Raw genomic sequence first — 57,671 nt, forward strand, 5'->3', positions numbered from 1 at the left:
CGTTTCCTTTCAGTCCACCGACATCAGAGAAAGACGCTTCATTCAGATTGATACGTTGATCCTGAGTAAAACCAGAGAAATCAAACGTATCATTACCACCTGTATCCCAAGCGGTGAACAACAGTTTGCTGTTCTCATCTTTTGCGGTATAGAAGTCACGATCTGTGTTGGAATTAAAACCATATACGGTGTCATCAGCACGGATTGTATTATTCGCGCCATATACCGCCTGAATGGCAGCAATATCGTTAAGCAATGGTGCGGAAGAATAAATACCTTTAAAGTCCTGACCGGTATTTTTCTCACTAAAATAACTCATGACGGTATAAGCACGGCTATCTTCAAAATAAGTAGCACTATTCTTATAAGTCGGGCTTACCTCGTCAGACGCATTATAATCAGCCGGATGTTGCAACCCCAGAGTATGGCCAATCTCATGAGTAAACGTTTGACGGCCATAACCATTCACGTCGATATCGTTGTTTGAGAAAGTACGGCTTTTTGCGTTATACCAAGTGCCTAACTGCGTCTTCTCTGGCCTTGGCAGATAAGCAAACGCATAACTCCCCGTCAAACTCACATCAAAGAACCCAAAGGTGACATTTGCCTCTTTGACATCAGTGGTTTCAACAAAGTTAATATTAGCAACATCAGCCCAAGATTGTATTGACAGTTTTGCAGCAGCTTTTTGTTCTTCATTAAATGCTGAAAATTCAGAAATATGCCACGGCATATCATCCGGCTTGCTTTCCAGGAAAGTATACTTTAATTGGAAAGCTTTAGATTTATCGTCGTCCTGATGCCCCCAACGATAATCACCCCGGATTAACTCTTTAGCAGCATCTTTACTGGGCTCATGCTCCACGACAATATTAGAATCTTTACCTGGTATATAAGCCTGTAACCATTTCAGCAACTCATTTGCTTTTTCTGAACCGCTAACGTCTTCCGAGTATGAAATTTTCTTCTTTAAAGACATATATTTCTCCATAAATTCAGGACTTAGATATAAAATTCTTTTTATTTAATTGAATACAAGTCAATAAAACCTAAAAACAACAGACCGCCCCTGGTCATACAAATAACAACTAAAATCCCTTTCACATAAACGTAACACTAAAGTTAATTATGTAAAAAGCAATTAACATATTTTTTTAATATAAACGTGATAAAAATAACATAAAACAAATAAGCGATTGTTTTATATAACATAACTATTTAAGGCGAAAAAATTACCGCTAATTTCTTAGCGGTATTTTCTTACGAATTAATTATCGATTATTTAACTATCTATGAAGTAAACTTTAAAAAATTTATAGCATTATTATTGATAATTTTAATCAGAAATTATCCCAAGCCGTTATATGAATAGACAAAATCAGAATAATCAACTGCCTTAGACTGCAATATTGAACGATATGACGCATATGGAAAGGATCTAAACCAGTAAACACCCCATATATTATTAAAAAAATTAATAACAACTTAATTAAATCAATAAAAAACATATATCACAGAGTGGTTAATATTTATTTAATTCTAAATCACCCTGCACCAATATAATAAAATCACATTCTCAATCCCTAACATCAAAATAACAATATCAACATAGCTTATTAATTATAAAATATATTACATCTAAAACAGAAATTTAAATTTATATAATATAAATATTACTCATGATTAATATCACAATTAAACCCCATACATAAAACCTTAATTAAACTAATTAAGAAAACAATCTCTTTCATTATTTTCCATTTTATAATCTTAATTTATTGAATTATTTCACATTAATTTCACGTTTAATTAAACGATTATAATAATATATTTATTCTGCTATTTACCTTAAGTCAAGTAAAAAAGTCAACAATTTTACGACATAAATCATACAATATTCATTGTCACAGTAAATCATAATCACCTCACATGTAGTACTTTCTTGGCTGAAAAAAATGCCTCAGGATATAGCTGAGGCGATTTAGGAAACCTTATTTTATACGTTATTCCAGCATGATGATGAACAACAATGAATCAATCATCATTCCGGCTAGCGGCATAAGCAGACCAAATACGACGAACATGAACCGTTATTTCTTCCCTGTCATGATAAAGGTGTTTTGCCTGAATTTGTGCATTTATACCACCCTCTTTTAATTGCAGGTTCATTTTCTGCAAATTATGAGCAACTTCTTCATAACGCTTTTTCATGGGTAATTTAAGATTAAAAATAGCTTCCCGACACCAGCCATTAACCAACCAATCTGCCATTAATTGCGTCACTTTTGCTGGTTTTTCCACCATGTCGCATACCAGCCAATAAATGTTTCTTGTCGAAGGCTCAAACTTAAAACCATCAACTTTATGATGCTTAACCTGACCGGTATCCATCAAGCTTTGCGCCATTGGTCCATTATCTACCGCATGAACCATCATACTACGTTTCACCAGTTGGTAAGTCCAACCACCAGGACATGCACCTAAATCAACCGCATACAAACCGCTAGCCAACCGCTCTTCCCATTCGTCATATGGGATAAAAACATGAAAGGCTTCTTCCAGTTTTAATGTTGAACGACTTGGTGCATCCGAAGGAAATTTCAACCGAGGAATACCCATATAAAATGGCGAATTATTGTTACTGTAAGAATAACCAACATAACAGCAACCCGGAGCGATAAAGAAAACGTGTATCACCGGGCGGTTAACATTTTCCCGAATCTGCAAAATCTTTTCCTGACGCATAGCATTACGCAGCGGAACAGTAAATTTTCGACAGAATTTTAATAACTCTTTACTTTCATTAGTATCAGGCACCTCAACCCGTAACTCACCTGCACGCTCAATGACACCATGCAGCATACCTACAATCGGGCTTATCCGATCTTCAGGCGGTAAATCTCGCAATAATTCACCCACGACCAACATCTGGCGTGCAAAAATCAGCTCCCGAAATGGAATCTCACGAATTAGCCGATCGGCATCTTCATATTGATAACACTCAAACAGGACATAACCACTGTTGTCTTTCACCCGAGCAAAACCGTAAATCTCTTTTTGACCCGCTTTATCGGTGATTTCTGCTGCACACTCTTTTTCAAAACCAGGGCGGCAATATAAAGCAATTTTATTCATGGCGAAGCGCCGATTTCCTTAGACGCAAAGCGCCAATTAATACTAAAAACCAGCCGATAAGAAAGCTGAACCCTCCAACTGGCGTAATATAAGCGAAGAATTTAATCTGTAATAAGGCCATACAATAGAGACTGCCACTAAACAACAAAATACCTACCGCAAAAAAGACGCCGCTCCAGTAAAACCAGAGCACAACTTTACGCATTAGCATGGCAGACATCGCCATCATTGCCAGAGTGTGAATACCCTGATATTGCAGACCGAGATCAATCCAACTTATCTGATATTTTTCCATCATCGGAGATAATAAATGTGACCCTACAGCACCAAACGCCACATAGAAAAACCCACTGAAACCAGCAAAGATAAGCATTAAACGACTATTCACTGTTATCTTCCTTTTTCATATTCTATCTGAGAGCTCTTATAGCTCGAATGCCTTATTCCGCTCTTACTCATTGGTAATAAAGCCCAATTTCTCCTGCTCACTCGCTGCCTGTGCCAAAACCCATTGTCTGAATGCAGCAATTTTCCCCAATTCAGCCTGATTGTCATGACAAACAAGGTAAAATGCATTCTTACTCACTAACACATCATTAAATGGGCAAACCAAGCGCCCCGCATCAATTTCAGTCCGAGCCATGACATTATTTGCCAGTGCAATACCTTGCCCATGAACAGCGGCCTGGATCACCATTGCACTATGGCTAAATATCGGTCCTTGCTGAACGTTTATCTGCTGCATATCAAGCTGGCGCACATACGCTTGCCAGTCACGACGAGAAGAATCGTGTAACAACGTATGACGCGCCAAATCCGCGGGGGTCTTCAAAGGATTTTCGCCAGTCAGTAACGAAGGAGAACAAACGGGAAGCAAATATTCTGCGTAAAGACGATCAGTGCGTAACCCCGGCCAATTTCCACGACCATAAAATATGGCAACATCGACATCATCAGCAAGCTTATCTTCTTCTCTGTCTACCGCCTGTATCCTGACATCAATGCCTGGATAAGCTAAATTAAAGCTGGACAGCCTTGGAACCAACCACTGGATAGCAAAACTAGGTGAAAGGCTAACCGTCAAAGCACCTTTGGCACTTCTAGCTTGAAGTTTACGTGTTGCTTCATTTATCGCCGTGAATATCTCTTTAATGTCCAGATAGTAGCTTTGACCTTCTTCAGTCAACAATAGTGATCGATTGCGACGACGAAACAACTTCAACCCAAGAAAATCCTCCAGACTTTTCATCTGGTGGCTAACTGCGGCCTGCGTCACAAATAACTCTTCAGCCGCCTTAGTAAAACTTAAATGGCGCGCTGCGGCATCAAAAACCCGCAACGCATTAAGTGGAGGTAAACGTTTGGACATGTGAGCCCTTATGTAATGTTGGCGATTCCGGTAACTCTTTATATTTAGTTATTAGTTTTTGTAATCCGAATCATTATAAATTGTCCCTTGAGGATACACCAGCAAATCCCTATAGTGGCGCCACTTCCTAAGCCGGAACGAAAAGTGAATCAGCTTAACGCTATGAAACTTTTGGCTTTGTGGTTGTGATGTTGTGTTTGCAAGTTGTCTGGGAAACCAGACCCAGTAGCTTAAGCTACTGCTTTTTTTTCACTTCCTGTACATTTACCCTGTCTGTCCATAGTGATTTTTTAATGCACCGCAGTTGCGGTGCTTTTTTTTGGCATAAGGACCGGAACATGGCAATATTATTCCATGTAATAACCTATCCATTTTCCGCCAAAACAATCGGATACATAACCATAAAACAAAATTAATATACTTATGAAAAAGTTCGAACCAGAACAGTTCCGCCAGCAATTTCCAGCGCTACAACAATTGCCGACACAACAATTACCGACACAACAACAGACGGTATTTCTGGACAGCGCAGCCACTGCACTCAAACCACAAGCCATGATAAAGGCAACTCAAGACTATTATCAAAACAGTAGCGCTACTGTACATCGTAGCCAACACCAAGCAGCTCTGGAAATCACATCCCGCTATGAACAGGCCCGGCAACGAGTTGCTGAATTCATCAACGCCCCAAAAGCTGAAAATATTATCTGGACAAAAGGAACAACAGAATCCCTCAATCTAGTGGTTCAAAGTTATTTCCGCACTCATCTCCAGCCCGATGATGAAATAATCGTTAGTGAGCAGGAACACCATTCCAATCTGATCCCGTGGTTAATGTTGGCAGAGCAAATCGGTGCCAGGGTTATTAAATGGCCTTTAGGCAAAGGCAAATTGCCTGATATCAACATCCTGCCTGAACTGCTGAATAAACACAGCCGATTGGTAGCCATCAGCCAAATGTCCAATGTGACTGGCGGAGCCGTTGATCTCGCTGCAATAACAGCAATAGCACACCAACATGGTTGTCTGGTCGTTGTGGATGGCGCCCAAGGCGTTGTTCACAATCCCATTGATGTTCAACAATCAGATATCGATTTCTACGCATTCTCTGCTCACAAACTTTATAGCTCGAACGGAGTTGGTGTACTTTACGGCAAAAGTGAGTTACTTGATACCATGTCTCCCTGGCAAGGTGGCGGGAAAATGCTCTCCCACACTTCATTCAGCGGTTTTATACCAGAAGCGGTACCTTTCCGGTTTGAAGCAGGCACACCGAATGTTGCAGGTATTATTGGTTTTTCTGCCACTCTGGAATGGTTGAAAGATATTGATATTGCCAAAGCCGAGGCCCATGCAATCACACTTACTGATTATACCGAAGAACAACTCTCTGCTTTACCCGGATTTATCAGTTATCGCATTGCCGGTTCCAGCTTATTGGCTTTTAATTTTACCAACATTCATCACAGTGATTTGGCAGCCATTCTGGCAGAACAAAATATTGCCTTACGTTCCGGTCAGCACTGTACTCAACCCCTGATCGAAGCGTTAGGTATCAGCGGCTGTTTGCGTGCTTCCTTTATGCCTTACAACAACCAACAGGATGCCGATGCTTTAATTCAGGCAGTAAAATTTGGCCTTTCTCTATTACAGGATGAATGAATTACAGGATGAATGACATTATGACTCAAGCCGCTGAAAACCGGATTGCACCGCACCCATTTGGCCGGGAAATCAGCCAACAACAGCTCATTGCAACCTTTGACCCATGCCGCCAATGGGAAGATCGTTATCGCCAGTTAATCTTACTGGCAAAGAAACTGCCTGCACTGCCTGAAAACTTAAAACAGCAAGACACTGAAATGTCCGGCTGTGAAAACCGGGTCTGGTTAGGGCATCAATTACTGCCAGATGGTCATCTGCATTTTTATGGTGACAGCGAAGGCCGCATCGTAAAAGGTCTACTGGCGGTGATCTTGACTGCCGTAGAAGGCAAAACACCGGAACAAGTTTTAGCAACTAACCTGTTGGCTCTGTTCCACCAACTTGGGCTGGAACAACAGATAAGTGGCTCACGGTTGAACGGCGTCAAATCACTGATTAATACCGTGCAAAACGCCGCGAACTCTTATATCAAAGATCACCCTGACGTTGCGCTTTAGCCACCATTTTTTTCAGGGCATGGGAAACCGCCACAAATCCAAATGTCGCCGTGACCATCGTTGCGGCACCAAAACCAGAAGCGCAATCCATACGCTTAGTTCCCTCTGCGGTACTTTTCGCGGCACAGACAGAACCATCACTCTGCGGATAAACTAATTGCTCGGTTGAAAACACACAATCAATGCCCAATTTACCTTTACCATTCTTCACAACACGATAATCAGATTTCAGCCTTTCTCGCAATTTAGCCGCTAAAGGATCCTGAACCGTTTTCGCCAAATCAACAACCTGGATCTGTGTTGGGTCAAGCTGCCCACCTGCGCCACCGGTTGTGACCAATGGAATTTTATGGCGGCGGCAATAAGCCAACAGCGCCGCTTTCGGCCTGACACTATCGATAGCATCAATCACATAACTGAATCCAGCCGCCATCATCTCTTCAACATTATCGGGTGTGAGGAAATCATCAACACAAGTCACTTTGCACTCTGGATTAATTGCCAGAATACGCTCGGCAATCACCTCAGTCTTTGGTTGCCCAATATGCTGTTTTAACGCATGTAATTGACGGTTGGTATTGGTGATACAAACATCGTCCATATCAATCAAAGTGATCGCACCAATTCCTGTACGCGCTAAAGCCTCAGCCGCCCAAGAGCCCACACCACCGATACCGACAACACAAACATGAGAATGACAAAACAAAGAAAGCGCTTTTTGGCCGTATAAACGGGCAGTTCCGGCAAAACGCTGCATATATGCATCAGAAAGAGAAGTTTGCATTACTGAATATCAATCCTGAAAACCTGTTATAAAATTTATGAAGAGCAATCACTGATTTACCATCAACATGGTAGGCTGCGCTTTTCGTAACACCCAAACCCGGCCGTAGTGATTATAGAAACCTGCCGCTATACCCGCCGCATCACCAATACCATGATAGATATCGAAATGATGGCCCTTTATTGCCCCACCAACATCCAGTGCAACCATCAGGCGCATCTGGTATTGGCCGGTAAATTTACCCTCTTTATCCAACAAAGGTATCTCTGCCAGCAGGGTTGTTCCCGGTGGAACAAGCATTTTATCCGCAGCCACAGAAGCTTTTGCAATTAAAGGAACACTACTCGCTCCCCGTACCAAGGCATAGTCTTCAGGTTTAAAGAAAACAAATGATGGGTTCTGCTCCAACAGCTCACGGACTTCTGCCTCACTGTGAGATTCTGTCCATTTACGAATCGCCAGTATAGAGATATCTTCCTGCGCAATTTCTCCGCGCTCAATCAGCAACTTGCCAATGCTCCGGTAAATATGCCCATTCTTACCGGCATAACCCAAAAAAGTCAGTGGCCTACCATCACCAAAATCAACATAACCACTACCCTGTACCCCCATAATATAATTATCAATCAGTGAACGACTATAACCAATAATCAAACTAGGGCTAAGAGCACCATTGTATATCGCAGTTCGACTTGGCAAACGATATTTACTCTTAGGCGGCATCCGGTACAGAGGATATTTAAATTCACCCTGTTTAACACGGCGAGCCTGTAACACTGGAGTATAATAGCCGGTAAATTGGACGTTACCGTAATTATCTACACCCTCCATCTGGTAAGCGCGTAAATTAAACAGATTCAACTTACTGGTTTCACCACCCGCTAACATCCAGTTTTGAACAGCGTCAAAAGTTAAGCTATTACGATTATACAGACGAGGAGCAGACTGACTAATCAGCGCAACCTGCTCTGAAAAATCCTTTGCATTAACTGGTTTACCCTGCGCATTAGGTTGATTAACCAGCCGTAAATCCTGCGCGATATGACCATCTCTATATTGTTGGCCCTGTGCTGTTGGGCGAGAATGACACCCAACCAACAGTGAAATCACGGCTCCAAACAGCAGATACTTACCCCAGTATTTCATTGTTGCCTTCTCTACACTTACCAACATGACCCGACGGCAAACCATACCAAACCAATAAAAATAATGAAACCTACCATAAAAAAATAACTTAACGAAACAACGACACAAACGAATAGAAAAACACCGATACGCAGAGTAACTAATCAAAAACGTAACGAAACAAACAATAATTAATAAAAAAACTTGCATCAGATATGATCCTGAGTATAGTGCCCGCATCGGACGCGGGGTGGAGCAGCTTGGTAGCTCGTCGGGCTCATAACCCGAAGGTCGTCGGTTCAAATCCGGCCCCCGCAACCAACACGATAAAACAGTTCAATATTTGCGAATGGAACCGATTCCAGCAGGCGTTAGTGATGCAGGAAAGCGTAAAACAGGTTCTAAACGGACGCGGGATGGAGCAGCTTGGTAGCTCGTCGGGCTCATAACCCGAAGGTCGTCGGTTCAAATCCGGCTCCCGCAACCAATTTTCGCTATTCAAAATATTAAAACGGACGCGGGGTGGAGCAGCTTGGTAGCTCGTCGGGCTCATAACCCGAAGGTCGTCGGTTCAAATCCGGCCCCCGCAACCAATTCTCTATGCGTTTCAGCGTAAAAATTCCCAAAACAAAGTTTCCTAATCGATTTATCACCACCATATCTGTTGCTCTGCGGCGGCGACAAACGCAAGCAAGACGCGGACATAGCCAGAGCATGTGCATACTGGCGTGAATGGAAGTGTAGAAGCAGATAGGAGAACAAATAATGAAAGATAGATCACACGACGACGCAATGGCCGAGGTGTTTCGCAAAGACCCGGCTTACGCGATCGAGCTATTAAACAGCATCCTTGAAGATTGCGAACAAGCCGAGTTACTGATTGCTCTTCGCCAGATGGCCAAGGCTTTCGGGGGAAGGAGTATAGGCTAAAGGAAAATAGCCTCCTTCCCTTTTTAATAGCAAAAATCACCCATAGCGGTAGGTTCAAATCGCCAAATTACCCCCATTCTTGAAATAAGCTTTGATGCCCGCAAAAATTGACTCTGCGATCTGCTGCTGGAAGCGCGCAGTTTTCAGTTTTCGCTCCTCCTCCAGATTACTAATAAACGCAGTCTCCACCAGAATCGAGGGAATATCCGGTGCTTTCAGTACCGCAAATCCAGCCTGATCCACCCGATTTTTATGCAGTTTATTCACTTTGCCCATGCGTTTGAGCACTTCACTACCAAATTTAAGGCTGTCATTGATTGTCGCAGTTTGTAACAAATCAAACATCGTATGATCCAGATACTTATCACCGCTTTTACTTACCCCACCAATCTGGTCAGCTTCATTTTGCGTCTGGGCCAGAAAACGTGCGGTATTACTGGTTGCACCTTTAGTCGAGAGTGCAAAAACCGAAGAACCACGAGCAACTCGGTTAGTAACGGCATCAGCATGAATAGAAACGAAGAGATCAGCTCGCATCTTACGCGCTTTTGCCACCCGGACTTTTAGCGGGATAAACACATCTTCATTGCGGGTCATATAAACTTTCATACCCGGTTCACGCTGAATAAGCGTTTTCAATCGACGAGCAATTTGCAGAACAACATCTTTTTCGCGGGTCTTATATTTGCCAATAGCACCAGGATCTTCACCACCATGTCCAGGATCGAGCATGATAACGATTGGCCTGTCTTTACCTGCTTTGCCTGACTTTGGTCTTTCCACTGGCAGATCTTCTGCCAAATGACCTTTATTGTACTCTTCAAGCAGAGCAAGTAAGGGATCATCATCCGTATTCATTCCCGCAACCGGATACATATCCAACACCAGACGATGTTTAAATTTCGCCACTGGTTTCAAAGTAAACATATGTGGGCTGACCGATTGCTTAACTTCAAACACCAAGCGAACGGTTTTAGGATTAAACTGCCCTACCCTCACCAGTTTAAGATAAGGATCACGGGATTGAATCTGCTCCCCCATTCCGCTTAGAGTATGATTCAGTTGTACACCTTCAAGATCAACCACAATTCTATTTGGATTTTTTAGCACAAACTGGCGATATTTGAGTGGAATATTGGATTCAAGAGTCACACGGGTATAACTAGATGCTGGCCAAATACGTACTGCGATAATTTTTGCTGACGCTGCGTAACCCACCTGGCTAACGCTAAGCAACCACATTGCTGCGGCTCCCTGTAACAAACGACGTCGTGACAGATTATGATCTGAATGACTCATCTACTAATATTCCATTCATAAAATACAAACATTCAGGGTGATATTCACCAAGTGAAACGATCAAGTGAAAAACGCTAACCAATCAGCATTATGCTGTCGTCAATGAAAAGCATTTTATATTTTGCAAATTATTAACGTCTACATGTATATCAAAATGTTTTTACCTGAATTGCCTCTTGCCATTTTCTCTCAAAAGGAATAAAAAAGCATAAATTACGAATAAAAATTCAATCGAGAGCCTGTTATGAAAGAACGAAGCACCGAGTTAGTTGAAGGATTTCGTCATTCTGTTCCGTACATCAATGCACACCGTGGTAAAACTTTTGTCATTATGCTTGGTGGAGAGGCTATTGCTCATGAAAATTTCCCGAATATCATCAACGATATAGGATTACTGCACAGTTTAGGCATCCGTCTGGTTGTCGTTTATGGCGCCAGACCTCAAATTGAACAAAACCTTGCAGACCATCATTACAAACCGGTTTACCACAAACATACCCGTGTAACCGATAATAAAACATTAGAATTAGTCAAACAATCTGCTGGTTTGCTGCAACTGGATATCACCGCACGTCTTTCTATGAACTTGAATAATACCCCGTTACAAGGCGCCAATATTAATGTCATTAGTGGTAATTTTATAATTGCTCAACCGCTTGGTGTTGATGATGGTGTGGATTATTGCCACAGCGGGAAAATTCGCCGTATTGATGAGAATGCCATAAATCGCCAATTAGACAATGGCGCAATCGTGCTAATTGGTCCTGTTGCAGTTTCTGTCACCGGAGAGAGTTTTAATCTGGCATTTGAAGATGTTGCTACTCAGTTATCTATCACACTACAGGCTGAAAAACTGATTGGTTTCTGCTCTACTCAAGGTGTACAAAATGAAGACGGAAAAATTCTATCGGAAATTTTTCTTAATCAAGCACCGGAGCTGATTAAAAAGCTCGAAGTTAGAGGTGACTACTATTCAGGTACAGTCCGTTTTTTACGGAGTGCAGTAAAAGCTTGCCGTCGTGGCGTTCGTCGCAGCCATTTATTAAGTTATCAGGCTGATGGTTCTCTACTTCAAGAATTATTCTCCCGAGAGGGTATTGGCACTCAAATAGTGATGGAAAGTGCGGAACAAATACGCCGAGCTAATATCAATGATATTGGTGGTATTCTCGAACTTATTCGCCCACTGGAACAACAAGGCATTTTGGTTCGCCGTTCAAGAGAACAACTTGAAAGAGAAATTGATAAATTCATCATTATCGAACGCGATAACCTGACTATCGCCTGTGCTGCACTTTACCCTTATCCTGATGAGAAAATTGGCGAAATGGCTTGTTTAGCGGTTCATCCTAAATACCGCAGCTCTTTAAGAGGTGAAGTATTACTGAATCGCATTGCGGAGCACGCCAAACAGTTCGGACTGGAAAAACTGTTTGTTCTGACTACCCGTAGTATTCATTGGTTCCAGGAACGAGGTTTCGAACCCGCAGAACTCTCAATGCTACCGATTCAGAAACAAGTGTTATACAACTATCAGCGTCGCTCTAAGATTCTTATGCTGAATTTGGAACCACAATAATAAACGTATTCATGCCGAAAAAGCTGACTTTTGCGAAAAGAGTATGCTGAATATATCAGCCGTTTTGACTGGAAACCGGGACTTTGGACTCGTACATATTGTTTGATTACCGCAGACGGTGCTCCGATTGAGAGACTAAAAATAGGCATCAAGAAGCAAGAACGCCCAGCGAAATGACAGTTCTTCGAGCTGTTTGCTCTCCATCTTCCCCTCATGCTAAAAGTGCGTTTTACTCGCAATTAGCATTCAGGAAGGAGAATTCCTCAGGTTTTGTTACACAGCACGATTCACCTATTTATAAAGGCCCGCGATAACCATCGCGGGCCTTATTACCGATCAGTTCCAGTTGGCGGCCAGCACAGGTTGCAGCCTCTGTTGCTCAACATCGCCGAGCATTGCGGTCGCAGGCGCTGGCGGCGCGAATGCAGCCATCGCCTGCCGGTGTAATCCTTCCAGACCGGAAGAATATTGGCATCGCTCAAATACCATTGCTGAGCAGCCAATGGATCGAGAGGAACTTCCGGGGTCAGTAACGTGACAGGGGCACGCATCGGCGCTGTTTCCCCGCTGTTCAGGTCTACTACCGATGCCGAAGGATTACCGGCTGCATCGGTGACACCGTATTTGAAGCTGATCAAGCCAGTGTAACGCGGGTCCGGCGTAAACAAGACATCGCCCTGGGCTGTGAGGCTGACCGTACCACCTATCGCATCCCCAACATTGGCAATGCGCAAGGCTCCCTGGCTGTTGAGGTGTTGATCGTTGGCCAGCAGGCTCTCTGCGGAAATCAGATGGGGCTGAGTACGATCAAAAACCTTGCCGTCCTTGTCGTGAGTGAGGACATCCTCGACAGGCATAGCATCAGGTATTTGTAAATCAACAGCCGAAATATCTGAAAAATTGAGTTTCTGGATATTTTTCAGCGTTACCGTGCCGTCACGTCCAGCGACCTTGTCTGCCACGATATATCCGCTGTCGGTACAGGTGATTCGATAGTCGCCGTGATTACCGTGCAGGCTGACGATGTTGATCCCACCATCCCCATCAATCGTAGCATTGCCGTGGCCCACTTCGATTACGTCATCACCGAAGCCTCCGAAAATCTTATCATCGCCACCACCTGCGTGAATGATACTACCGCCTTCGGAAGCATAGATTGTGTCGCCCTGAGGACCGGCATAGATAACCGCCTTACCACTGCCACCAATGATGGTGTTGTGCCCGCTGCCGCCATACAGATTGCTTACTCCCAGTTGCTCGGCATTTAGGGTTTCATCTGTGTGACTCTGACTGGCATAAGCCGTGGTAGTGATGCCTTTGGTGGTGGAAGTCACTTTCGTGCCAGCTCCCTGAGTGCTCAGAGTGTTGCTAACGGTATCACCAAGAAAGTCGACGGCCAGCACTTCCTGAGTTTTACCATTGATAGTAAACGACCCACTGGCAACGACCTTATTCCCATCACGAACTTCTGTTTTGTTCGAAGCCCGGACGTTTATCTGGGTAATACCCAATTCCGCCAGTGTTTTGAGTTCGCCCGCATCGACTTTTGCATCGTGTGTGCTGTCGCCCCAAACCCGCAGCTTGCTCCAGATCGGGTCATTCTGATCAATTACTCCGTCCTTGTTCACATCTTCACTAGCCAGAGCCCCGAAACCATCTTTGAATTTTTTCTCGCCAGCGGCACCGTTTACCCCTACCTTACCGCCGTAGTACTCGGAGAACATCTGGCTGACATCTTTTATCTGACCGCTACCATCGTCGATCACCAGTATTCCGGTATTGCGATCGGCCCAGCCACTGCGCTTAAGCGTGCCACTGTTATCCATGTCGAACAACACGCCGTCACGAATGTCGGTCATGTGCACGCCATTGCCATCCAGATCCAATAACAGCGGGTCGACATAAGTGTTGAACGTCGTCATCGCCGATAAACCGTTCAACGTCACGGCGTTGCGCAGGCCGAAGTCCAACTTGCTAGTGTCCCCGGGTTGGTAGAAAGGTTTGTAGAACTCCGACAGATAAGTGTTAGGTCGTACATTGGGGTCGAGCTGCATTTCAACGGGACGAATGCCGCCTGTAGCAAGGCTGGCCATTTGGGTTGAGGTGAAGTCTGTTTTATTGAGGATACCTGCGAGGGTGAATATTTTATGGGTTGCTGAATTTTGGATATAACCGTTGGTGACATCCTGTTGAGCCTTACTTTCTCCCTGAATCTGCCGCTGGGGTTGTGGCGAAGGCTTGATATCAATGTTAATCAATGGCTTCATCGGTAGGGTGATTTTCGTATCCTCTGGCCTAAGCCATAAACATGCTCGACCACTTTCATCGTCCAGATAATAAAAATCACTATAACGAATATAACGAATATAACGAATATAACGAATATAACGAATATAACGAATATAACGAATATAACGAATATAACGAATATAACGAATATAACGAATATAACGACTCAGGTTGTCACGAATAATTTTACTTCCATTATTTTGTAACATTTTACGCAAATGTATCGGATTATTATTAGGGAACAGTTCTCCCTCGAAACCTTTTTCGTTATAGCCAATGGCTTTTAATGATGCAAATACGAAATCCACGCAACTGTTTTTGGCCACGTTATAACGTGTTTCATCAAATCCAACTAACGATGGGTCTTTTGAAAAAGCTTTTAACCTGTTGTACTGAAATTCAGTCAATTCTACGGTGGTTTCGTAAGAGGTCTTTTGGTAGCCGGCATTATCAAAAGGCGTTATTTGCCCTTCATCAAACATTTGGTCATGCTTTGACTCGAAACCAAAACTCTCTTTATTCCCCTCGCCGTCATTTAAAACATACCACATATGACCGCCGAATGAAGAATGTACATCCCCAGATTTGTGCTCGTTCTTATCGGCCTGATAAATATACTTAGCCCCCATCGGAGCAACTTTATAGGTTACGGTATATTTCTTTTCCATACTTATTATTTCCTTGTTTTTTTACAGATGTAGGTCAAATTTTCGGATTGTAATAAGTGAACTCGACAAAACTCTCAATGCCATTAAAAGCAGAGACATCCTCCAGGGTGGTAATTACCGCAGAGTAACGTCCGGGGGGTAATATAAGTGTTTTAATATCACGCACCGTCGTATTTACCCTTCTCTCGTTGTAATAAAAGGATCGTATTCCTTCTCTTCCCACCGTATTTATTTCCTTATCAAAAAAAACCTTGCCGTCTTTAACCAGACGAAGCGAAACGGGGACGGAAACCCCATCCTTATCAATGTTTCCGAACAACTTATCTCGCCTTTGCATTTCATAGAAACCATCCCCATTAGCAAACAGCAAGGCAAACTGATAATTTCCAGCTTTGCGCTTGCTGAGTTCAAAATTAATCTCAACGGATTGCCCAAAATGCGGCACATCAATCGGTTTGTATATAGTATCAATGTACTTAGAACATGCCATTAATAATGTACAGCTCATAAAAACAATAATATTTCGCCAATTTTTTAACCTTTCATGTATACGTAATACTTTCATTTCATCACTCCAAATTTTGATATTTCCTTTGTTTATACTGATACGATTTTAAATCGCCTTAAATCTTCGGATTAAAATACGCAAACTCAACAAAACTCTCGATGTCATTAAAGGCAGGCACATCCTCCAGGGTGGTAATTACCGCAGAGTAACGTCCGGGGGGTAACTCAAGTATTTTAATGTTTCGCACAGCCATATTTATTCTTCTTCCTCCATAATTTAAAGACTGTCCCCAGCCAAGTCCCCCAGCATTTATTTTCTCGTCAAAGAAAACCTCACCGTTTCTAACCAGATGAAGTGAAACGGGAATTATTACCCCGTCGTTATCAATACCCCCGAATAACTTAAACCGTCTTTCCATTTCATCATGATCATCCCCGGTCGCAAACAACAGGGCAAACTGATAATTTCCAGCCTTGCCGATTTCAAAACTAATCTTGACTGACTGGCCAGACCGCGTCACATCAATCGGTTCGTATATATCAATCGGTTTAGGTTTAGAGCAGGCAACCAATAAGGCACAACTCAAAAAAAGAATAATCCTGTGCCAATTCCTGAACCCTTCATATACCTGTAATACTTTCATCACATCACTCCAAATTTTAATATTTTCTTTGTTTATACTGATACCATTTTAAATCTTCGGATTAAAATATATGAGCTGTACAAAACTCTGAATGCCATTAAAAGCAGGCACATCCTCCAAGGTAGTAATTACCGCAGAGTAACGTCCGGGAGGTAACGAAAGTGTTTTAATTTCTCGCACAGCCGTAGTTATACTTCTCCCTTCGTAATCGAAGCTACGTCCCCAGCTACGTCCCCCTGCGTTTATTTTCTCGTCAAAAAAAACCTCGCCGTTTCTAACCAAATGAAGCGAAACGGGGGTTATCACTCCGTCCTTATCAATACTACCGAATAATTCAAGCCGCCTTTTCATTTCATCATCATCCCCTTTATCAAACAGCAGAGCAAACTGATAATCCCCAGCCTTTCGCTTACTGAGTTCAAAATTAATCTCGACGGATTGCCTAGAATGCGACACATCAATCGGCTTATATATAGTATCAATGTGCTTAGAGCAAGCCATTAATAATGTACAGCTCATGAAAATAATCATGTTTCTCCAGCTTTTAAACCTTTCATGTACCTGTAATATTTTCATTTCATCACTCCAAATAAAGTAATTCGTTAAATTTTCGGATTGTAATAGGTGAACTCGACAAAACTCTCAATGTCATTAAAAGCAGGGACATCTTCCAGGGTAGTAATTATCGCAGAGTAACGTCCCGGGGGTAACTCTAGTATTTTAATATTGCGCGCCGCTGTATTTATCCTTCTCTCTTCGTAATGGAAAGCACGTATCCAACCGTATCCCACCGCGTTTATTTCCTTGTCAAAAAAAACCTTGCCGTCTTTAACCAGACGAAGCGAAACGGGGATGGCAATCCCATCACATTCAAGATTCCCGAACAACTTAAATCGCCTTTCCATTTCATCAAAACCACGCCCAGTAGCAAACAGCAGGGCAAACTGATAATCTCCAGCCTCGCTCTTGCTAAGTTCAAAATTAATCTCGACGGATTGCCCCGAATGCGACACATCAATCGGTTTATATATAGTATCAATGAACTTAGAGCAGGCCATTAATAAGGTGCAGATCATAAAAATAATAATGTTTTGCCAGTTTTTAAACTTTTCATGTACCTGTAATATTTTCATCACGTCACTCCAAATTTTGATATTTCCTTTGTTTATACCGATACCATTTTAAATCTTCTTAAATTTTCGGATTGTAATAAGTGAACTCGACAAAACTCTCAATTCCATTAAAAGCAGGAATATCCTCCAAGATGGTAATGACAGCAGAGTAAGATCCGGGGGGTAATACAAGTGTTTTAATATCGCGCACCGTCGTATTTTCCCTTCTCTCGTTGTAATAAAAGGATTGTATTCCTTCGCTTCCCACCGTATTTATTTCCTTATCAAAAAAAACCTTTCCGTCTTTAACCAGACGAAGCGAAACGGGGACGGCAATCCCATCCTTATCAATATTTCCGAACAACTTATCTCGCCTTTGCATTTCAACAAAACCATCCCCATTAGCAAACAGCAGGGCAAACTGATAATCTCCAGCCTCGCGCTTGCTGAGTTCAAAATTAATCTCGACAGATTGCCCAGAATGCGACACATCAATCGGTTTATATATAGTATCAATGTACTTAGAGCATGCCATTAATAAGGTGCAGCTCATAAAAATAATAATGTTTCTCCAGATTTTAAACCTTTCATGTACCTGTAATATTTTCATTTCATCCCTCCAAATAAAGTAATTCGCGTTAAATTTTCGGATTATAATAGGCGAACTCGACAAAACTCTCAATTCCATTAAAAGCAGAAACATTCCCCAGAGTGGTAATTACCGCAGAGTAACGTCCGGGAGGTAACTCAAGTATTTTAATGTTTCGCACCGTCGTATTTACCCTTCTCTCTTCGTAATCGAAGGATTGTATCCAACCACTTCCCACGGTGTTTATTTCCTCGTCAAAAAAAACCTTGCCGTCTTTAACCAGACGAAGCGAAACGGGGACGGCAACCCCATCCTTATCAATGTTTCCGAACAACTTATCTCGCCTTTCCATTTCATAGAAACCATCCCCATTAGCAAACAGCAGGGCAAACTGATAATCTCCAACCTTGCTGATTTCAAAATCAATTTTTACTGATTGACCAGACTTCGATACGTCAATCGGTTTGTATATATCAATGGGCTTAGAACAGGCCATTAATAAGGTGCAACTCATAAAAACAATAATATTTCGCCAATTTTTTAACCTTTCATGTATACGTAATACTTTCATTTCGTCACTCCAAATAAAGTAATTCGCGTTAAATTTTCGGATTGTAATAAGTGAACTCGACAAAACTCTCAATGCCATTAAAAGCAGAGACATCCTCCAGGGTGGTAATTACCGCAGAGTAACGTCCGGGGGGCAACGAAAATGTTTTAATTTCTCGCACAGCCGTATTTATACTTCTCTCTTCATAATCGAAGCTACGCCCCCAACTACGTCCCCCTGCGTTTATTTTCTCGTCTAAAAAAACCTCGCCGTTTCTGACCAGATGAAGTGAAACGGGGGTTATAACCCCGTCCTTATCAATACTCCCAAACAACTCAAGCCGCCTTAGCATTTCTTGATAATCATTCCCTTTATCAAACAACAGGGCAAACTGATAATCTCCAGCCTTGCTCTTACTGAGTTCAAAATTAATCACGACGGATTGCCCCGAATGCGACACGTCAATCGGCTTATATATAGTATCAATGTGCTTAGAACATGCCATTAATAAGGCGCAGCTCATAAAAATAATAATATTCCCCCAATTTTTAAACCTTTCATATACCTGTAAAACTTTCATCACGTCACTCCAAATTTTAATATTTCCTTTGTTTATGCTGATACCATTTTAAATCTTCTTAAATCTTCGGATTAAAATAGGTGAACTCGACAAAACTCTCAATACCATTAAAAGCAGAGACATCCTCCAGGGTGGTAATTACCGCAGAGTAACTCCCGGTAGGTAACGAAAGTGTTCTAATTTCTCTCACAGCCGCAGTTATATTTCTCTCTTTATAATAAAAGGATTGTGTTCCTTCGCTCCCCATCGCGTTTATTTCCTCGTCAAAAAAAACCTTGCCGTCTTTAATCAGACGAAACGAAACGGGGGTTATAACTCCTCCCTTATCAATACTTCCAAACAACTCAAGCCGCCTTAGAATTTCTTCATAATCATCCCCTTTATCAAACAGCAGGGCAAACTGATAATCTCCAGCCTCGCTCTTGCTGAGTTCAAAATTAATCTCGACGGATTGCCTAGAATGCGACACATCAATCGGTTTGCGTATAGTATCAATGTGCTTAGAGCAGGCCATTAATAATGTACAGCTCATAAAAACAATAATATTTCGCCAATTTTTAAATCTTTCATATACCTGTAATACTTTCATTTCATCACTCCAAATAAAGTAATTCGCGTTAAATTTTCGGATTGTAATAGGTGAACTCGACAAAACTCTCAATTCCATTAAAAGCAGAGACATCTTCTAGGGTGGTAATTACCGCAGAGTAACGCCCAGGAGGTAACGAAAGTGTTTTAATTTCTCGCACAGTCGTATTTACCCTTCTCTCTTCGTAATCAAAGGTACGCCCCCAACCGCTTCCCACAGCATTTATTTTCTTGTCAAAAAAAACCTTACCGTTTTTAACCAGACGAAGCGAAACGGGGATTGCAACCCCGTTCTTATCAATACTCCCAAACAATTTATCCCGCCTTTCCATTTCATAGAAACCATCCCCATTAGCAAACAGCAGGGCAAACTGATAATCTCCAGCCTTGCTCTTGCTGAGTTCAAAATTAATCTCGACGGATTGCCTAGAATGCGACACATCAATCGGTTTGTATATATCAATGTGCTTAGAGCATGCCATTAATAAGGTGCAGCTCATAAAAATAATAATATTCCCCCAATTTTTAAACCTTTCATGTACCTGTAAAACTTTCATTACGCCACTCCAAATTTTAATATTTCCTTTGTTTATACCGATACCATTTTAAATCTTCTTAAATCTTCGAATTAAAATACGCAAGCTCGAAAAAACTCTCGATTCCATTAAAGGCAGGGACATCCTCCAGAGTGGTAATTACCGCAGAGTAACGTCCTGGAGGTAACTCCAGTATTTTAATGTTTCGCACAGCCGTATTTACCCTTCTCTCTTCGTAATAGAAGGACTGCCCCCATCGTATCCGCCGGCATTTATTTTTTTATCAAAAAAAACCTGACCGTTTCTAACCAAATGAAGCGAAACGGGAGTTGTCACCCCGTCATCATAAATACTCCCAAAAAACTCATCTCTCCTGTTCATTTCATCATGACCATCTCCTCTAGCAAACAACAGGGCAAACTGATAATTTCCTTTCTTGCCGATTTCAAAATCAATTTTGATTGATTGACCAGACCGCGTTACATCAATCGGTTTGTATATATCAATGTGCTTAGAGCAGGCCATTAATAAGCGCAACACCATTAATCTGTTTTTAATTCCACACTGACTGACATACTTGGCGATTAAATAAATGGTTATTTTGTATTTTCCATTCATATTAAATAATGAAAGCGCGCCCCAAAAGTTAGACATTTTGCCTGTCGAAAGACAGAAGTCCTCATATGGGGCGCTTACATTTAAACGGCGCGATTCACCTATTTATGAAGACCCGCGATAACCATCGCGGGCCTTGTTACCGATCAGTTCCAGTTAGCTGCCAGCACAGGTTGCAGCCGCTGTTGCTCGACATCGCCGAGCATTGTGGTCGCAGGTGTCGGCGGCGCGAAGGCAGCCATCGCCTGGACAAGGTGTTCAACATCACTGTCCATCAACCGATGACCGTCACCAGCCATGATGCTACCTGGTCGTTCGGGGTGACTGGCATACCAATTATGCAACGTTACCTCCTGCTTGCTGCCAATGACCGAAACTTGCAGATCCTGCCCTTCATGCTGGAACCACAGACGATCAGGGCTGATATCCTTTCCGAACACCAACCGCCCCATATCACCGCTAAATTCCAAATCGTTGTCCCCATGCCCAACTTCTACCGTCGACATAGTGCCACTGGTCACAATATTGTTATTACCATCTCCGACTTTCACTTTCGACATCATACCGCTGGTCACGATATGGTTATCACCATTCCCTACTTCTACCGTCGACATCTCACCGCTGGTCACGATATGGTTATGACCATCCCCTACTTTTACTTTCGTGAAGGTTCCCGACGCTTTAATGGTGTTGTTGCCATGTCCGACTGTTAGTCTGTCGACATTGCCAACAATAACGTTGTTACCATTACCTAACGTGATATCGGCAGAACGGCCCATCACATTCACCTTATTGTCACCGTTGCCGGCAACCACATTGCCACCCATAGCTTCCACATTGATAGTCTTGCTCTCGTCCCCCAAAGTAACCTTAGCAAAGGGAATTTCGACCGTGATGGAATTAGGGTCAGTAGTCACTGGTGTAGGTTCCACCGCTGGCTCAATTTTCGGAACGCGGGGCATTAGGTGTAGTTCAAAAGGAGGGATACTGATCGCTTCCCGCTCAGGGGTAACAGTCCGTTCAAACTTAGACATATCAATCGGTTCAACTTTAGGAAAAGTGAACGGTTCAAACTTAATCGGTTCCCACTTAGGAATAGTGATCGGTGTTAATGCGTCCGGGAAAGTCACCGTCGGTTTATCGGCAGATTGCGTCACCACTGGTCCGACTGTTGGCACCAAATCCGGCGAAGGCTCCCCAAAGAGAAAATCGGCCGCATCGACCTGCGAAATATCCAGGGTATCGAGATACAGCAACTTCACGTTTGAATCAGTACCGCTGGCCCCATTAAAGGTAACGTCAACGCCATGAATTTGTGACAGGCCGTTGATCGTGCCACGATTACTCTTAGTGATTGTTAGTTGGCTGAAATCAGTGACTCCGGTTTGACGCAAGTCAATTTTATCAATGCCGTGACGGAATCCACGTAATGCATTCTGGTAGTTCTTGACGCCCGGTTGGGCAGCCACTACGAAAACGTCTGACGCCGCACTGTCATGACTATAGATTGTCCCATTCAGGCTAAATTTCATCTGACCTTGAGCATCGCTAGTGAGCATGACGCCCTTGCCGCCGCCCTTGAGGATCACGGTTCCCAAGCCTTCTTGTGGCTGGAGCGTTGAGGTGTCGCTACTCGTATAAGCCGCCGGGGCGATAAAGGTGTCCTGAAACTTGAAGTTCGCCGCACCGATCCCGGCGAGTGTCTGATTTTTCAGGACAATGCTCTGCCCCTTATCCAGATCGACCTTAACATCCGCCCCCTGTTGCGTCAGCAACAGATCGGTAAATGTTTTTCCACCAAATCCGACCAAATCGATGATTTCACCACGAGCGGCCTCGAAGTTGCTGATGATATCGCTGCCTGCCTCACGGCGGTGGATCACAAAGAAGTCCTTACCCGCACCACCTGCCAGTGTGTTGTTTCCACGCCCGCCATCAAGCAATGCATCGGCATTACCTGCAACCAGCGTATCGTTGCCATCACCGGTGATGATGTTCTGAATGCCCGACGGATTCTTTATCGTCAACGCTGCGCCGCCAATGCTGGCAACACCGGTCAGCAAGTTGACTGAGGTATCCCGCGAAACAGCCGCCGCATTGAGGGTATTACGCCCACCCGCCACGCCATTGACTGCGTCATCCAGCACCGCACGGTTGGCCTGCCCGACCACCGACTGGATATATTCGTCGGTGTAAAAATAAGTGTCATCCGGGGTACTCTTGCTGCCGTACAAACGTAGCGACCAGCCATTTAATGTAACCGGCAAGCCGGAATTCGCATCGGTCACTTGGAGGGTCCAATTGCCAGCCGAGCGCTCGCCAAAATCATGAGTCGACATAAAGCTGTACTTGAACGTTCCCGACTGGCTACTACCCATATCGCTCGCACTCGCGCCCGGCATGCCGTCTGGAACCTTACCTTGACGATTGAGCAATATGCTCTGAGTGCCATCGGGAGAGATCAGTTTGAGCGTCAGATCGCCAAGACGGCCTACCTGAGCGTCAAAATCGATCTCGACATGCTCAACATTCAGACCGGCATTCATGGCAATGGACGACGTCAGCGTCTCACCCGCAGCCAAAGTTTTCCCCAGAGGACCGCTGGATGCGCTATAGACGTACTCATTAGCAGCGGTGCTTTGAGTCATCCAAGACTCAGCCAAACGAACAGCAGCTCGCGCATCGACTTGACCAAAACCGTAATCGTTGCTGGTATGCATGCCGCCGCCATTCCAGCTATGGCTGTTATTGTCGCTCCATTTGGTAGATGGGTCATTAATCCTGCGAGCAGATAGAGCAAGAATCTGCTGCACATCCCGATAACCTAAGTTCGGGTTGGCCTCAAGCATCAGCGCAACAACACCGGAAATTATTGGAGCGGCAAAGCTGGTGCCTTGCATGCTGGTGTAGTCATTGCCGAAAGTTGAGCCACGTTCGGTTTTCAGCATATGGCTGGTAGACACAACATTGCTGCCCGGCGCCGAAACCAACAGGCTGGCTCCCGGATTGGAGAACGGTGAAGAACCAATCTGCAAAGTCGACAAATCGCCCTGTGCGTTAATTGCACCGACTTCCACCGAAAAGCGGTTGTTATTGGTCAGCGACCCTTGGGCATTGCCGCCTTCTGCACGATTATTGCCGCCCGCCGCCACGATGACGGTACCCAATCCGCCACGACCATTAGCCGCCGCATACTGCGCATTCATACTCAGCGACGCGGCAGTATTTATAGAGCCGTCCTGAAAGCTGCTGAGTGCGAAATCGTTGGTAAATCCCCAGCTATCGTTAGCAACATCAAAACTGACCATATGCCCCAGTCCCGCAAGATCGGCACCGTCATTAGCCAGATAATAACCGCCCAACGTAGCATCATGGGCAACCCCGACGCCGCCTGTACTATTCTTTGCTGCGACCATCACACCCGCCACCATTGTCGCGTGGTTGGATACCACGTCCGGCAAGGCGCCATTGGTTTGTTGAGTCTGCAACCAAGCTTTATCGACATTCGCCGCAAGGTCAGGGTGATTGATATCAAATATTTCAGGCGCGGTGGCAAACTTACCGCCCGGCTCAAACTGACCAATGCGTACCCCCTTGCCGGTGTAGTCCTTCCAGACTGGCAGAATATTGGCATCGCTCAGATACCATTGCTGAGCAGCCAATGGATCGAGAGGAACTTCCGGGGTCAGTAACGTGACAGGGGCACGCATCGGCGCTGTTTCCCCGCTGTTCAGGTCTACTACCGATGCCGAAGGATTACCGGCCGCATCAGTGACACCGTATTTGAAGCTGATCAGACCAGTGTAAAGCGGGTCCGGCGTAAACAAGACATCGCCTTGGGCTGTGAGTTTGACCGTACCGCCTATCGCATCACCAACATTGGCAATGCGCAAGGCACCCTGACTGTTAAGATGTTGATCGTTAGACAACAGACTTTCTGCGGAAATCAGATGTGGCTGAGTACGATCAAAAACCTTGCCGTCCTTGTCGTGAGTGAGGACATCCTCGACAGGCATAGCATCAGGTATTTGTAAATCAACAGCCGAAATATCTGAAAAATTGAGTTTCTGTATATTTTTCAGCGTTACCGTGCCGTCACGCCCGGCGACCTTGTCGGCCACGATATATCCGCTATCGGTACGGGTGATTTGATAATCTCCGTGGTTACCGTGCAGGCTGACGATGTTGATCCCACCATCCCCATCAATCGTAGCATTGCCGTGGCCCACTTCGATCACGTCGTCACCGAAGCCTCCGAAAATCTTATCATCGCCGCCTCCAGCATGAATGATGCTACCGCCTTCGGAAGCATAGATTGTGTCGCCCTGAGGACCAGCATAGATAACCGACTTTCCACTGCCTCCAATGATGGTGTTGTGCCCGCTGCCGCCGACCAGGACGTCGTTACCCATACCACCGACCAGCACCGAATCACCGGAGCCTCCCTTGATAAAGACGCCATTGGCTCCACCGCTTCTGATGACATCACTGCCACTCCCACCTTGAGCCATAGTTAAACCGGCTTGAGCCATGTTCAGTTCCACGCCTTTTTTACCGACAATGATCGCCGTATCGTGCCCTCCATTGCCGTGAATGTTTTTCGTATCGTCAGAAGCGCTGATGACAAAAACATCATCGCCAGCACCACCGACATAGGTATTGCTCCCTGCACCCCCGACCAGCCAGCTACCGGTTTTTGTAGCAATCAACGTATCATTGCCACTGCCACCATACAGATTGCTTACTCCCAGTTGCTCAGCATTTAGGGTTTCATCTGTTTCACTCTGACTGGCATAAGCCGTGGTAGTGATGCCTTTGGTGGTGGAAGTCACTTTCGTGCCAGCTCCCTGAGTGCTCAGAGTGTTGCTAACGGTATCACCAAGAAAATCGACGGCCAGCATTTCCTGAGTTTTACCATTGATAGTAAACGACCCACTGGCAACGACCTTATTCCCATCACGAACTTCTGTTTTGTTCGAAGCCCGGACGTTTATCTGGGTAATACCCAATTCCGCCAGTGTCTTAAGTTCGCCCGCATCGACTTTTGCATCGTGTGTACCATCAACCCAGACCCGCAACTGGCTCCAGATCGGATCACGTTCATCAATCACGCCATCCTTGTTGGCATCTTCACTGGCTAAAGCACCGAGCCCATCCTTGAATTTTTTTTCGCCAGCGGCACCGTTTATTCCGGCCTTACCACCGTAGTATTCGGAGAACATCTGGCTGACATCTTTTATCTGACCGCTACCATCGTCGATCACCAATATCCCGGTATTGCGATCCGCCCAGCCGCTGCGCTTAAGCGTGCCACTGTTATCCATGTCGAACAACACGCCGTCACGGATATTAGTCATGTGCACGCCATTGCCACTCAGATCCAATAACAACGGGTCGACATAAGTGTTGAACGTCGTCATCGCCGATAAACCGTTCAACGTCACGGCATTGCGCAGGCTGGTATCCTGTTTATTGCTGTTCAAGGTCAGGTCGAGGTAGAACTGCGACAAATAGGCGTTGGGCCGGACATTGGGGTCGAGCTGCATTTCACCGGGACGAATGCCGCCTGTGGCAAGGCTAGCCATCTGTGTTGAAGCGAAATCGGTTTTATTGAGAATACCTGCGAGGGTGAATATTTTATGGGTTGCTGAATTTTGGATATAACCGTTGGTGACATCCTGCTGCGCTTTATTTTCTCCCTGAATATGTTTCTGCGGCTGTGGGGAGGAATTGATATCAATGTTAATCAAATTTGTCCCCAGTGGGCGGGTACGCATATCCTCCGAGGTAAGCCATAAACATTGCATGCCACCTTTTTCTTCATAATACTCACCATGACGAGTCAGGTTGTCACGAATGATTTGAGCTCCATGCTTAGTAAACATCTTCTGCAAATCATCAACATTATTATTAGGCCACAGATCTCCTTGAAAATCTTTACGACTGAATCCAAAAAAATCTTTACGACTGTATCCAATGACTTTTAATGATGAAAACACGAAATCTACGCAACTGTTGGTGAGCAGCCTATAGCGTGTATCATCAAATCTACCTAACCATGGATCGTTTGAAAAATTACATAACTTGTTGTATTGATCTTCAGTCAATGCGATGGTGACTTCATAAGAGGTCTGTTGGTAGGCAGCATTATCATGAGGAGTTACTTGCCCTTCACCATACATTTGATCATACGCTGACTCGAAACCATAACTTTTTTCATTTCCGTTACCGTCACTTATCACATACCACATATGACCACCAGATGAAGAATGCACATCTCCCACTTTATGTTCGTTCTTATCTTCCTGATAAACATACTTCGCCCCCATCGGAGCAACTTTATAGGTCACAGTATATTTCTTTTCCATATTTATTATTTCCTCTACTTGTTATTTCTCTTTGTTTTTTTCTGAATAAATTAAATCTTTGGATTAAAATAGGCGAATTCAACAAAACTCTCGATGTCATTAAAGGCAGGGGCATCCTCCAGTGTGGTAATTACCGCGGAGTAACTTCCGGGGGGTAACTCCAGTATTTTAATGTTTCGCACAGCCATATTTATTCTTCTTCCTTCGTAATCGAAAGACTGTCCCCAACCACGTCCTCCTGCATTTATTTTTTTGTCAAAAAAAATCTTGCTATCTTTAATCAGACGAAGCGAAACAGGGGTTATTACTCCGTCCTTATCAACATTCCCGAACAATTCAAGCCGCCTTTTCATTTCTTCATAGTCATCCCCTTTATCAAACAGCAGGGCGAACTGATAATTTCCAGCCTTGCTGATTTCAAAATCAATTTTGACTGACTGACCAGACTTCGATACGTCAATCGGTTTGTATATATCAATGTGCTTAGAGCAAGCCATTAATAATGTACAGCTCATAAAAACAATAATATTTCGCCAATTTTTAAATCTTTCATATACCTGTAATATTTTCATTTCATCACTCCAAATTTTAATATTTTCTTTGTTTATACCGATAACATTTCAAACCCTCTTAAATCTTTGGATTAAAATATATGAGCTGTACAAAACTCTGAATGCCATTAAAAGCAGGCACATCCTCCAGGGTAGTAATTACCGCAGAGTAACGTCCGGGTGGTAACTCAAGTATTTTAACATTGCGCACAGCCGTATTAATCCTTCTTGCTTTGTAATAGACAGTACGCCCCCAACAGCATTCTCCTGAGTTTATTTTCTCGTCAAAAAAAACCTCGCCGTCTTTAACCAGACGAAGTAAAACGGGAATGGCAACCCCATCATGATTAATATCCCCGAACAACTTAAATCTCCTGTCCATTTCATCATGACCACGCCCAGTAGCAAACATCAGGGCAAACTGATAATCTCCAATCTTCCTGATTTCAAAATCAATCTTGACTGATTGGTCAGACTGCGTCACATCAATCGGTCGGTATATATTAATTGGCTCAGAGCAAGCTACCAACCAAGCACAACTTAAAAAAATAATCGTCTTGTGCCATTTTTTAAACTTTTCGTATACCTGTAATACTTTCATTACGTCACTCCAAATTTTAATATTTCCTTTATTTAGACTTACCACACCTCAATATACATCTATTATCTCTAGGTGGTGCGGAGAAATAATAAGCCACTTTCATCTTGCGAACTGCAACTTGAAGTTTATGGGGTATATACTGATACTATTTTAAATATTCGGAAAATACGTGAGCTGTACAAAACTTTCAATACTATGAAAAACTGGCATCTCCGCCAAGGTGGTAATCACCGCAGAGTAACGTCCAGGGGGTAACTTAAATATTTCAATATCGCGCACCACCGCATTTATCTTTTTCTTTTTATAATAGATAGTGTGTTCCCAACCGGATCCCACCGTATTTATTTCCCCGTCAAAAAGAATCTGGCCGTCTTTAACCAGACGAAGCGAAACAGGGATAGCAACCCCATCCTTTCCAATATCCCCGAACAACTTAAATCGCCTTTCCATTTCATCATGACCATTCCCAGTAGCAAACAGTAGGGCAAACTGATAATCTCTAATTTTGCTGATTTCAAAATCAATCTTGACGGATTGACCAGACTGCGACACATCAATCGGTTTGTATATATCAATTGGCTTAGAGCATGCCATTAATAAAGTGCAGCTCATAAAAACAATGATATTTCGCCAGTTTTTAAATCTTTCATATACCTGTAATATTTTCATTTCATCACTCCAAACTTTGATATTTTCTTTGTTTATACCGATACCATTTCAAACCTTCTTAAATCTTCGGATTAAAATAGGTTAGCTCTACAAAACTCTGAATGCCATTAAAAGCAGGAACATCTTCTAGGGTGGTAATCACCACAGAGTAGCGTCCGGGAGGTAACGAAAATGTTTTAATTTCTCGCACAGCCGTAGTTATACTTCTCCCTTCGAAATCAAAGGTACGTCCCCAGCTACGTCCCCCTGCGCTTATTTTCTCGTCAAAAAAAACCTCGCCGTTTCTAACCAAATGAAGCGAAACGGGGGTTATAACTCCGTCCTTATCAATATAACCGAATAATTCAAGCCGCCTTTTCATTTCATCATCATCCCCTTTATCAAACAGCAGAGCAAACTGATAATCTCCAACCTTGCTGATTTCAAAATCAATCTTGACGGATTGCCCCGAATGCGATACATCAATCGGTTTATATACATCCATCGGCTTAGAGCATGCCATTAATAAGGTGCAGCTCATGAAAATAATCATGTTGCGCCAGTTTTTGAACCTTTCGTGTATACGTAATACTTTCATTTCATCACTCCAAATAAAGTAAGGCAGCGAAAAACATTAACAGTAACTTATCTCAAAAGCGGAAAACGGTAAGTACGGCGAACCTTGCTCACAGAGCTGCCCCCACAAGCCGCCGTTCTCTTACCGTTCTCTCAGGCTTTCATCCAGATGCTGCTGCAACGGGCTCAGGAAGTAATCGATCACCCGACGCTGATCGGTTTTTATTTCTGCCGTGATCGACATGCCCGGAGACAGCGCGACTCGCTGACCATTGACCAACACGTGATCAGACTTCAAGCGAATACGGCTGCTATAGATAAGCCCGCGTTTTTCATCCTCGATAGCGTCGTTCGATACGTTGAGCACTTCGCCGTCAACAGTGCCGTACTTGGTAAAAGTGAAAGTTTCCACTTTGACAGTGACCGGTTGACCAACGTGAACGAAACCCACATCCTTGTTTTCCAGCATGGCTTCCACTTCTACTGGTTGGTCTGCGGGGACGATGACCATCAGCGGCTGTGCCGGTGTCACCACGCCACCGACGGTATGGATAGCAAGTTGTTGAACTGTGCCAGCCACCGGGGCTTTGAGGCTAGTCAGGGTTTCATGGTAACGGGCCTTCGCCAGCTCCTGAACCAAGGTCGCTGCTTTTTTGTTGGCTTCCTGTTGCAGGTCGAGCATAGCGCGGCGATTTTGCGCAACAACAGCCTCACGCCGACGTCGTGCTTCGTCCCGAGCGGCGGTATGCTGCAAGACACTGGCCTGCTGTACGCTTAACTGGCGTTGCAGATCCAATCGCGTCTGCTCTTTTTCCAGATATGCATGCCGCGACACATACTGTTTCGCCAATAACCGCTGGTAATCCTCGGCCAATCGCGTAGCAATCGGTAACGTTTTTCGCAGGCTAGCCACCTGAGACTGCGCAGACTGAATTTCGGCGCTGCGTTGGAGGATTTCCGCATCCACCAACTCTAGGTTGCTGCGGTATTCCTGGTATTGTCCTTGAAGCCAGCGTTGGGCACTGAGCACCTGCTCAGGATTGGCGTTGGCAATCGTTCCTACCAGCGACGCCGGCGACTGCTGCTGATTGATCGCGTCGAGCATGGCGGCACTCCGCGCACTGTCGATACGAGCAGCCAGCAGCTCACTCTGGACCCGGCTGACGTCAGCGCTCGCCGCCGTCGGGTCGAGTTCGACCAACAACTCGCCAACTTTCACCGTTTGGCCGTCATTGACGTGGATCGCTCTGACCACCGCCGTTTCACTGGATTGAATCAACTTGGTCTTGCCATTGGGAACGACCTTTCCCGGAGCGATAGCCACTACCTCGATTTTGCCGATGTAGGCCCAGAGCAACGCCAATACAGCGAAACCCATAATGCTCCAGGTGAAAATTCTCGGTGCTGGGTGAACCGGTGTTTCCTGCAACTCCAAAGCCGTCGGTAAAAACTGTAATTCATGAGCAAGTCGCGGCGACACATCCATGCTTTTACGTTGGCCCCAAGACTGACGCCACGCGTGACGATAACGCTGCAATAAAGAAAGGGTGGCGCTCATTCGAAGTTATTTTCCTTGAATCGGAGTATATTTATCTTGGTCACATCTACCTCTGACTGTGTTATTAACCATTGATTACGTTATTAGCCGTTTTCATCGTACGCTCCGGAAATGGAAGCCTTTCAGCCCTGCTGCATCCGATACAGTCGTGAATAATGGCCGTCCTGACACGCCAGTAACTCGGCGTGGGCTCCCTGTTCAACTATCTGCCCGCGATCCATCACGAGGATACGATGCGCGTCGCGTACAGCGGACAACCGATGAGCGATAATGATGACCGTGCGCCCCTTGCAAATACTTTGCATGTTCTGCTGCACCACCCGTTCAGACTCGTAGTCCAGCGCACTGGTTGCCTCGTCGAAAATCAAAATGCGAGGATTGCCGATCAAAGCTCGGGCAATGGCTACCCGTTGCCGTTGACCGCCCGAAAGTGACGCGCCGTGCTCACCCACAATGGTGTCGTAACCTTCGGGCAGTTCAAGGATGAATTCATGTGCTCCCGCCATGCGGGCGGCGTGCATGACCATGTCGAGCGGCGCCCCCGGATCGCTCAAGGCAATGTTTTCGCGAATGCTGCGGTTAAATAGCATATTGTCCTGCAACACCACGCCAATCTGTCGGCGCAGCGAGGACACATCAGCCAATGCCAAGTCCATGCCATCGACCATGACCCGTCCACGCTCAGGAACATAGAGCCGCTGCAACAAGCGGGTCAGGGTGCTTTTACCGGAACCGGAGCGGCCCACCACACCAATGATTTCTCCCGCGCCAATGACCAAGTTGACTCCGCGCAACACCTCAGAACCATCAGCCCGATAACGAAAATGCACCTGTTCGAACTCTACCTGCCCCTTGAGCGGCGGTACTGTGCTACGTGTAGCCTGAGACAATTCAGTACGGGAATTAAGGATGTCTCCCAGACGCTGCACTGAGACCCCGGTCTGCTGGAAGCCGGTCCACAGTTGCGCCAGACGCATGATAGGGCCGCTGACACGACCGGCCAGCATATTGAATGCGATCAATTCCCCCACCGATAGCTGCCCCTCTATCACGAGACGCGCACCGAGCCAGAGTGTGGCGACCGTCACTAACTTGCCAATAAGCGAAACGCTTTCATTGGCGATAGTGGATAAGGTCTGTGTTTTGAAACCTGCGGCAACATAAGCCGCCAGTTGGTTGTCCCACTTGCGGATGGCCTGCGGTTCAACCGCCATTGACTTTAGGGTATCGATGCCATTTACCGTTTCGACAAGAAATGCCTGATTCTCGGCGTTGCGTGTGAAGCTATCCTGTAATCGCTTACGCAAGAGAGGTGTAACCAACACCGAGACTAATGCATAGAGCGGCAATGATAGCACCACAATGAGAGTCAACCAGCCGCTGTAATAGAACATCACAAGAATGAACACCAGAGAAAAAAGCACGTCGAGCATCAGGGTAATGGCGTTGCCGGTGAGGAAGCTGCGGATGTTTTCCAGTTCGCGTACACGAGCCACAGAATCACCGACCCGTCTAGCCTGGAAGTAAGCCAGCGGCAGATTAATCAAGTGCCGAAACAGACCCGACCCCAACTCCACATCAATACGGCTGGTCGTATGGGTAAACACGTAGCTACGCAGACCGCTCAGGGCCGACTCGAACAGCATGATACCCAGCAATCCCGTCGCGACAACATCCAGTGTGGTTAGGCCGTGGTGCACCAGTACTTTGTCCATGACCACCTGAAAGAACAACGGAGTCACCAAGGCAAACAACTGCAAGGCAAAAGACCCCAGCAAAACTTCACCCAACAACTTGCGGTATTTGACGATAGCCGGGATAAACCAAGTGAAGTCAAAGCGTGAAGTTTCTCCGGGCAGACCGTTACTGGAACGCACAAGCACCAGTTGCCCTGTCCAACGCTGCTCAAGCTGCTCGAAGCTGATAACTTCGGGGCGCACCGAACGTGGGTCCTGAATCAAAGCCTGTTCTTTATCCAGTTTGGCCAAAATAAAAAACTTCCCATCTCTGTCCATAGCAATGGCGGGCAATGGAGTATGTTCAAGTCTGGCAAGTGTTGTGTGTACAGCCTTAGCTTTCAGCCCTGAATGACGAGCAGCCAGCAGCAGCTCCTTCAAGGTAAGACCTTGGTTGGAAGTAGAAAATTCGTGTGAAAGTTGTTCAGTCGATATAGCTATGTTGTGAAACCTAGCCAACATGGCCAAGCAAATCAGGCCGGTATCCAGCTCCGGGGAAGAGTGGGGTGACTCAGTACTCATTTCATTATCTTGCATCAGACAACTTAATCCTTAAATCAAAAATCTGGATATTCATCTCACCCCTAGCAAGCTATCCAGACATATCCGCAATCCGTTTAGTAAACAAATCACAATTCATATAATTAGGCGTTTATATCATCAAATAATAATAAATTTCATTTAATATATTCACAAATTGTGACATTAACCACACAATAATATTAAAATTTATTAAATTTATAATTTTATTGTTTACATTGATAACAAAATATAAACATCAACAATTTGATTCAGTAATTGTAACGACTCTTGAATCGGTGAAATTAAGATATCGATCAGTATATAGCCATCACAATGAAACTAATCGGTATTACCAACTGAATATTACGGCTAATAATCACTCAACTAAGAAAAGATACCTCAATTAGAAACTAGCCAAAATTTGGCATACAGGCAGGTTTTAGACACATTTTTCTTGTATAGGTCAATATAATCTCCAGCTCACTGCACGAGAATTTTCCAATTACCTAATCAAGAACTTTTTACAAAAATAGAAAGGCATATTTACCGAAGTCAATACGGCAAATCAGAAAGCTGATTAAAGGTATTAATGACCTGCTTGTCAGACTTAAAAATTCCAATCCAACAATTGAGCAAATAACGTTCAATAAACGTCAGAAAAGATATGACCACATCATTAACATATAAATTTTTTTGCACAAGCCGTCTATCCGAGCAAGCGCTAATACGCCTGTAAGCTAAGCCGCTCTGCTAACCCGCTTCGCCTTTGGGTTGGCGTTTGAATTGCCTGACGCAATACCGCTTCATGTGCATAAAGAGTCAGTTTTTCTCTGGCACGGGTTATCGCTGTGTAGACCAATTCACGGCTGACAACCGGCACAAACTGCGTCGGCAATACCAGAGTTGTATGTTCAAATTCTGAGCCCTGCGATTTGTGTACGGTCATCACATACGCCGTTTCATGTTGTGGTAAACGACTTGGCTGGATTCCTTTAATCTGTCCATCAGGCAACTGAAAATAAGCACGCAGTTCATTATTTTCGTCTCTGAGCATAATACCGATATCACCATTAAACAGACCTAGCGTGCTGTCATTACGCGATATCATGATGGGTCGGCCTGCATAACCACGGCTGAAAATCCCGACTGGGCGACGAATAAGCCCCTGACGATGTAATAGCTGTTCTATGCGCTCATTAAGCCCACTGACACCAAACGGCCCTTCTCTAAGTGCACACAACAAACGATAGCGATTAAATTCATCTAAAATCGCTTTGGCCGGTGCCTGCTTTGTTACCAGTCGTAAATAAGCGTGATAACCCGATACCGTTTCTGCTAGCAATCGCTGATAATCTTCATCGTCAGACAACGGGTAAAAACTGATATCCTTCAACGGTTGCTGCAAAATAGAGAGCGCTTGCCGACTCTTCCCTTGATTAACTGCCGTAGCCAACTGACCAATGCCAGAATCTACATTAAAACGGTAACTTTTGCGTAAAAGACACAAACGATCACGAACCTCTGGGATATCTTGCTGCTCACCTGCAACTAACTGGTATCCAGTCAACCGACTTAACTGTTGTGCCCTCGCTACGCTGTATCCCAGTTCAGCAAAACGGCACATATCACCCAACACCGCGCCTGCTTCCACTGACGCCAATTGATCACGGTCACCAAGCAAAACAATTTTCGCTTTCGGTGGTAATGCATCAATCAACCGGGCCATCATGGGTAAATCCACCATTGACGCTTCATCCACCACCAGCACATCCAAACTCAGTGGATTATCTCGATCATAACGTAATCGCTGGCTATCAGGCTGCGCTCCTAGCAAGCGATGAATCGTCTGCGCCTGATCTGGCATGCATGCAAACTGTTTCTCCGTCAGAGGCAATTTTCTGACCGCACTGTTAAGAGATTCGGTCAATCTCGCAGCCGCCTTTCCGGTCGGAGCCGCCAGTTGGATAACCCGCTTTTTATCAGGTTCAAGTTTAATTAAGGCGGCCAACAGTTTAGCAACCGTAGTTGTTTTCCCGGTTCCCGGTCCGCCAGAGATAACCGAAATTCTGCTAGTCACCGCAACAGCCGCCGCCACTTTTTGCCAGTCCACTGCCTCCTTAGACAGTACGAATAATTCATCCAGAATGGCTTTCAGTTGCTGTTCCTGAATATGATCAGTTGGCTGATTGCGGGAAAAAAAAGCCGCAACCTGACACTCACTTTGCCACATTCTCTGCAAATAGAGTCGGTCATGGGAAAGCACAACCGGCGTTGGTTGAAGTCCATCACTAACAGCAGCACAATTTTCCAGCGCTATCAGCAAACTCTGTTCATCAGGTTTTCCCGCAACCTGCCATAACTGTTCGGCAAATTCACGATGTCGCCCATCAAAAAAATATTCAGGCATTATCCGATTAACCGGCAAGCAAACATGCCCGATACCCGTTTCAGCGCTTAACAGCGCCATCACCAACAACAAAATAGGATCTTTATCTTCAATCAATGCATGAGCAAACTGTAAATCCAATGAACGCAAAAGCCTGAGGTTTACTGCCTGTTGTAATAACGAAATCATTAATTTTTCTCTTTTTCAGACTGTTCATTACCGCTGAAAAGCAGATCCAAAGCATCAACAAATTCAGCCGATGGCCGACAACTGAAAATACCATTCCCCAGCTGCTGTTTATCTATCCCCCTCAGAAACAGATAAATCACTCCGCCGAAATGTTGTTGGTAATCATAATTAACTAACCTGTGACGCAAGTAGCGATGCAGCGCCAATGTATAAAGCTGATATTGCAGATCATAGCGATGCTCAATCATGGCGGTTTCCATTGCCTGACGGGTATAAGACTGGCTCTCCTCTCCCAACCAGTTTGATTTGTAATCCAGCACGTAGAATCTGCCTTGCCAACAGAAAACCAAATCAATAAACCCTTTCAGCATCCCTTTCACTTGCTGAAATTCCAGTTGGGGACAACGAGCGGAAACCGGGTCATAACGACGCATTACCGTATCCAATTCCTGAGATCGCAAAAGTTGCTCAACCGGCAGATAAAATTGCATTTCATTCTGTTGATGATGCAGTGGAATTTTTGCAAGTTGCAGACCTTCATCATTCAATGGAATGGTAAAAATATCGGCCATCCATTGCTGTAATATCCCACCCCAGCATTCATCAAATCCGGCTGATTCTAGTTGTTCTACCAACCATTTCCCATCGGGTAATTGGCTGAAATTAAGTTCTTCCAAAATAGCGTGTAAAAAAGTCCCTGCGGAGGCTCCTCGTGGGAATGTATGGGGCGTCATTTCAGGTTGTTCCACTGACTGCTTTTCACCACTGGCATCAATATCAAGTTTTGGCGCAATAGACTGAACTATCACGTCAATAGATTCTTCTCCAGCAAAATAAGCAGCAGCACTGCCACGATGAACCACCGAGTTTCGTAAACCAGAATAACTGGTAATACGCCAATCATCCTGGACTCTGCGTTTAAATTGCCTGGCCAAAAGTACCAAATCATTTCTACTTTGCGATTGCCAAGGATGATCGTCAGTATCATTGATTAACGATACAACAATGCCATCCCCGCTTAATTCTTTAAGTGATGTTGCCAGAAAATTAGCATCCCCTTTCACTCCCTTTTGCAGCAAATAGCCCAGAGCACTCTGATGCAGATCAGTATCCCCGATCTTTTTCTTATTGCCTTTTATCAACGGAGCCACGCCGACACTGCAATGGTAAACAGAACGCGTCAATGCGACATAGAGTAAACGCAAATCCTCTGCCAATCGCTCTTGTTCCGCCAGCTCAATCGTCTCGTCATCAGGAAAGATATCAAGGCAAGCATTAAAGCTTGTACGATCATGATATATCGCCCGCTTCTGCTCCCTGAAATTACAGATAAATGGCAACCATACCAGCGGATATTCCAGTCCTTTAGATTTATGGATAGTACAAATTTGTACCAAATGACGATCGCTTTCCAGCCGCATCTGCTGATTTTCAGATTGTGGATCAGGATGAGAGATCTGCTGAGCCAACCAACGGGTGACTGCATGTTCACTGTCAAGTTGTAAAGATATCTCCTGCAACAACTCACCAATATGCATCACATCCGTCAAACGCCGTTCACCGTCATAACTGGCAAGCAAATTCTCAGCAATATGATGGTTGGCGATTACCGCTCGTAACATAGGTAACACACCACGGCGTTGCCACAGACGAAAGTAGCTATCAAATTCATCAACTAACTGGTCCCATGCTTTCTCATCATGATTTAGTTTGTCTATCTGTCGAGCGGTCAAACCAAACAAGCCACTGGCAAGCGCACTTCTCAAGACTCGTTCTTTCTCTGGTGATAACACCGCTTGCAGCAACCAGAGAATATCCTTGGCTTCTGCGGTATCAAATACACTTTCTCGGTTAGAAAGAAATACGGAAGGGATAGATAACAGATTAAGTGCACTACGGATCAGTATGGCTTCCTTTCTGCTACGCACCAGAACCGTAATGTCAGCCGCCGTCACAGGTCGGGCTTCCTCACTTTGATGTAACAGAGCACGCCCTTCGCTCCCCGCCTGCAACCAATCACGAATTTGCGCGGCACAGAGCCGTGACATCGTTTGCTCATAATCTCCGGTGGAAACACCTTCTCCTGATTGTAACCAGAAATTCAATGCGGCCTGTTCTTCACCATAATAACTAAAAGAGAGTTCCCGGTTTTTCTCTGCCGCAGAAACCTCGATAAAAGGGATTTGCTCAAACAAAAATGGATTTTCTGAACGCATAAACAGTTTGTTTACTGCCTGTACCATTGAGTAGGCAGAGCGCCAGTTTGTTTCCAGAGTATAGTGAGCACTTACCTGAGAACGGGCACGAATATAAGTGAAAATATCTGCACCCCGAAATGCATAAATAGCTTGTTTAGGATCGCCGATAAACAGCAATCCATTTTCAGGCTGACTGCCATAGATGGTATGAAAAATCCGATATTGCTGTGGGTCGGTATCCTGAAACTCGTCAATCAAAGCAACCGGATAGCGCCGACGGACAGTTTCAGCAAGCAAATCGCTGCCAGGGCCTTTCAGAGCATCATCAAGACGGGTAAGTAAATCATCAAACCCCATCTGACCACGTGTTAGTTTTTCCTGACGGATTGATTGGCGAATTTCAATAATAGCCCTAGAGATAATCAAATCACGTAAAGTAAGTGGTTGCTGATACAAATCATCTATCGCCACAAAAAGTGAATGTTCAGGTACCTCACCTTTCTTTGTCTTTTCTGCCAATACTGACTGCCGGAATTTCTCCAGCGCTTTTGGCAACAGATAATCCTCTGTAGGCGCCTGAGCCCAATCCATGACACTATTCAGCCAATTTGGTAAGTGCTTACTACTGTAACTTCTTTTATCAACACCAGAGCTCGCAATTAAATCGTTCAACTCTCCAGCAACTCCATTCCATTGGTATTTAACATCGCTGATCAACTGGGTAATTTTTTCATGGCGACTTAACAACGTTTCATCACTGTCCGGCGCATTAACCATATATGGCATATCCCCTTGTAAATAAGGGTGTAATTCAGCCAACAGAGCTTCCGGCCCACTCCACTCCTGGCTGATTACCTGTGCCATTGATAACGGCAATGGATAACAATGGCGCCGCCAGAAATCGGCACACCCCTGCCGTTCTAATGGCTGTTGATCCTGAATTAATGTCTGTTCAAACAAGATCCCAGATTCAAAAGCATTATGTGCCAACATCCTCTGACAAAAACCATGAATGGTATAAATCGCGGCTTCATCCATTTGCCGCTCTGCGGCCAGTAACCAGACAGCCGCCCGCCCTTTATCTGGGATTCCATCCAATAGCTGTTGATAGGCAGGTTCCGCGCCTTCTACTTCGTTTCGAATACAAGCAAGGCGAAGTTTATGAATATTTTCACGGATACGCCCACGTAACTCATTTGTTGCTGCCTCAGTAAACGTAACCACCAGAATTTCTTCCACGCTTAAAGGTCGTGAAAAAGCGGCATCTTTTCCTATTCCAAGTAGAAGACGCAGATATAAAATGCCGATGGTGTAGGTTTTACCCGTCCCGGCTGACGCTTCAATCAGCCGCTGACCATTCAGCGGCAGAGTTAATACATTAAGCCTGTGGACAGATATCTCTGTGATCACTGAGCTCTTACCTCAACAGGTAACCGTTTCTGAAATTCAGTCACATTCTGATAGGTTTTCCAATCCTTCAATTTCGCATATCCATCCAAGTTTCCTGATTTACCAATCACTTGTGAAATCAATGAGAGCCCCCGGTGTTTGATTACCGCATTCCGATAGAAATCAATCAATTGTTTCTGTGTGGTTTTCCTCAGTATCTCAAGCATTTTATCTCTACTATCAAAACTAAAGTTATTGCGGCTAAAATCACTGGAGAAACGAGCAACTTCGGCATAGAAAGTTTGCGGCGGTTGCTGCTTTTCATTAATCAGTGCATTCTTGTACTGTTCAAAATCAGCTTGAGACATGGTTTTCAATTTATTACCCGCGTTTTGATAGAAATTTTGATAACGCTGATTCAAATACTTGGGTTGCTTACTATTACTTTGTAGCAGGAAACTCAATCCCCACTGCTCCCCCACACTGGTATTGAAAGCAAACACCGCATACCCCAGTTGCTCTGTTGTTCTTAGCTGCTCATAGAACCACGAATGGAGCATATTGCTCAACAAACTGGAATAAACATAACCTTCTATACGGTTATAACCCGTCGGAATATAAACTTCTGCCAAAGCGCCATCTGTGCTGCTGCCAACACGCTGGAAATTAACCGGGTAATTTTTATCAATCACCACCTTATCCCCAATCCACCAGTCATTTCCTTGATTTGCTAGTTGGTTATGAGCGGATTCGGCAATCACTTTGCTCTGCTGTTCGGTCAAGTTTCCAATGATCATCATCTGCAAAGCAGAATTTTTTATCATTTTATGACGATACGTAACAATATCCTGAACAGTGATAGTTTCCAGCGCTTTCAGACGAGTGGACTGTTCCGTGTATGGCACCACAGAAAGGCGCTTTAACGGCTGCATAGCCATTTCATACGCTTTAGCGTTATTGGAAACTTCTATCTGTTCACGATACCAAGACTTAGCTTGCTCCAGTTGACTCTCAGTTGGCGTAAACGCCATGTAATGACTGATTAAAGAGGTTAAAAGTTCCGGCAAATTTTGAGTGTAACCACTTACTCCTAGTTGCATTCCCTGTGATGAACTCGTAAAAATATTCATTCCAGCAACAGAAGCTTGATAACTAAGCTGGTCGAGGGAAAGCCCTGCCAAATAATCAAGCAAAGAGGAAGTGGCCTGCTCACGGGCACTATCCAAACTTTTTACATTACGTAAATCTAATGTAATGCTGGCCTTAGGCTCATCAGCAAAATATTGACTCGGCATATAGAACAGGCGAACACTCTGTTGTTCAAGAATCATCTCTGGATGTTTTTGACTCTTGTCTGCTTTTATCAGCTTCAAATCATCAGGAATATAAGGATTTGGCGCAGGCAGAGAAAAACTCATTTGCCCCTCTAATTGCTGCCATTTAACTCGTTGCTGCAATGTAATTCGATCAACCTGATAAGGTGCCTGAACAAAATAAGCCTGTTTATTATGCGACTCTTTTGGGCTGATATACCAGATACGCGCATTTTCAGGAGTCAACTCATCAAGTCGGCTAGCAATTGCTTTCGGGTTATAATCATCAGCCAGATAACTGGCATTAAGTACATTGGAAACAGGAACTCGCAACATAGCATCCGATAACCATTCGATATAATGCATATTACGAACAATAGAGCCATACTGGAACGATAGATTCAAAACCTTCGCAATCTCATCAAAATAACTTTTCTGGATGCCTTTTTGTTTTAATAAATTAATATAAGCAAAAATAGCCGCAACAACCTGATCCCGTTGTGCAAGCCCTTTGTCTGTCAACGTAACATAAATAAAAAAGATGCCTTTGTTGCGATCAACCATAGGTTCCGCACCGGCACTGATACTTTCTGCTAGCCCTTGAGTTTGCAGCCAATCTGATAATGTATTCAGGCTACGGTTGCCTATCATATAACCGAGATATTCATCAGTTTTACTGCGGAAATCAGTACTGTTATTGTCAATGCTGAACTCCAATTGCAATGCCTTTTGCGGTTGGGCAGGAACATAATGGATGATAATCCCTTTCTCTTTTTCCGTTACTGCCGGAACAGTAATTGGCGGTACGCTCGCTTTTTTGTCAGGTATCCGACCAAAAGTATCAACAGCAATTTGAGTCAGTTTATCGAGAGGCTGATTACCGTAAATGACACCTTTCATTAGATTGGCCGAATAATAGCGCTGATAGAAATCCACCAGTTCTGTCTGTAATTTACTCCCCGGTTTATCCTTCAATGTTTCTAGATTACCTCCAGAAAAACGGGCATTGGGATGCTTAGGATTCAAGGTTTCTGCCCGTATTTGAGCAACCCGCATCCCATCACGAGAACGCGCCATTGTCATCTCTGCATTAACGGCGTTTCGCTCCCGATCTGCATTCACTGGGTCAAGTAACGGCTCAGCCAGTGCATCAGCCAGACGATCTGTGGCTTGAGCTAACGCCTCATTTTCTACTTCAAGGTAAAAAGCCGTGCGGTAAGAAGCCGTGCTGGCATTATAGCTACCACCATGTTTTTGCAAAAATTCAGATAAATCACCTGATTGTGGATAACGTTCAGATCCCATCAGAACCATATGTTCCAGATAATGTGCAAGCCCGAGCTGGCTGTCAGGGTTTTCCATGCTGCCAACCGGAATCGCTACCGCTGCCAAAGATTTGGTTGCTTTCTCATCAGATACCAGCAAAACCGTCATATTGTTTGCCAATTTGATTCCCTGATACTGACGGTGATCATTTTCGCTTTTATAAATTGTCTCTTGCAGTGGCTGCCACTGTAGTTGTGGTGTTTGCGCATAACCTGCCGTTCCCCAAAAAAGCAGGAACATCACAGCAATCATGCGGACAAGATGTTTATGCATTATCGGATATTCTCCCTATGTATTCTGATATCGCGCTATCGGTAACAAATAACTGAGCGCTTCCTGTTTAAGTTTTGCTAAAAATGATTTATCAGCTTGCCTGAAAGCCCGCTGAATATAAGGATCATCCCCTTCACCTCGGCGTCCTTGATCTCCAAGCCATGCTTTCAATAACTGGCTTTCAGCTTTTGATTGAATTTCATCACTATCATCAATCTCACCTGTCTCTTTATTCATACATGTTGAAAGCCACGCCCAACCACTTTTGCAAAACAGTGGTAAAGGCGCTGATATTCCTCGTTGATAACCGTCAATCAATTGATTCAGATAATCTTTCGCTTGTTCTGAAGGTATAGGAGCAAAACGCCATTCACTGCCATCACGTCCATATCCATAACTACGGCTTTCACCCTTACCACCAGTCAGACAATAAGCCAGATGCTCAATCCACAATTGCATGCCATCATTGGCAGTCAAACTGGCTGGCCGCCAACGTAGCAAACCATCCGGTTGCACCTTATTAATTTGCCCTGTCAGCATCACCTGGCCTAAATCATGATGTAAATCAACAGATAAAGTTTCCATTTGTTGTTCACGAATTTTATCCGCCAAAGGCTGCATCTCTTTTTGCTGTTTCAACCAATAAACCTCACCAAAAGCGCCAAAAGGCAATCCTCCAGCAGCACGCAGCCGATTGAAAAGTGGTTCAGGCGATTGCTGTTCAATTAACGCATTCAACAGTAGCTGATTAAACTGATAACGTTGAAGATTATCTAAAACGAAAGGTTCTTCCTCTGGCAATTCCGTTTCTTCAATAACGAAATTTACTTTCAGGCAGCGTTGGAAAAAAAACCGAACAGGATGACGGTAAAAGCGGATTAAATCATCAAGTGTAATTTCTTGGATTTGCGCCATTTCAATAGATTGACAAAATTCAGCATATGCTGAGCCTTGTTCAGTTGCCGCCGGTAACCACTCTCTGGCATAGCTTTGTTGATAACTGCTCGGTATAAAATTTTCCGGTGCAAATGGAACCCGGGTATGAAGAGACAACAGATGTTTTCTGATATTAGCGGCGCTTTCATCAACATTCAGTTTTTCATTGCCTGGCAAACAGAAACTCTGGCAAACATAATCCAGCAATTCATTAACCAGCACCGAAGGGTTGCATTCCGTATCATCACGAATGGATTTACCAATGTAACTAATATAAAGAAACTGTTCAGCGGATATCAGCGCTTCAAGGAATAAATAACGATCATCATCCCGCCGTTTTCTGTCTCCCCTTTGGCTTTTTTCTGCCATGAGGTCAAACCCAAGCGGTGGAATTGAACGGGGATAAATACCGTCATTCATTCCTAATAAACAGACAACCTTAAAGGGGATAGAACGCATTGGCATCAAGGTGCAAAAGTTGACAGACCCTGCGAGAAAACGCTGACTAATTTTTTCATTATCAAACCGAAGCGCTAATTCATCTCGCAACAGAACCAATGGCACACTTTCCTGATAACGGGCGTTCAGTCCATTATCTATGACTTTCTGCCATTGCTGTTCCATCATTGACAGTACTAATTCAGTCTCATTATCTGATACAAAAAATGTTTCCAGCAACTGCTGGCAGACAGGTAACCAGCCCGTTAATGTCCGGCTCTCGGCAAGAATTTTGCGCCAATAGCTTAATTGCATTAAAAACTCAGCCAATTGTCCGACAAGCTCGGCGGCTAAACCACTGGATTCATCATAAGGCAATACCTCTTTCCAAGGGCCCGACCGGCTATCCATTGCATAACCCAATAACATTCGGGTCAGTCCAAAACGCCATGTATGCTGGCCTGTTACCGGCAAAGATAGCTGTTCGACATTATCGTCATCCAGCCCCCAACGAACACCTGATTCTTCAACCCAACGCCTTAATAAACGCAAACCATCTTCATGGATGTTAAATTTATTCGCCAGCGTGGGTACTTCCAACAATGCTAAAACCTGTTCTGTTGTAAAACGGCTTTGAGGTAAATCAAGCAGTGTAATAAATGCCTGTAAAATCGAATGTGCCTGACGGGCCTTACGATCAGAAATGGCAAATGGAATATAGCGTTCAACAGAGACATTACCAAATACTGCCTGAACATAGGGAGTATAGCTGTCAATATCCGCGACCATCACAATAATATCCCTTGGCGTCAGCGATGGATTATCTTCCAATAATCTCAATAGCTGATCCTGTAAAACTTCCACTTCACGTTGAGGGCTATGGCAAACATGGAAAGATAAAGAACGATCTAACGGATCAAGTACTCTTTTCTTCAAGCTATTTTCAAATGTTTCTTTTGTTGAACCAATTTGGGCATGATCTTCCAGATAGAGAATATCCCTTTGCAATTGATGTAATAGATTATCCTGTTCTAATTCAACGAAAGCGTGAACTTCCGAACTCTGCTCAAGCTGCGACAATAAATAGAGATTATCACGGCCCAACCGACCCCACGATGCCAACAAGGGATGACTTACATCCTGTTCACCATCATCGTTAAACAGTGATTGAGCATTACCGGGGTCTTTAAAATACTCCAGCTCCTGTTCACTGTTATAATGACGTGGTTTACGACTACTCAGTTTTGCCAGAAAAGCATAATTCTGAATATCTCCCCAATAATATTTACATGGATTGGTAAACATCAGGTGAATATCAATATGTCGTGCCAATGCCTGTAAAGCTTGTAAATAGACCGGGGGTAAGGCAGAAATACCACAGATAAATACCCGTTTCGGTAAACAAGCTGAAAAGTCAGGACTATTTTCCAGTATCGAAATAAAACGCTGATACAAATTAGCACGATGCCATTGGGGTTGTTGCAACTGGTGAGTATATTTTGTCAGTTCCAGCCATAATCTTTTCTGCCACAATTGATTATCACTCAAACCATCAATAAGCTGCCCTTGCTGCCAGCTTTCCAGCCATTGCGGGCGATAAACAAGATATTGGTCAAACAGGTCAGCAACCCGCCCGGCCAATTGATGAATTTTCCGTTTATCAAAATCCTGATCAAGATAGTGCCTGAGTGCGACAAATTCCGCTTCTGGCAATAATTGAGGCAATAACGCCATCAATTTCCATGTCATGGCATCTTTACTAAAAGCGCTTTCTTTAGGGATATCAGGCAATACTTTGGTAAACATATCCCAGATAAAAGTAGCCGGAAGTGGAAATGAAATATTGGCTGATATCCCTATTCTTTCAGCCAGTTGGATTTGCAGCCACTGTGACATCCCTGGGCTTTGTACCAGAATGACTTCCTGCTCAAACGGATCAGTCAGTGGATTATCTCCGATAAGTATGGTTATCAGCTCTTTAAGAAGATCCAACTGATTAGAATGATAAACCTTGAACATCAGGACTCCCATTTGAACAAATCCACCGGCTTGCTTTACTTTGCTGATTATAAGGCGTTGTTACTATAACTGTAAGCTGATAGCAATCAGATAACTGATATGTCGTCTGAAATTCAGCGTGCCATCCCGGTGGCGGTGTTAATTCTGATAAAGCACTTTGACCTGTAATTAATTCATATTGTTCCAGGTATCCATAAGATAATTTGTCCGCCTTTGATTGTTGCCAATGTTGCTGAAATCCAAACAATAGCGCCTGATGATAACGCATTAATCCCAGTAAAGAGACAGAAAAGACCATAACGGCAACCATAACTTCGGGCAAACTCATCCCAGATTGATGAGCATGAAAAAGATTTGGTTTCATAAACAAAACCCCGTATCGGCCTCGGGACAGAAATCCAACCAACCGCTTTCTACCGGAATAAGGGAATCACTACCACCAGAAGAGATTAATTTCATCCATTGATATAATCCGACAGATTGCCCTGATGCCACTTCTGCCACACCTTTCAGCAGAAAAAAATTACTTGAGTACCTTTTTAAACAGCCTGTCAAATGGAACTCCTGCTGTTGCAGGCAATACCACTCTTCTGTTTTATCACTATAAAGTAACCATGATTGAGCCATTCCCCATGCCAATGAAGATTCTGCTTGTTGAAAAGCTTTTAAATATCTGCGTTCATCAACCATCATGATTAATGCGTTATCCAGATGATGATGTAAAGCTTTCAGCATCATAAGGCTCACAGCCAGCAACATCAGCACTGAAATTAACAATACATTTCCTTGCTGAAATTGCAGGCAGACATTTGGAGAATGCTCAGTCACGGTACTTATCCCCTGATATTGCGCAAACGTATTACTGCCTGATATTGGTAGTTTATTGATGGATGTTTAAACCAATGTGCAATAAGCGTCAATTTGATAAAAACTAAGCCATCTTTTGTTGGTAATTTTTCTGCTTTAAATGAATCTACCACTATCTCATTTGGGTCAAATAGCCTTTCCCAGCCATTTTCCTGACAGTTACCCGCACCTCTTTTCCATTCCACTGACTTATTACTAAGACGATAGCCAAAGAATTCCGATTCACTGTGTTCTGGTGGCTCCCATTGGTTATTTATATTAAGATCGTATACAATAATCAGGCATGAATCCTCACTCTCATCACTTTTATTATCGATGAATATTGGCTTTCCATCACAATAATGCTGACAATATCCAGCACGACGAATATCTTTTTCCATAATATGTAACGTTTGTTTAACGAAATAGCCTAAACGATATCTCTGATATAACTCCATTATTTGTTTAGTTAAAATAGGATAACTTTTAGCAATCGCTAGTAAGATAATACTACCAATAGCCATTGCCACAATAACTTCTAATAATGTCATTCCAGATTGATGTTTATGTTTCATTGTTCCAATAAAGTATCGTTTATTTTAGTGGAAAAAGTATCATTAATCACAAGCTGGAATTTGATTAAACTTATTATTACTACATAATCTTATCCTACCTCGTGAAGAAAAAATAATAGATATTTCACCTGCGGAATTCACCAAAGTAAAACTCGCAGGTATCATGGTGTTTCTTATTCCATGAAACTCTATCTGATCCTTGGTTGCTGAACTGATAATAACATCCTGATAGGGAGAACTTATTCCTTCAACATTTTCTGAATCACAATTAGCCAATACCGAATTAGAGAGCGCTATGCACCAGTTTTTTCCGGTTTTCAACCATAACATTACCCTTTTATTCAGATAATTTGCCACAGATTGCTGCCTGGATATAAATGTTAATATTTTCTGTGCTGATTCCTGTAACCTGGCTCTTTCCTGGTGATAGCCCCATTCCTGCACGCCCCATAAGGAAAATATTGAAACCAAAACAATAACAATCATCAATTCCAATAAAGAAAAACCTGATTGATTATCAATATTATAATAGTCGATTATATTCATATTATTTACCATTAATAATTCCTTATTTCCTTTCGTAAGACATTCTACTTATTTCCAAAACAAAATAAATATAAATTTGAATTTTATGCGAGAGTGCATCAATAAAAAAATAATAGCCTATCATTGTTACATTTAAATTGCGTAGAACTTCGCAAAAATCAACGAGAATAGTTATTTTTATTTCTTATTATTGCCATACATTGTAAGATTATATGGCTATGAGGAAGAAGCTTCATGAACATAATAAAGAAGATATTGAGTGTTTTACATGAGGATGTTATTACTATTAATTTATTCTATAAATATAAATAATATCAGACTAGAAAATAATTAATTGAGAAGCTTGTTTTAAATATAACGATCAACTTTTAAGTATAGCGATCAATAGTGGTGTATCAATATTGGTGATAATAATGTCCGATTACTGTCTTTTATTGAGTTTTCAATGGGTACTGTTACATTAAACACATCGTATTCCACGCAGAATACGACAAACTAACCAACTACTACCGGAGAAACAGAGAATGATCAATTTTGCAGTCGTTCAGGAACGGGCTAACGCTCTGTTTTCAGAGATCCCTTGGCTGACCTACATCAATACCTCAGAACAGTACAAAGAAGCGCTGGATTTGATTGATGAGCTTTTCAAAGACTATGACAATAACAAAGGGTTAATTGAGATTCTAACTACAACAATTGAACGCTATGAAGATACCGCCCCTGAATTTGCAGAATTTAATCAGGCTATTGAAAATATTCCTACGGGGGTTGCAGCCCTGAGGGTCCTGATGGATCAACACGGCCTTAAACAAGCCGACCTTAAAAACGAAATCGGAGGAGCTTCCCTCGTATCACAAATTCTGAGCGGAACGAAGTCGCTGACAGTAACCCATATAAAAGCCTTGAGTACACGTTTTAAGGTTTCTAGTGCAGTTTTTATAGATTAGCTTTATCTGTTTCTCCAATTAATTGAGTAAAAAAAGGATTTTCTTAAACTTTATATTTCACACTCGACGTTCCTTGCGTCTACGAAGTGCTTCTTCAAGTGTCATTGTTCTACCTTCTATAATGTCTTTCTTAGACAGCATAGCGATTTTAAGCAACGCCATCGCCTGTCTTTCTGCGTTTCTATCGGCTTGCTCCCTCTCACGTTCTGCTATCGGTTGAATAAACAATTCAGATATTCCATTTTTGGTAATAAACACGCCGCCCTCGAAATTCTCTGGGTTACTGAGTAGATCCCTAGCTTTTTTTTTGAGAAAAGGTATTCATGGTCTTTTTCCTCCTACTTCTATGTATCTGTATACTATACCACCAAAATGAAAAGGGGAACAATTTATAATAAATTGTTCCCCCAGAATGTTGACAAACATAGAAGAGCTATTTTAAACACAACCGTTAAATAGCAACCGGTGCCTTTATTCCTGGATGTGGGTCATAATCAACTATTTCAAAGTCATCAAATTTATAATCAAAAAGTGATTCCGGTTTACGCTTTATCACCAGTTTTGGCAGTGAACGCGGTTCACGGCTAAGTTGTAATTGTGTTTGTTCCATATGGTTGTTATAAAGATGCGTGTCACCACCGGTCCAGACAAAATCGCCCACTTCCATATCACATTGCTGTGCCATCATATGAACCAACAATGCATAGCTGGCAATATTGAACGGCAAGCCGAGGAATACGTCACAGGAACGCTGGTAAAGCTGACAGGAAAGTTTTCCATCCGCAACATAAAACTGGAAGAAAGCATGGCATGGCGCTAATGCCATTTTATCCAGCTCACCAACGTTCCAAGCAGAAACAATGATTCTACGTGAATCTGGATCGCTTTTAAGTTGTTCCAGTACGGTTTTCAATTGGTCAATCTGACGGCCATCCGCAGTACCCCATGCACGCCATTGCTTACCATATACAGGCCCTAAATCACCGTTTTCATCCGCCCATTCATCCCAAATAGTCACTCCATTTTCATGCAGATATTTAGTATTGGTATCACCATTCAGGAACCAGAGAAGTTCATGAATAATTGAGCGGATATGGCAACGTTTAGTTGTGACCAGTGGGAAACCATCCTGTAAATTGAAACGCATCTGATGCCCGAAAATTGAGAGTGTCCCCGTCCCGGTGCGGTCTGCCTTCGAAGTGCCCTCTGCAAGCACTCTTTTCATTAAGTCCAGATACTGTTTCATCTTACCTCTCGTACCTTATTACCTTGGTGTTTATATGCCCATATCATCATTAATATTCCCGCCAGGATCATTGGAATAGAAAGAATCTGTCCCATGCTGATCCCATCGAATAAACCCAATTGTGCATCTGGTTGACGGAAAAATTCGACTATTACCCGGAAAATACCGTAACCAATTAAGAATAAACCGGAAACACTGCCCATCGGGCGAGGTTTACGGATGTATAAATTCAAAATGATAAATAAAACGATACCTTCCAACGCCATTTCATAAAGTTGTGAAGGGTGACGTGGCAAAACACCATATTGTTCAAGTATTGATAACAATGAAGGGTCCGCTGCGGCCAATGCAATATCTTCGCTACGCGAACTTGGGAATAGCATCGCCCACGGTGTATCCAATGTGACACGTCCCCACAATTCACCGTTAATAAAATTACCGACTCTCCCCATGCCTAAGCCAAAAGGGACTAACGGTGCAATGAAATCAGCAACTTGTAAGAAATGACGTTTCGTTCTGCGGCCAAACCACCACATTGCGCAGATAACCCCCACCAAACCACCGTGGAAAGACATCCCACCATCCCAAACTTTAAACAAATAAAGGGGGTTATCGAGAAATGCCGGGAAATTATAAAACAGGACGTAACCTAGACGGCCACCGACAAATACGCCTGCAAACCCTGCATAAAGCAAGTTCTCTACTTCGTTTTTTGTCCAACCACTGTTGGGTTTGGCTGCCCTGCGTGTCGCTAGCCACATAGCGAATACAAACCCAACCAAGTACATGAAACCGTACCAATGGAGGGATATTGGACCTATTGAAAAAATAACCGGGTCAATATTAGGAAATGCCAGGTAGCTATTACTCATCTTTCCTCACTTAATATTTAGCATTAATGCTCTAAGGCAAATGATTGCGAATCATAGCACAGGCCGTTAAACGGATTAAATGCCACCTCTGACCAAACCACCAACCCCATGCTGCTCCATAAACGTTGCTGACAGTTCCTTTACTCTTAGGCTGGTTTCAGCCTGTAGTACTTCGGCCATTAATTTTTCAACCTGAGCCAACTCCAGATGACGTAATAAATACTTAATTCTTGGCACACTACAACCACTCATACTCAAACTACGATAGCCAAGACCAATCAATAACAGCGCCCCCATAGGGAAACTTGCCATTTCACCACAAATACTGATCGTAAGACCTGCCCGCTGGCTATTTTCAAATACCAGTTTTAATGCCCGAATCACCGCCGGATGTAAGCAATCATAAAGAGAAGCGACGTGAGTGTTATTCCGATCTACTGCCAATAGATATTGTGTTAGGTCATTGGTGCCAATAGACACAAAATCGACTCTGTTTTTGAGTTGTGGCAACAGAAAAATCATCGAAGGAACCTCAATCATGACACCGAGCTGAGGCATAGATATTTGGCGCGCCAGTATTTGCTCGACTTCCGCTTTCGCTCTGTCCACCAATCGCTGAGCTTCATCAATTTCTTCTACACTCGTCACCATTGGCAGCAGGATTTTCAGATTACCCATATCAGCGTTAGCTCTAAGCATTGCCCGCAGCTGGATAAGAAAAATCTCTGGTTGATCCAGCGTCACTCGTATACCACGCCATCCCAAACAAGGGTTCTCTTCGCTGATAGGCATATAGGGCAGTTGTTTATCCGCACCAATATCAAGTGTACGCAATACCACTGGTTTATCAGGAAATAATTGCAACATCTCCTGATAACGCGCTTTTTGTTCATCTTCTGATGGGAAGCCACAGTGCAACATAAAAGGTATTTCGGTGCGATAGAGTCCAACACCATCAATACTACTACTAATCTGCAACTCATATTTCAGGCTCAAACCCGCATTAAGCTGAACCAGAATGCGCTCGCCACTTTTGAGCCTCGCTTCCCGATCAACATCCCCCTCAGCCAGTTTGCTAAGTGCTTTTTCTTCTTCGATAATCTGTTTATATTCCTGAGCAATCAGGGGTTCAGGCTCAATAAAGACTTCCCCACGGAAACCATCAAGAATCAGCATACGATTGTTCAGGAGTTCCGGCTGGATATCCGCCCCCATAATGGCCGGAATTCCCATTGCACGCACCAGTATGGCAGAGTGGGAATGAGTAGCACCATCACGGACAATAACCCCAGCTAACCTTTCTTGCGGCATTTCTGCCAATAGGTTGGCACTCAGTTCATCTGCAACCAGAATGAACCATTCAGGCCACTGATGGCTGGTAGTAAGTGAATCATCCAGATGAAATAATAATCGCTGTCCAAGCGCCCGTAGATCTGATGCCCTTTCCCGCATATAAGCATCTTGCAAGCTGGCGAATTGTTCTGCGTATTTCTCAATAACCTGTTTAACGGCCCATTGCGCAACAGAGCCCTGTTCAACACAGGAGAACAGATCTTGTTTCAACTGGGGATCATTCAAAAGGTAAGAATAGAGATTAAAAATCGCGGCACTCTCTTTTTGAGAACCCGCAGTAAAACGTTTACTAAGACGACGACATTCTGCGGTCGCATCTTCAAGTGCCTGAATCAAACGAGAACGTTCTGCTGCATGATCGAGGGTTGAGGCTTCAAAAATTTGGTCAAGTGAGGGTTGGGAACAATCTTGCCATCCCTGAGCCATCACGATGCCATTGGAAATTGTCAGCGCTTTAATTCTGGTCTGCCGGTACTGACCAAACAAACCCTTAGTCTGAGCTTGAGCAAGGATCACTGCCAGTTGCGTCGCAAGCGTCACCATAAAGGACTCTTCAGTTTCATTGAACAGGCGTTGTTCCTGCTGCTGAACGACTAAAACACCTTGCAACTGGCGGCGATAGACCAGTGGAACACCCAAAAAAGCGCGGAAGCTATCCTCTTTAACTTGAGGCAAATATTTGAAACTTGGATGGCTGCGGACATCCGCCAGATTAATCAGTTCAGACAATTGACCAACTTGCCCAACAACTCCCTCACCAAAAGCCAAACTGATAGTCCTTCCTCGGGGTTTCCTCAATCCTCGGGTTGCCATCAGGTAATAACACCGCCGTTGATGATCAGCAAGATAGATAGAACAGACATCCGTGTTCATTGCCAGACAGGTCTCGTTCACCAATAGCTCAAGCGCTTCGGCCAGATTGGTTGCCATAGCAACTTTTTCAACAATTTCCCGTAAGCGCATGAGCATGGAACTCACCTAACTTCTTTTTCGACGATAAGAATACGAAGAACGTGGCAGAGATACGCTTTCCTGCATTGGCATTACAACCGAAGCAAACTCTTTCATCACGCGCCGATAAACATCACGCTTAAAAGAGACAACCTGCCGGACAGGATACCAATAGCTGACCCAACGCCAACCATCGAACTCCGGGGTATTACTGTGTTGCACATTAATATCGTCTTCATTACAGAGCAGTTGTAATAAAAACCACCGCTGTTTTTGACCAATACAGACAGGTCGTGTATCCCAACGCACCAAACGCTTGGGTAATTTGTAACGCAACCAATTACGCGTAGAAGCCAGAACGCGTACATCTTTCCGACCTAACCCTACTTCTTCATACAGTTCCCGGTACATAGCCTGTTCTGGTGATTCCCCCGGATTAATGCCCCCTTGAGGAAATTGCCAGGAATGCTGCCCATAACGCCGAGCCCACAAAACCTGGCCTTGCCGATTACAAATTACAATTCCTACATTCGGGCGGTAGCCATCATCATCGATCACCAGACTACCTCGATAAACTAAATTTGAAAGATGACTAATTGTTTCACACTACCCTCAAGTGGTAAACCTCTATCATTGGACTTTGCAGTCGCTAGCTAAATCTCTACAATAGCGCCATCTCAACGGGGTGCTGGCTGTTCAAAACAGCCTTGCTGAGAGTAAACCCGCCGAACCTGATCCGGCTAATACCGGCGTAGGGATTTGAGCTGCTAACTATTTCACAGACATTATCTTGCCGTTTAGCACTTCCTCAAATCCTTTGCCAATCCTATTAATGTAAGGAGAGCAAAGTGTTTAAAACGTTATTTTCCAAATTAATCGTACTGGCGGCCCTATCAGCCCCTACGTTGCTATTGAGTCAGGTTGTACAGGCCAAGCCGATATTAACGGTTTATACCTATGATTCTTTTGCCGCAGAATGGGGACCCGGACCCGCAATTAAAAAAGCGTTTGAAGCTGAATGTAACTGTGAACTGAAACTGGTTGCTCTGGAAGATGGTGTTTCTCTGCTCAATCGCCTAAGAATGGAAGGCAAGCGTACTGCTGCTGATATTATTCTTGGGTTGGATAACAACTTAATTCAAGCGGCTCAACAAACAGGGCTGTTCACTGAAAGTCAAGTAGATATCAGCAAGCTGGCACTGCCGGTGTCATGGCATAACCAGATATTCATTCCTTATGACTATGGCTATTTTGCCTTCATTTACAACAAAAAGACTTTACCAAACCCGCCAAAAAGCATGGATGAGCTGATCAATAGCCACAATAACTGGAAAGTGATCTATCAAGATCCTCGCACCAGCACTCCGGGGCAAGGTTTGTTATTGTGGATACAGAAAATTTATGGTGATGACGCACCGCAAGCCTGGCAAAAACTGGCAAAGAAAACACTGACTGTTACTAAAGGCTGGAGTGAAGCTTATGGCCTGTTTCTGAAAGGAGAAGGTGATCTGGTGCTGAGTTATACCTCTTCACCAGGCTACCACCTGTTATCTGAGAAGAAAGACAACTATGCGGCAGCTACTTTTAGTGAAGGTCATTACCTGCAAGTCGAAGTAGCCGCACAACTGGCCTCCAGCAAGCAACCGGAACTTGCCCAGAAATTTATGCAGTTTATGTTGACTCCAGCTTTCCAACAGGAAATTCCAACCACTAACTGGATGTATCCGGTCATTAATATCCCACTCCCAGAAGTGTATTCACAGCTTTCAATACCTGAAAAATCTCTGCAATATCCCGCAGAAGAAGTCGCAAAATACCGTAATCAATGGATTCGTGCATGGCAAAGCGCTGTCAGCCGCTGATGGCCGGATGGCTGTTACCGGGGATCATTGCCTCCGGTCTTTTACTGTTAGTCGCCTTACTGGCATTTGGTGCGCTCTGGTTTAATTCACCTGCAAGTGATTGGTATTTACTGATAGAAGATCGCTATTTGTGGCACGTGGTACGCTTCACATTCTGGCAAGCCTTTTTATCAGCACTATTTTCTGTGATCCCGGCTATTTTTCTTTCCAGGGCACTCTATCGCCGTCATTTTCCAGGCCGAACCCTCTTTCTACGCCTGTGTGCCATGACACTGGTTTTGCCCGTGCTAGTCGCCCTATTCGGCATTCTGACGGTCTATGGTCGAGTCGGCTGGTTAGCTCAGTTTTGTGAATGGGCCGGAATCAATTACCATTTCACCCCTTACGGTTTACCCGGCATTTTGCTGGCACATATTTTCTTTAATATGCCACTGGCAACACGGCTTTTACTGCAATCGCTGGAAAACATTGCGGTAGAACAACGACAATTAGCGGCGCAGCTAGGTATGAATGAATGGCAACATTTCCGTTTTGTTGAATGGCCTTATCTGCGCCGCCAGATCCTACCCACCGGCGCACTGATTTTTATGCTCTGTTTCGCCAGTTTTGCTACCGTACTGGCGTTAGGTGGCGGACCGGCCGCAACAACTGTCGAACTGGCAATCTATCAAGCGTTAAGCTATGACTACGATCTCAACCGGGCCGCGTTATTGGCGTTGATTCAGATTACCTGCTGCCTTGGCCTTGTGCTCCTTAGTCAGAAACTTAACAGTACTCTATCTGTCGGCTACAGCAACCAACAACAATGGCGTAATCCACAGGATACTTTGTTGAGAAAAATCTGCGACAGCGTGTTAATTATCGCAGCATTATTACTACTCGTACCGCCATTATTGGCGGTTATCATGGATGGGCTTAACAGCGGGTTGCTTAACGTATTGCGCCAGCCTGCATTGTGGCAAGCATTTATCACCTCAGTGGTCATTGCTTTAGGCGCGGGGTTATTATGTGTTTTATTCACTATGATGCTACTGTGGAGCAGCCGTGAGCTGTACCTGCGTTATTCTCCTCACTGGGGACAAGCAATGGAGATGAGTGGTTTATTGATCCTCTCTATGCCCGGCATTGTATTGGCAACAGGATTCTTTCTGTTGCTCAACAATACCATTGGCCTGCCCCGTTCACCCTACGGTCTAGTGATTTTAACCAACGCACTGATGGCAATCCCCTATGCACTGAAAGTTCTGGATAATCCAATGAAAGATCTGGCGGCTCGCTATAATCCACTGTGTCGCTCCCTAAATATTCAAGGTATTAACCGACTGCGCTGGATTGAACTAAAAGCACTGAAAGTTCCTCTGGCACAAGCGCTGGCCTTTGCTTGTGTCCTTTCCATTGGAGATTTTGGTGTTGTAGCACTATTTGGTAATGAAGATTTCCGTACACTGCCCTTCTATCTCTACCAGCAAATCGGGGCTTACCGTAGTCAGGATGGTGCGATCACTGCTTTGTTGCTGTTACTGTTATGTTTTATGCTGTTTAGTTTACTTGAACGCTTACCGAGACTACGTAATGCTTAAACTTGAGAATCTGACTTACCGCTACGAACATCTGGTGATGCGCTTTGACTTACAGATTCAGGTTGGAGAACGTATCGCAATCCTGGGTCCCAGTGGGGCAGGTAAAAGTACACTTCTGAACTTGATCGCCGGTTTTCAAATAGCAGAGCAAGGTTCCCTATGGCTGAACGGGGAAAATCATACCAGTACGTCACCTGCTCAACGCCCGGTCTCCATGTTGTTTCAAGAAAATAATCTCTTCTCTCATTTGACAATTGAGCAGAATATTGGGCTAGGCTTACATCCCGGGTTACGCCTTAATAGCACGCAGAAACAGACATTACAGCAAATAGTATCTCAAGTTTCATTGGAAGACTGCCTGACTCGCCTGCCAGCTCAACTTTCTGGAGGACAACGGCAACGAGCAGCGTTAGCCCGTTGTCTAGTACGCCAACAGCCAATTTTATTACTTGATGAGCCCTTTTCTGCCCTAGATCCGGCACTGCGTAATGAAATGCTGGTATTACTGGAACAAGTTTGCCATGAACGCCAACTTACATTACTGATGGTTTCCCATAATCTGGATGATGCCGCTCGTATAGCTGGCCGCGCTTTATTAATCGTTGATGGCAATATTCATTATGACGGCTTAACAAATACGCTGGTTGCCGGCACTGTTCCCGAAGCAGCTATTTTGGGCATGAAAACCGATGCTATATAGGCATGGTTAATACTAACAGTCTGGAGACAGTATGTACTAACACGGCCTTCCTATACATAAGATTTCCAGAAGTAACTGTATTCGCTGATTTTTTACCGGAACCCT

Annotated in this window: 45 protein-coding genes, 3 tRNA genes, 1 pseudogene and 1 riboswitch (1 of these 50 running past the window's edge); of the genes and pseudogenes, 11 read left to right on the forward strand and 38 right to left on the reverse strand. The window is 44.0% G+C overall.

Annotation, left to right across the window (positions count from 1 at the left end):
- From prtA to KZ793_RS13680, 4 genes are all read right to left on the reverse strand, one after another.
- Window positions 1-991 carry the 5' portion of a serralysin gene (gene prtA / locus KZ793_RS13665; RefSeq protein WP_317987464.1) on the reverse strand. 464 nt of this gene lie to the left of the window's left edge, so 991 of the gene's 1,455 nt are visible here — the first part of the coding sequence; it begins with the start codon at window positions 989-991; its stop codon lies off the left edge, out of view.
- 1,043 nt (window positions 992-2,034) lie between these two features.
- A complete protein-coding gene (rlmM, locus tag KZ793_RS13670; RefSeq protein ID WP_225815837.1) occupies window positions 2,035-3,135 on the reverse strand; it encodes a 23S rRNA (cytidine(2498)-2'-O)-methyltransferase RlmM in 1,101 nt (366 codons plus the stop codon).
- Window positions 3,128-3,523: a DUF423 domain-containing protein gene (locus KZ793_RS13675; protein WP_118986523.1), complete on the reverse strand. Its 396-nt coding sequence runs from the start codon at window positions 3,521-3,523 to the stop codon at window positions 3,128-3,130. Before KZ793_RS13675 ends, rlmM begins: the two co-directional genes overlap by 8 nt.
- Window positions 3,524-3,586: 63 nt before the next feature.
- Window positions 3,587-4,504, reverse strand: coding sequence for a transcriptional regulator GcvA (locus KZ793_RS13680; RefSeq protein WP_225815838.1), 918 nt, complete (start codon window positions 4,502-4,504; stop codon window positions 3,587-3,589).
- 423 nt (window positions 4,505-4,927) lie between these two features.
- On the opposite strand from KZ793_RS13680, the gene csdA reads away from it, so the two are divergent.
- Together csdA and csdE are read left to right on the forward strand one after the other, a co-directional pair.
- Entirely contained in the window at window positions 4,928-6,166 is a 1,239-nt protein-coding gene (csdA, locus tag KZ793_RS13685) for a cysteine desulfurase CsdA (protein WP_225815839.1), read from the forward strand.
- 20 nt (window positions 6,167-6,186) lie between these two features.
- Window positions 6,187-6,666 (forward strand): cysteine desulfurase sulfur acceptor subunit CsdE, encoded by a 480-nt coding sequence (csdE, locus tag KZ793_RS13690; RefSeq protein ID WP_225815840.1) that lies wholly within the window; start codon window positions 6,187-6,189, stop codon window positions 6,664-6,666.
- Here csdE and tcdA read toward each other — a convergent pair.
- Both tcdA and mltA read right to left on the reverse strand, forming a co-directional pair.
- Window positions 6,638-7,450 carry a tRNA cyclic N6-threonylcarbamoyladenosine(37) synthase TcdA gene (gene tcdA / locus KZ793_RS13695; RefSeq protein WP_036781567.1) on the reverse strand — a complete coding sequence of 271 codons (813 nt, stop codon included), beginning with the start codon at window positions 7,448-7,450 and terminating at the stop codon, window positions 6,638-6,640. The genes csdE and tcdA overlap by 29 nt on opposite strands.
- A gap of 48 nt (window positions 7,451-7,498) precedes the next feature.
- On the reverse strand, window positions 7,499-8,596 hold the full coding sequence (gene mltA, locus KZ793_RS13700; protein WP_225815841.1) for a murein transglycosylase A: 1,098 nt from the start codon (window positions 8,594-8,596) through the stop codon (window positions 7,499-7,501).
- A gap of 223 nt (window positions 8,597-8,819) precedes the next feature.
- On the opposite strand from mltA, the gene KZ793_RS13705 reads away from it, so the two are divergent.
- The 4 genes from KZ793_RS13705 to KZ793_RS13720 all read left to right on the forward strand — a co-directional run bounded on the left by KZ793_RS13705 (window position 8,820) and on the right by KZ793_RS13720 (window position 9,505).
- A tRNA-Met gene (locus KZ793_RS13705) sits at window positions 8,820-8,896 on the forward strand.
- 89 nt (window positions 8,897-8,985) lie between these two features.
- A tRNA-Met gene (locus tag KZ793_RS13710) sits at window positions 8,986-9,062 on the forward strand.
- Window positions 9,063-9,091: 29 nt separating this feature from the next.
- Window positions 9,092-9,168 (forward strand) — tRNA-Met (locus tag KZ793_RS13715).
- A gap of 172 nt (window positions 9,169-9,340) precedes the next feature.
- Entirely contained in the window at window positions 9,341-9,505 is a 165-nt protein-coding gene (locus KZ793_RS13720) for a helix-turn-helix domain-containing transcriptional regulator (RefSeq protein ID WP_450091400.1), read from the forward strand.
- Window positions 9,506-9,559: 54 nt separating this feature from the next.
- On the opposite strand, the gene amiC is transcribed toward KZ793_RS13720, so the two are convergent.
- Window positions 9,560-10,804: an N-acetylmuramoyl-L-alanine amidase AmiC gene (gene amiC, locus KZ793_RS13725; protein ID WP_225815842.1), complete on the reverse strand. Its 1,245-nt coding sequence runs from the start codon at window positions 10,802-10,804 to the stop codon at window positions 9,560-9,562.
- Window positions 10,805-11,048: 244 nt separating this feature from the next.
- On the opposite strand from amiC, the gene argA reads away from it, so the two are divergent.
- A complete protein-coding gene (gene argA / locus KZ793_RS13730) occupies window positions 11,049-12,383 on the forward strand; it encodes an amino-acid N-acetyltransferase (RefSeq protein ID WP_225815843.1) in 1,335 nt (444 codons plus the stop codon).
- Window positions 12,384-12,712: 329 nt separating this feature from the next.
- Here the strand turns inward: argA and KZ793_RS13735 are convergent, their stop codons facing one another.
- From KZ793_RS13735 to KZ793_RS13860, 26 genes and pseudogenes are all read right to left on the reverse strand, one after another.
- Entirely contained in the window at window positions 12,713-15,340 is a 2,628-nt protein-coding gene (locus KZ793_RS13735) for a cadherin-like domain-containing protein (protein WP_225815844.1), read from the reverse strand.
- A gap of 34 nt (window positions 15,341-15,374) precedes the next feature.
- Window positions 15,375-15,905 carry a DUF5625 family protein gene (locus tag KZ793_RS13740; protein WP_225815845.1) on the reverse strand — a complete coding sequence of 177 codons (531 nt, stop codon included), beginning with the start codon at window positions 15,903-15,905 and terminating at the stop codon, window positions 15,375-15,377.
- A 58-nt stretch (window positions 15,906-15,963) separates the two neighbouring features.
- Complete coding sequence (locus KZ793_RS13745; RefSeq protein WP_225815846.1) at window positions 15,964-16,491, reverse strand: DUF5625 family protein; 528 nt, start codon at window positions 16,489-16,491, stop codon at window positions 15,964-15,966.
- A 48-nt stretch (window positions 16,492-16,539) separates the two neighbouring features.
- Entirely contained in the window at window positions 16,540-17,067 is a 528-nt protein-coding gene (locus tag KZ793_RS13750; RefSeq protein ID WP_225815847.1) for a DUF5625 family protein, read from the reverse strand.
- Window positions 17,068-17,093: 26 nt separating this feature from the next.
- Window positions 17,094-17,624: a DUF5625 family protein gene (locus KZ793_RS13755; protein ID WP_225815848.1), complete on the reverse strand. Its 531-nt coding sequence runs from the start codon at window positions 17,622-17,624 to the stop codon at window positions 17,094-17,096.
- Window positions 17,625-17,682: 58 nt separating this feature from the next.
- The gene (locus KZ793_RS13760) at window positions 17,683-18,213 is read right to left on the reverse strand and encodes a DUF5625 family protein (protein ID WP_225815849.1); all 531 of its coding nucleotides are present in this window, start codon (window positions 18,211-18,213) and stop codon (window positions 17,683-17,685) included.
- A 28-nt stretch (window positions 18,214-18,241) separates the two neighbouring features.
- A complete protein-coding gene (locus KZ793_RS13765) occupies window positions 18,242-18,763 on the reverse strand; it encodes a DUF5625 family protein (protein WP_225815850.1) in 522 nt (173 codons plus the stop codon).
- Window positions 18,764-18,791: 28 nt separating this feature from the next.
- The gene (locus KZ793_RS13770) at window positions 18,792-19,322 is read right to left on the reverse strand and encodes a DUF5625 family protein (RefSeq protein ID WP_225815851.1); all 531 of its coding nucleotides are present in this window, start codon (window positions 19,320-19,322) and stop codon (window positions 18,792-18,794) included.
- A 58-nt stretch (window positions 19,323-19,380) separates the two neighbouring features.
- Window positions 19,381-19,911 carry a DUF5625 family protein gene (locus KZ793_RS13775; protein ID WP_225815852.1) on the reverse strand — a complete coding sequence of 177 codons (531 nt, stop codon included), beginning with the start codon at window positions 19,909-19,911 and terminating at the stop codon, window positions 19,381-19,383.
- A 28-nt stretch (window positions 19,912-19,939) separates the two neighbouring features.
- Complete coding sequence (locus KZ793_RS13780) at window positions 19,940-20,467, reverse strand: DUF5625 family protein (protein ID WP_225815853.1); 528 nt, start codon at window positions 20,465-20,467, stop codon at window positions 19,940-19,942.
- Between the two features lie 58 nt (window positions 20,468-20,525).
- Window positions 20,526-21,100: pseudogene (locus KZ793_RS22695) on the reverse strand (DUF5625 family protein).
- Between the two features lie 107 nt (window positions 21,101-21,207).
- The gene (locus KZ793_RS13790) at window positions 21,208-27,429 is read right to left on the reverse strand and encodes a S8 family serine peptidase (protein ID WP_225815854.1); all 6,222 of its coding nucleotides are present in this window, start codon (window positions 27,427-27,429) and stop codon (window positions 21,208-21,210) included.
- Between the two features lie 50 nt (window positions 27,430-27,479).
- Window positions 27,480-28,001 (reverse strand): DUF5625 family protein, encoded by a 522-nt coding sequence (locus KZ793_RS13795; RefSeq protein ID WP_225815855.1) that lies wholly within the window; start codon window positions 27,999-28,001, stop codon window positions 27,480-27,482.
- Window positions 28,002-28,059: 58 nt separating this feature from the next.
- Window positions 28,060-28,581, reverse strand: a complete 522-nt coding sequence (locus KZ793_RS13800) for a DUF5625 family protein (RefSeq protein WP_225815856.1) — start codon at window positions 28,579-28,581, stop codon at window positions 28,060-28,062.
- A 150-nt stretch (window positions 28,582-28,731) separates the two neighbouring features.
- A complete protein-coding gene (locus KZ793_RS13805) occupies window positions 28,732-29,250 on the reverse strand; it encodes a DUF5625 family protein (RefSeq protein ID WP_225815857.1) in 519 nt (172 codons plus the stop codon).
- 58 nt (window positions 29,251-29,308) lie between these two features.
- Window positions 29,309-29,827 carry a DUF5625 family protein gene (locus KZ793_RS13810; protein ID WP_225815858.1) on the reverse strand — a complete coding sequence of 173 codons (519 nt, stop codon included), beginning with the start codon at window positions 29,825-29,827 and terminating at the stop codon, window positions 29,309-29,311.
- A gap of 120 nt (window positions 29,828-29,947) precedes the next feature.
- Window positions 29,948-31,363, reverse strand: coding sequence for an HlyD family type I secretion periplasmic adaptor subunit (locus KZ793_RS13815; protein ID WP_225815859.1), 1,416 nt, complete (start codon window positions 31,361-31,363; stop codon window positions 29,948-29,950).
- A 122-nt stretch (window positions 31,364-31,485) separates the two neighbouring features.
- Entirely contained in the window at window positions 31,486-33,621 is a 2,136-nt protein-coding gene (locus KZ793_RS13820; protein ID WP_225815888.1) for a type I secretion system permease/ATPase, read from the reverse strand.
- 721 nt (window positions 33,622-34,342) lie between these two features.
- A complete protein-coding gene (recD, locus tag KZ793_RS13825) occupies window positions 34,343-36,196 on the reverse strand; it encodes an exodeoxyribonuclease V subunit alpha (RefSeq protein ID WP_225815860.1) in 1,854 nt (617 codons plus the stop codon).
- Window positions 36,196-39,801 carry an exodeoxyribonuclease V subunit beta gene (gene recB, locus KZ793_RS13830; RefSeq protein WP_225815889.1) on the reverse strand — a complete coding sequence of 1,202 codons (3,606 nt, stop codon included), beginning with the start codon at window positions 39,799-39,801 and terminating at the stop codon, window positions 36,196-36,198. The genes recD and recB overlap by 1 nt, the downstream gene beginning before the upstream one ends.
- The gene (ptrA, locus tag KZ793_RS13835; RefSeq protein ID WP_225815861.1) at window positions 39,801-42,695 is read right to left on the reverse strand and encodes a pitrilysin; all 2,895 of its coding nucleotides are present in this window, start codon (window positions 42,693-42,695) and stop codon (window positions 39,801-39,803) included. Before ptrA ends, recB begins: the two co-directional genes overlap by 1 nt.
- Window positions 42,696-42,710: 15 nt before the next feature.
- A complete protein-coding gene (recC, locus tag KZ793_RS13840; RefSeq protein WP_225815862.1) occupies window positions 42,711-46,088 on the reverse strand; it encodes an exodeoxyribonuclease V subunit gamma in 3,378 nt (1,125 codons plus the stop codon).
- Window positions 46,066-46,452 carry a prepilin-type N-terminal cleavage/methylation domain-containing protein gene (locus KZ793_RS13845; protein ID WP_225815863.1) on the reverse strand — a complete coding sequence of 129 codons (387 nt, stop codon included), beginning with the start codon at window positions 46,450-46,452 and terminating at the stop codon, window positions 46,066-46,068. The genes recC and KZ793_RS13845 overlap by 23 nt, the downstream gene beginning before the upstream one ends.
- Window positions 46,449-46,916 (reverse strand): YgdB family protein, encoded by a 468-nt coding sequence (locus tag KZ793_RS13850; protein ID WP_225815864.1) that lies wholly within the window; start codon window positions 46,914-46,916, stop codon window positions 46,449-46,451. Before KZ793_RS13850 ends, KZ793_RS13845 begins: the two co-directional genes overlap by 4 nt.
- Before the next feature lie 5 nt (window positions 46,917-46,921).
- Window positions 46,922-47,509 carry a prepilin peptidase-dependent protein gene (locus KZ793_RS13855; RefSeq protein WP_225815865.1) on the reverse strand — a complete coding sequence of 196 codons (588 nt, stop codon included), beginning with the start codon at window positions 47,507-47,509 and terminating at the stop codon, window positions 46,922-46,924.
- 42 nt (window positions 47,510-47,551) lie between these two features.
- Window positions 47,552-48,067 carry a prepilin peptidase-dependent protein gene (locus KZ793_RS13860; RefSeq protein WP_225815866.1) on the reverse strand — a complete coding sequence of 172 codons (516 nt, stop codon included), beginning with the start codon at window positions 48,065-48,067 and terminating at the stop codon, window positions 47,552-47,554.
- Window positions 48,068-48,579: 512 nt separating this feature from the next.
- On the opposite strand from KZ793_RS13860, the gene KZ793_RS13865 reads away from it, so the two are divergent.
- The gene (locus tag KZ793_RS13865) at window positions 48,580-49,002 is read left to right on the forward strand and encodes a helix-turn-helix domain-containing protein (RefSeq protein WP_225815867.1); all 423 of its coding nucleotides are present in this window, start codon (window positions 48,580-48,582) and stop codon (window positions 49,000-49,002) included.
- 57 nt (window positions 49,003-49,059) lie between these two features.
- Here KZ793_RS13865 and KZ793_RS13870 read toward each other — a convergent pair whose 3' ends face one another.
- The 5 genes from KZ793_RS13870 to rppH form a co-directional block, all read right to left on the reverse strand.
- A complete protein-coding gene (locus KZ793_RS13870; protein ID WP_317987467.1) occupies window positions 49,060-49,260 on the reverse strand; it encodes a hypothetical protein in 201 nt (66 codons plus the stop codon).
- 193 nt (window positions 49,261-49,453) lie between these two features.
- Window positions 49,454-50,248 carry a thymidylate synthase gene (thyA, locus tag KZ793_RS13875; protein ID WP_225815868.1) on the reverse strand — a complete coding sequence of 265 codons (795 nt, stop codon included), beginning with the start codon at window positions 50,246-50,248 and terminating at the stop codon, window positions 49,454-49,456.
- On the reverse strand, window positions 50,245-51,120 hold the full coding sequence (gene lgt / locus KZ793_RS13880; RefSeq protein WP_225815869.1) for a prolipoprotein diacylglyceryl transferase: 876 nt from the start codon (window positions 51,118-51,120) through the stop codon (window positions 50,245-50,247). Before lgt ends, thyA begins: the two co-directional genes overlap by 4 nt.
- Before the next feature lie 75 nt (window positions 51,121-51,195).
- On the reverse strand, window positions 51,196-53,442 hold the full coding sequence (gene ptsP / locus KZ793_RS13885) for a phosphoenolpyruvate--protein phosphotransferase (protein WP_225815870.1): 2,247 nt from the start codon (window positions 53,440-53,442) through the stop codon (window positions 51,196-51,198).
- A 9-nt stretch (window positions 53,443-53,451) separates the two neighbouring features.
- Window positions 53,452-53,982, reverse strand: a complete 531-nt coding sequence (gene rppH, locus KZ793_RS13890; protein ID WP_225815871.1) for an RNA pyrophosphohydrolase — start codon at window positions 53,980-53,982, stop codon at window positions 53,452-53,454.
- 113 nt (window positions 53,983-54,095) lie between these two features.
- A riboswitch (TPP riboswitch) is annotated at window positions 54,096-54,200 on the forward strand.
- A gap of 72 nt (window positions 54,201-54,272) precedes the next feature.
- Between rppH and thiB the strand changes: the two genes are divergently transcribed.
- From thiB to thiQ, 3 genes are read left to right on the forward strand one after another with little or no spacing between them, the layout of a single operon-like run.
- Window positions 54,273-55,286 carry a thiamine ABC transporter substrate binding subunit gene (gene thiB, locus KZ793_RS13895; RefSeq protein ID WP_225815872.1) on the forward strand — a complete coding sequence of 338 codons (1,014 nt, stop codon included), beginning with the start codon at window positions 54,273-54,275 and terminating at the stop codon, window positions 55,284-55,286.
- Window positions 55,262-56,866 carry a thiamine/thiamine pyrophosphate ABC transporter permease ThiP gene (gene thiP, locus KZ793_RS13900; protein ID WP_225815873.1) on the forward strand — a complete coding sequence of 535 codons (1,605 nt, stop codon included), beginning with the start codon at window positions 55,262-55,264 and terminating at the stop codon, window positions 56,864-56,866. The genes thiB and thiP overlap by 25 nt, the downstream gene beginning before the upstream one ends.
- Window positions 56,859-57,566: a thiamine ABC transporter ATP-binding protein ThiQ gene (gene thiQ / locus KZ793_RS13905; protein ID WP_225815874.1), complete on the forward strand. Its 708-nt coding sequence runs from the start codon at window positions 56,859-56,861 to the stop codon at window positions 57,564-57,566. The genes thiP and thiQ overlap by 8 nt, the downstream gene beginning before the upstream one ends.
- Window positions 57,567-57,671: the final 105 nt, after the last annotated feature.

Origin of the sequence: Photorhabdus antumapuensis (genome assembly GCF_020387775.1) — a bacterium.
GTDB classification, from domain to species: domain Bacteria; phylum Pseudomonadota; class Gammaproteobacteria; order Enterobacterales; family Enterobacteriaceae; genus Photorhabdus; species Photorhabdus antumapuensis.

Bases quoted from the DNA above. Each gene is read 5' to 3' on its own strand.
- mltA (WP_225815841.1), bottom strand. From the start codon at position 8,596: ATGAAATACTGGGGTAAGTATCTGCTGTTTGGAGCCGTGATTTCACTG.
- KZ793_RS13820 (WP_225815888.1), bottom strand. From the start codon at position 33,621: ATGAGTACTGAGTCACCCCACTCTTCCCCGGAGCTGGATACCGGCCTG.
- KZ793_RS13735 (WP_225815844.1), bottom strand. From the start codon at position 15,340: ATGGAAAAGAAATATACCGTAACCTATAAAGTTGCTCCGATGGGGGCT.
- KZ793_RS13780 (WP_225815853.1), bottom strand. From the start codon at position 20,467: ATGAAAGTTTTACAGGTACATGAAAGGTTTAAAAATTGGGGGAATATT.
- KZ793_RS13805 (WP_225815857.1), bottom strand. From the start codon at position 29,250: ATGAAAATATTACAGGTATATGAAAGATTTAAAAACTGGCGAAATATC.
- KZ793_RS13855 (WP_225815865.1), bottom strand. From the start codon at position 47,509: ATGAAACATAAACATCAATCTGGAATGACATTATTAGAAGTTATTGTG.
- KZ793_RS13740 (WP_225815845.1), bottom strand. From the start codon at position 15,905: ATGAAAGTATTACGTATACATGAAAGGTTAAAAAATTGGCGAAATATT.
- thiQ (WP_225815874.1), top strand. From the start codon at position 56,859: ATGCTTAAACTTGAGAATCTGACTTACCGCTACGAACATCTGGTGATG.
- KZ793_RS13800 (WP_225815856.1), bottom strand. From the start codon at position 28,581: ATGAAAGTATTACAGGTATACGAAAAGTTTAAAAAATGGCACAAGACG.
- argA (WP_225815843.1), top strand. From the start codon at position 11,049: ATGAAAGAACGAAGCACCGAGTTAGTTGAAGGATTTCGTCATTCTGTT.
- ptsP (WP_225815870.1), bottom strand. From the start codon at position 53,442: ATGCTCATGCGCTTACGGGAAATTGTTGAAAAAGTTGCTATGGCAACC.
- KZ793_RS13770 (WP_225815851.1), bottom strand. From the start codon at position 19,322: ATGAAAGTTTTACAGGTATATGAAAGGTTTAAAAATTGGGGGAATATT.
- rlmM (WP_225815837.1), bottom strand. From the start codon at position 3,135: ATGAATAAAATTGCTTTATATTGCCGCCCTGGTTTTGAAAAAGAGTGT.
- recC (WP_225815862.1), bottom strand. From the start codon at position 46,088: ATGTTCAAGGTTTATCATTCTAATCAGTTGGATCTTCTTAAAGAGCTG.
- KZ793_RS13755 (WP_225815848.1), bottom strand. From the start codon at position 17,624: ATGAAAATATTACAGGTACATGAAAAGTTTAAAAACTGGCAAAACATT.
- KZ793_RS13865 (WP_225815867.1), top strand. From the start codon at position 48,580: ATGATCAATTTTGCAGTCGTTCAGGAACGGGCTAACGCTCTGTTTTCA.
- KZ793_RS13860 (WP_225815866.1), bottom strand. From the start codon at position 48,067: ATGGTAAATAATATGAATATAATCGACTATTATAATATTGATAATCAA.
- KZ793_RS13680 (WP_225815838.1), bottom strand. From the start codon at position 4,504: ATGTCCAAACGTTTACCTCCACTTAATGCGTTGCGGGTTTTTGATGCC.
- KZ793_RS13720 (WP_450091400.1), top strand. From the start codon at position 9,341: ATGAAAGATAGATCACACGACGACGCAATGGCCGAGGTGTTTCGCAAA.
- KZ793_RS13810 (WP_225815858.1), bottom strand. From the start codon at position 29,827: ATGAAAGTATTACGTATACACGAAAGGTTCAAAAACTGGCGCAACATG.
- csdA (WP_225815839.1), top strand. From the start codon at position 4,928: ATGAAAAAGTTCGAACCAGAACAGTTCCGCCAGCAATTTCCAGCGCTA.
- csdE (WP_225815840.1), top strand. From the start codon at position 6,187: ATGACTCAAGCCGCTGAAAACCGGATTGCACCGCACCCATTTGGCCGG.
- thyA (WP_225815868.1), bottom strand. From the start codon at position 50,248: ATGAAACAGTATCTGGACTTAATGAAAAGAGTGCTTGCAGAGGGCACT.
- amiC (WP_225815842.1), bottom strand. From the start codon at position 10,804: ATGAGTCATTCAGATCATAATCTGTCACGACGTCGTTTGTTACAGGGA.
- thiP (WP_225815873.1), top strand. From the start codon at position 55,262: ATGGCAAAGCGCTGTCAGCCGCTGATGGCCGGATGGCTGTTACCGGGG.
- recD (WP_225815860.1), bottom strand. From the start codon at position 36,196: ATGATTTCGTTATTACAACAGGCAGTAAACCTCAGGCTTTTGCGTTCA.
- KZ793_RS13765 (WP_225815850.1), bottom strand. From the start codon at position 18,763: ATGAAAGTATTACGTATACATGAAAGGTTAAAAAATTGGCGAAATATT.
- KZ793_RS13775 (WP_225815852.1), bottom strand. From the start codon at position 19,911: ATGAAAGTATTACAGGTATATGAAAGATTTAAAAATTGGCGAAATATT.
- KZ793_RS13750 (WP_225815847.1), bottom strand. From the start codon at position 17,067: ATGAAAATATTACAGGTACATGAAAGGTTTAAAAGCTGGAGAAACATG.
- KZ793_RS13790 (WP_225815854.1), bottom strand. From the start codon at position 27,429: ATGGAAAAGAAATATACTGTGACCTATAAAGTTGCTCCGATGGGGGCG.
- lgt (WP_225815869.1), bottom strand. From the start codon at position 51,120: ATGAGTAATAGCTACCTGGCATTTCCTAATATTGACCCGGTTATTTTT.
- tcdA (WP_036781567.1), bottom strand. From the start codon at position 7,450: ATGCAAACTTCTCTTTCTGATGCATATATGCAGCGTTTTGCCGGAACT.
- ptrA (WP_225815861.1), bottom strand. From the start codon at position 42,695: ATGCATAAACATCTTGTCCGCATGATTGCTGTGATGTTCCTGCTTTTT.
- KZ793_RS13815 (WP_225815859.1), bottom strand. From the start codon at position 31,363: ATGAGCGCCACCCTTTCTTTATTGCAGCGTTATCGTCACGCGTGGCGT.
- KZ793_RS13760 (WP_225815849.1), bottom strand. From the start codon at position 18,213: ATGAAAATATTACAGGTACATGAAAGGTTTAAAATCTGGAGAAACATT.
- KZ793_RS13795 (WP_225815855.1), bottom strand. From the start codon at position 28,001: ATGAAAATATTACAGGTATATGAAAGATTTAAAAATTGGCGAAATATT.
- KZ793_RS13745 (WP_225815846.1), bottom strand. From the start codon at position 16,491: ATGAAAGTATTACAGGTATATGAAGGGTTCAGGAATTGGCACAGGATT.
- KZ793_RS13845 (WP_225815863.1), bottom strand. From the start codon at position 46,452: ATGAAACCAAATCTTTTTCATGCTCATCAATCTGGGATGAGTTTGCCC.